Source organism: Rhodococcus sp. NPDC055024 (genome assembly GCF_053608585.1).
In genome coordinates, this window is the sequence record NZ_JBSGVT010000001.1 from 57,672 (window position 1) to 115,342 (window position 57,671).

General features: G+C 62.4%; 47 protein-coding genes, 1 tRNA gene and 1 other RNA gene (2 of these 49 cut by a window edge). 16 read left to right on the forward strand and 33 right to left on the reverse strand.

Annotated elements, in window-relative coordinates:
- The 4 genes in view from ACWF6P_RS00275 to ACWF6P_RS00290 are tightly spaced (at most 49 nt apart) and all read right to left on the reverse strand, a layout consistent with a single transcriptional unit that may run on beyond the window.
- Window positions 1-537, reverse strand: the 5' portion of a protein-coding gene (locus ACWF6P_RS00275; RefSeq protein ID WP_283306612.1) for an aspartate-semialdehyde dehydrogenase. 498 nt of this gene lie to the left of the window's left edge; only the first 537 of its 1,035 coding nucleotides appear in the window; its start codon is at window positions 535-537; the stop codon falls past the left edge of the window.
- Window positions 538-543: 6 nt separating this feature from the next.
- Complete coding sequence (locus ACWF6P_RS00280) at window positions 544-1,809, reverse strand: aspartate kinase (protein ID WP_003943494.1); 1,266 nt, start codon at window positions 1,807-1,809, stop codon at window positions 544-546.
- A gap of 49 nt (window positions 1,810-1,858) precedes the next feature.
- Window positions 1,859-2,812 carry a hypothetical protein gene (locus tag ACWF6P_RS00285; RefSeq protein ID WP_452619544.1) on the reverse strand — a complete coding sequence of 318 codons (954 nt, stop codon included), beginning with the start codon at window positions 2,810-2,812 and terminating at the stop codon, window positions 1,859-1,861.
- Window positions 2,812-3,177, reverse strand: a complete 366-nt coding sequence (locus tag ACWF6P_RS00290; RefSeq protein WP_452619545.1) for a hypothetical protein — start codon at window positions 3,175-3,177, stop codon at window positions 2,812-2,814. The genes ACWF6P_RS00285 and ACWF6P_RS00290 overlap by 1 nt, the downstream gene beginning before the upstream one ends.
- Before the next feature lie 270 nt (window positions 3,178-3,447).
- Between ACWF6P_RS00290 and leuA the strand changes: the two genes are divergently transcribed.
- Window positions 3,448-5,256, forward strand: coding sequence for a 2-isopropylmalate synthase (gene leuA, locus ACWF6P_RS00295; protein ID WP_003943488.1), 1,809 nt, complete (start codon window positions 3,448-3,450; stop codon window positions 5,254-5,256).
- A gap of 240 nt (window positions 5,257-5,496) precedes the next feature.
- On the forward strand, window positions 5,497-5,874 hold the full coding sequence (locus ACWF6P_RS00300; protein ID WP_003943489.1) for an SHOCT domain-containing protein: 378 nt from the start codon (window positions 5,497-5,499) through the stop codon (window positions 5,872-5,874).
- A 135-nt stretch (window positions 5,875-6,009) separates the two neighbouring features.
- Here the strand turns inward: ACWF6P_RS00300 and ACWF6P_RS00305 are convergent, their stop codons facing one another.
- Window positions 6,010-6,903 (reverse strand): LysR family transcriptional regulator, encoded by an 894-nt coding sequence (locus ACWF6P_RS00305; protein WP_378542873.1) that lies wholly within the window; start codon window positions 6,901-6,903, stop codon window positions 6,010-6,012.
- 90 nt (window positions 6,904-6,993) lie between these two features.
- Between ACWF6P_RS00305 and ACWF6P_RS00310 the strand changes: the two genes are divergently transcribed.
- Genes ACWF6P_RS00310 through ACWF6P_RS00325 form a run of 4 tightly spaced genes read left to right on the forward strand, consistent with a single transcriptional unit; the run spans window position 6,994 to window position 11,680 of the window.
- Window positions 6,994-7,935 (forward strand): EamA family transporter, encoded by a 942-nt coding sequence (locus ACWF6P_RS00310; protein ID WP_452619546.1) that lies wholly within the window; start codon window positions 6,994-6,996, stop codon window positions 7,933-7,935.
- Between the two features lie 25 nt (window positions 7,936-7,960).
- Window positions 7,961-9,214, forward strand: a complete 1,254-nt coding sequence (locus tag ACWF6P_RS00315) for a MurT ligase domain-containing protein (RefSeq protein WP_452619547.1) — start codon at window positions 7,961-7,963, stop codon at window positions 9,212-9,214.
- Window positions 9,207-9,920 carry a type 1 glutamine amidotransferase gene (locus ACWF6P_RS00320; protein WP_378536986.1) on the forward strand — a complete coding sequence of 238 codons (714 nt, stop codon included), beginning with the start codon at window positions 9,207-9,209 and terminating at the stop codon, window positions 9,918-9,920. The genes ACWF6P_RS00315 and ACWF6P_RS00320 overlap by 8 nt, the downstream gene beginning before the upstream one ends.
- A gap of 59 nt (window positions 9,921-9,979) precedes the next feature.
- Window positions 9,980-11,680, forward strand: coding sequence for a vWA domain-containing protein (locus ACWF6P_RS00325; RefSeq protein WP_452619548.1), 1,701 nt, complete (start codon window positions 9,980-9,982; stop codon window positions 11,678-11,680).
- Between the two features lie 4 nt (window positions 11,681-11,684).
- On the opposite strand, the gene ACWF6P_RS00330 is transcribed toward ACWF6P_RS00325, so the two are convergent.
- The 11 genes from ACWF6P_RS00330 to ACWF6P_RS00380 form a co-directional block, all read right to left on the reverse strand.
- Window positions 11,685-12,848, reverse strand: coding sequence for a low temperature requirement protein A (locus ACWF6P_RS00330; RefSeq protein ID WP_452619549.1), 1,164 nt, complete (start codon window positions 12,846-12,848; stop codon window positions 11,685-11,687).
- Between the two features lie 66 nt (window positions 12,849-12,914).
- Window positions 12,915-14,042 carry an acyl-CoA dehydrogenase family protein gene (locus ACWF6P_RS00335; protein ID WP_452619550.1) on the reverse strand — a complete coding sequence of 376 codons (1,128 nt, stop codon included), beginning with the start codon at window positions 14,040-14,042 and terminating at the stop codon, window positions 12,915-12,917.
- Window position 14,043: 1 nt separating this feature from the next.
- Entirely contained in the window at window positions 14,044-15,252 is a 1,209-nt protein-coding gene (locus ACWF6P_RS00340; protein ID WP_347875542.1) for an acyl-CoA dehydrogenase family protein, read from the reverse strand.
- A gap of 17 nt (window positions 15,253-15,269) precedes the next feature.
- On the reverse strand, window positions 15,270-17,480 hold the full coding sequence (locus ACWF6P_RS00345; protein WP_452619551.1) for an acyl-CoA dehydrogenase: 2,211 nt from the start codon (window positions 17,478-17,480) through the stop codon (window positions 15,270-15,272).
- 27 nt (window positions 17,481-17,507) lie between these two features.
- Entirely contained in the window at window positions 17,508-18,638 is a 1,131-nt protein-coding gene (locus ACWF6P_RS00350) for a steroid 3-ketoacyl-CoA thiolase (protein ID WP_452619552.1), read from the reverse strand.
- Window positions 18,635-19,489 carry an SDR family NAD(P)-dependent oxidoreductase gene (locus tag ACWF6P_RS00355; RefSeq protein WP_452619553.1) on the reverse strand — a complete coding sequence of 285 codons (855 nt, stop codon included), beginning with the start codon at window positions 19,487-19,489 and terminating at the stop codon, window positions 18,635-18,637. Before ACWF6P_RS00355 ends, ACWF6P_RS00350 begins: the two co-directional genes overlap by 4 nt.
- A gap of 1 nt (window position 19,490) precedes the next feature.
- The gene (locus ACWF6P_RS00360; RefSeq protein ID WP_452619554.1) at window positions 19,491-20,699 is read right to left on the reverse strand and encodes a DegT/DnrJ/EryC1/StrS family aminotransferase; all 1,209 of its coding nucleotides are present in this window, start codon (window positions 20,697-20,699) and stop codon (window positions 19,491-19,493) included.
- A gap of 34 nt (window positions 20,700-20,733) precedes the next feature.
- Window positions 20,734-21,915: a lipid-transfer protein gene (locus ACWF6P_RS00365; protein ID WP_230816589.1), complete on the reverse strand. Its 1,182-nt coding sequence runs from the start codon at window positions 21,913-21,915 to the stop codon at window positions 20,734-20,736.
- On the reverse strand, window positions 21,912-22,325 hold the full coding sequence (locus ACWF6P_RS00370) for a hotdog family protein (RefSeq protein WP_047271582.1): 414 nt from the start codon (window positions 22,323-22,325) through the stop codon (window positions 21,912-21,914). Before ACWF6P_RS00370 ends, ACWF6P_RS00365 begins: the two co-directional genes overlap by 4 nt.
- On the reverse strand, window positions 22,322-22,750 hold the full coding sequence (locus ACWF6P_RS00375) for a Zn-ribbon domain-containing OB-fold protein (RefSeq protein ID WP_452619555.1): 429 nt from the start codon (window positions 22,748-22,750) through the stop codon (window positions 22,322-22,324). The genes ACWF6P_RS00370 and ACWF6P_RS00375 overlap by 4 nt, the downstream gene beginning before the upstream one ends.
- Window positions 22,747-23,325 carry an FAS1-like dehydratase domain-containing protein gene (locus ACWF6P_RS00380; protein WP_452619556.1) on the reverse strand — a complete coding sequence of 193 codons (579 nt, stop codon included), beginning with the start codon at window positions 23,323-23,325 and terminating at the stop codon, window positions 22,747-22,749. Before ACWF6P_RS00380 ends, ACWF6P_RS00375 begins: the two co-directional genes overlap by 4 nt.
- A 200-nt stretch (window positions 23,326-23,525) precedes the next feature.
- Between ACWF6P_RS00380 and ACWF6P_RS00385 the strand changes: the two genes are divergently transcribed.
- Complete coding sequence (locus ACWF6P_RS00385) at window positions 23,526-24,104, forward strand: TetR/AcrR family transcriptional regulator (protein WP_452619557.1); 579 nt, start codon at window positions 23,526-23,528, stop codon at window positions 24,102-24,104.
- Here the strand turns inward: ACWF6P_RS00385 and ACWF6P_RS00390 are convergent.
- The 4 genes from ACWF6P_RS00390 to ACWF6P_RS00405 all read right to left on the reverse strand — a co-directional run bounded on the left by ACWF6P_RS00390 (window position 24,091) and on the right by ACWF6P_RS00405 (window position 27,190).
- Window positions 24,091-25,563, reverse strand: coding sequence for an MFS transporter (locus ACWF6P_RS00390; protein ID WP_452619558.1), 1,473 nt, complete (start codon window positions 25,561-25,563; stop codon window positions 24,091-24,093). The two genes, ACWF6P_RS00385 and ACWF6P_RS00390, sit on opposite strands and share 14 nt — an antisense overlap.
- 86 nt (window positions 25,564-25,649) lie before the next feature.
- Window positions 25,650-26,219, reverse strand: a complete 570-nt coding sequence (locus tag ACWF6P_RS00395; RefSeq protein WP_452619559.1) for a TetR/AcrR family transcriptional regulator — start codon at window positions 26,217-26,219, stop codon at window positions 25,650-25,652.
- A complete protein-coding gene (gene recR / locus ACWF6P_RS00400; protein WP_003943917.1) occupies window positions 26,219-26,839 on the reverse strand; it encodes a recombination mediator RecR in 621 nt (206 codons plus the stop codon). The genes ACWF6P_RS00395 and recR overlap by 1 nt, the downstream gene beginning before the upstream one ends.
- 12 nt (window positions 26,840-26,851) lie before the next feature.
- A complete protein-coding gene (locus ACWF6P_RS00405) occupies window positions 26,852-27,190 on the reverse strand; it encodes a YbaB/EbfC family nucleoid-associated protein (protein ID WP_003943929.1) in 339 nt (112 codons plus the stop codon).
- A 109-nt stretch (window positions 27,191-27,299) separates the two neighbouring features.
- On the opposite strand from ACWF6P_RS00405, the gene ACWF6P_RS00410 reads away from it, so the two are divergent.
- The 3 genes from ACWF6P_RS00410 (at window position 27,300) to ACWF6P_RS00420 (ending at window position 30,004) form a co-directional block, all read left to right on the forward strand.
- On the forward strand, window positions 27,300-28,100 hold the full coding sequence (locus tag ACWF6P_RS00410) for an Rv3717 family N-acetylmuramoyl-L-alanine amidase (RefSeq protein ID WP_452619560.1): 801 nt from the start codon (window positions 27,300-27,302) through the stop codon (window positions 28,098-28,100).
- Between the two features lie 84 nt (window positions 28,101-28,184).
- Window positions 28,185-28,481: a hypothetical protein gene (locus tag ACWF6P_RS00415; RefSeq protein WP_452619561.1), complete on the forward strand. Its 297-nt coding sequence runs from the start codon at window positions 28,185-28,187 to the stop codon at window positions 28,479-28,481.
- A complete protein-coding gene (locus ACWF6P_RS00420) occupies window positions 28,481-30,004 on the forward strand; it encodes an alpha/beta hydrolase (protein ID WP_452619562.1) in 1,524 nt (507 codons plus the stop codon). The genes ACWF6P_RS00415 and ACWF6P_RS00420 overlap by 1 nt, the downstream gene beginning before the upstream one ends.
- A gap of 56 nt (window positions 30,005-30,060) precedes the next feature.
- Here the strand turns inward: ACWF6P_RS00420 and ACWF6P_RS00425 are convergent, their stop codons facing one another.
- Window positions 30,061-30,495 carry an SRPBCC family protein gene (locus tag ACWF6P_RS00425; RefSeq protein ID WP_378445664.1) on the reverse strand — a complete coding sequence of 145 codons (435 nt, stop codon included), beginning with the start codon at window positions 30,493-30,495 and terminating at the stop codon, window positions 30,061-30,063.
- 336 nt (window positions 30,496-30,831) lie between these two features.
- Between ACWF6P_RS00425 and ACWF6P_RS00430 the strand changes: the two genes are divergently transcribed.
- Together ACWF6P_RS00430 and ACWF6P_RS00435 are read left to right on the forward strand one after the other, a co-directional pair.
- The gene (locus tag ACWF6P_RS00430) at window positions 30,832-32,259 is read left to right on the forward strand and encodes an FAD-binding protein (RefSeq protein ID WP_378445774.1); all 1,428 of its coding nucleotides are present in this window, start codon (window positions 30,832-30,834) and stop codon (window positions 32,257-32,259) included.
- Window positions 32,256-33,557, forward strand: coding sequence for a class I SAM-dependent methyltransferase (locus ACWF6P_RS00435; protein WP_230816598.1), 1,302 nt, complete (start codon window positions 32,256-32,258; stop codon window positions 33,555-33,557). The genes ACWF6P_RS00430 and ACWF6P_RS00435 overlap by 4 nt, the downstream gene beginning before the upstream one ends.
- Window positions 33,558-33,580: 23 nt before the next feature.
- On the opposite strand, the gene ACWF6P_RS00440 is transcribed toward ACWF6P_RS00435, so the two are convergent.
- The 7 genes from ACWF6P_RS00440 to ACWF6P_RS00470 all read right to left on the reverse strand — a co-directional run bounded on the left by ACWF6P_RS00440 (window position 33,581) and on the right by ACWF6P_RS00470 (window position 50,893).
- The gene (locus tag ACWF6P_RS00440) at window positions 33,581-34,633 is read right to left on the reverse strand and encodes a hypothetical protein (protein WP_452619563.1); all 1,053 of its coding nucleotides are present in this window, start codon (window positions 34,631-34,633) and stop codon (window positions 33,581-33,583) included.
- A 107-nt stretch (window positions 34,634-34,740) separates the two neighbouring features.
- Window positions 34,741-36,882 carry a 3-hydroxyacyl-CoA dehydrogenase NAD-binding domain-containing protein gene (locus ACWF6P_RS00445; RefSeq protein ID WP_452619564.1) on the reverse strand — a complete coding sequence of 714 codons (2,142 nt, stop codon included), beginning with the start codon at window positions 36,880-36,882 and terminating at the stop codon, window positions 34,741-34,743.
- Window positions 36,883-36,927: 45 nt separating this feature from the next.
- Complete coding sequence (locus ACWF6P_RS00450; protein ID WP_003943886.1) at window positions 36,928-38,142, reverse strand: acetyl-CoA C-acetyltransferase; 1,215 nt, start codon at window positions 38,140-38,142, stop codon at window positions 36,928-36,930.
- Window positions 38,143-38,364: 222 nt separating this feature from the next.
- Window positions 38,365-40,197, reverse strand: coding sequence for a multicopper oxidase domain-containing protein (locus ACWF6P_RS00455; protein WP_452619565.1), 1,833 nt, complete (start codon window positions 40,195-40,197; stop codon window positions 38,365-38,367).
- Window positions 40,198-40,284: 87 nt separating this feature from the next.
- Complete coding sequence (locus tag ACWF6P_RS00460; protein WP_452619566.1) at window positions 40,285-41,871, reverse strand: hypothetical protein; 1,587 nt, start codon at window positions 41,869-41,871, stop codon at window positions 40,285-40,287.
- On the reverse strand, window positions 41,868-47,987 hold the full coding sequence (locus tag ACWF6P_RS00465; RefSeq protein ID WP_452619567.1) for an SDR family NAD(P)-dependent oxidoreductase: 6,120 nt from the start codon (window positions 47,985-47,987) through the stop codon (window positions 41,868-41,870). Before ACWF6P_RS00465 ends, ACWF6P_RS00460 begins: the two co-directional genes overlap by 4 nt.
- Before the next feature lie 677 nt (window positions 47,988-48,664).
- Window positions 48,665-50,893, reverse strand: coding sequence for a DNA polymerase III subunit gamma and tau (locus tag ACWF6P_RS00470; protein WP_452619568.1), 2,229 nt, complete (start codon window positions 50,891-50,893; stop codon window positions 48,665-48,667).
- A 162-nt stretch (window positions 50,894-51,055) separates the two neighbouring features.
- Between ACWF6P_RS00470 and ACWF6P_RS00475 the strand changes: the two genes are divergently transcribed.
- Window positions 51,056-52,375 carry an ammonium transporter gene (locus ACWF6P_RS00475; RefSeq protein WP_452619569.1) on the forward strand — a complete coding sequence of 440 codons (1,320 nt, stop codon included), beginning with the start codon at window positions 51,056-51,058 and terminating at the stop codon, window positions 52,373-52,375.
- Between the two features lies 1 nt (window position 52,376).
- Here the strand turns inward: ACWF6P_RS00475 and ACWF6P_RS00480 are convergent, their stop codons facing one another.
- The 4 genes from ACWF6P_RS00480 to ffs all read right to left on the reverse strand — a co-directional run bounded on the left by ACWF6P_RS00480 (window position 52,377) and on the right by ffs (window position 55,873).
- A complete protein-coding gene (locus ACWF6P_RS00480; RefSeq protein ID WP_452619570.1) occupies window positions 52,377-52,952 on the reverse strand; it encodes an HhH-GPD-type base excision DNA repair protein in 576 nt (191 codons plus the stop codon).
- Between the two features lie 18 nt (window positions 52,953-52,970).
- Entirely contained in the window at window positions 52,971-54,341 is a 1,371-nt protein-coding gene (locus tag ACWF6P_RS00485; RefSeq protein WP_452619571.1) for a glycosyltransferase 87 family protein, read from the reverse strand.
- Window positions 54,342-54,438: 97 nt separating this feature from the next.
- On the reverse strand, window positions 54,439-55,731 hold the full coding sequence (locus ACWF6P_RS00490) for an aminotransferase class I/II-fold pyridoxal phosphate-dependent enzyme (RefSeq protein WP_452619572.1): 1,293 nt from the start codon (window positions 55,729-55,731) through the stop codon (window positions 54,439-54,441).
- Window positions 55,732-55,773: 42 nt separating this feature from the next.
- Window positions 55,774-55,873, reverse strand: an RNA gene (ffs, locus tag ACWF6P_RS00495) — signal recognition particle sRNA small type.
- 136 nt (window positions 55,874-56,009) lie between these two features.
- Here ffs and ACWF6P_RS00500 point away from each other — a divergent pair.
- The 3 genes from ACWF6P_RS00500 (at window position 56,010) to ACWF6P_RS00510 (ending at window position 57,490) form a co-directional block, all read left to right on the forward strand.
- A tRNA-Ser gene (locus ACWF6P_RS00500) sits at window positions 56,010-56,097 on the forward strand.
- Between the two features lie 77 nt (window positions 56,098-56,174).
- Window positions 56,175-56,615, forward strand: a complete 441-nt coding sequence (locus tag ACWF6P_RS00505) for a hypothetical protein (RefSeq protein ID WP_452619573.1) — start codon at window positions 56,175-56,177, stop codon at window positions 56,613-56,615.
- 56 nt (window positions 56,616-56,671) lie between these two features.
- Window positions 56,672-57,490: a pentapeptide repeat-containing protein gene (locus ACWF6P_RS00510; RefSeq protein ID WP_452619574.1), complete on the forward strand. Its 819-nt coding sequence runs from the start codon at window positions 56,672-56,674 to the stop codon at window positions 57,488-57,490.
- Window positions 57,491-57,518: 28 nt separating this feature from the next.
- Here the strand turns inward: ACWF6P_RS00510 and ACWF6P_RS00515 are convergent, their stop codons facing one another.
- Window positions 57,519-57,671 carry the final stretch of a DUF6191 domain-containing protein gene (locus ACWF6P_RS00515; RefSeq protein ID WP_452619575.1) on the reverse strand. The gene runs 156 nt beyond the window's last position, so the window shows 153 of its 309 coding nt (coding positions 157-309); its start codon lies beyond the right edge, outside the window — the gene reads right to left on this strand; its stop codon occupies window positions 57,519-57,521.

Below are 57,671 nucleotides of genomic sequence, written 5' to 3' on the forward strand. Positions count from 1 at the left end.
GACTACGGCGCGCACCTGGCCGAGGAGTTCCTCGACGCCGGCGATGCCGCTACCGGACACAGCCTGGTAGCTGGAGACGATCAGACGCTGCAGACCAGCTTCGTCATGCAGAACCTTCAGCACCGGCATCGCTGCCATGGTGGTGCAGTTGGGGTTCGCGATGATGCCCTTGACCAGGTTCTTGGTGTCCTGCGGGTTGACCTCGCTGACCACGAGGGGAACCTCGGGATCCTTGCGCCATGCCGAAGAGTTGTCGACAACCGTTGCTCCGGCAGCAGCGAAACGCGGAGCCTGGGCGCGCGAGAGCGTCGCACCAGCGGAGAAGAGGGCGATGTCGATGCCCTTCAGATCCTCGTCCGACGTGGCGGCCGCATCCTCGACGATGATCTCTTCGCCGCGGAAGGGAAGCTTCTTACCGGCGGAGCGTGCCGATGCGAAGAACCGCACCTTGTCCGCGGGGAAGTTCCGCTCTTCGAGCAAAGTGCGCATGACGATGCCGACCTGACCGGTCGCACCGACAACAGCGATAGTCGTCATGAGAAATTACCGTCCCGTTCCAGCGTGTACTACTGCTTCTTCTTCGCCACCGAGCCCGAAAGCGTCGTGGATGACACGTACAGCGTCGTCCAATTCGGTGTCCTTGACCAGCACTGAGATGCGAATCTCAGAGGTCGAGATGAGGTCGATGTTGATGTCAGCCTTGGCCAGCGCCTCGCAGAACGTGGCAGTGACGCCCGGGTGGCTCCGCATTCCGGCGCCGACCAGGGAAACCTTGCCGATGTGGTCGTCGAACAAGATCTGCGTGAAGCCGATGTCTTCCTGGCGCTTGGTCAGGATCTCGACGGCGCGAGGGCCGTCGGCGGTCGGCAGCGTGAAGGTGATGTCCGTCTTGTTGGTCTCCACCTTGGAGATGTTCTGCAGCACCATGTCGATGTTGATCTCGGCATCGGAGACTGCGCGGAACACCTTGGCAGCGTGTCCCGGTGTGTCCGGCAATCCGACAACGGTGATCTTGGCTTCGCCGCGATCGTGCGCGACTCCGGTGATCAGGGCCTCTTCCACAGGAATGTCCTCCATCGATCCGGACACGATTGTTCCGGGCTTGGTGGTGTATGACGAACGGACGTGCACTGGCACGTTGTAACGACGGGCGTACTCGACGCACCGGAGCATGAGCACCTTGGCGCCACATGCTGCGAGTTCGAGCATTTCCTCGAAGGAAACCGTCTCGAGGCGGTGAGCGTCGGGGACGATGCGCGGATCGGCGGAGAACACGCCGTCGACATCGGTGTAGATCTCGCAGACGTCAGCGTTGAGCGCAGCTGCCAACGCCACGGCAGTGGTGTCCGAGCCACCGCGTCCGAGCGTCGTGATGTCCTTGCTGTCCTGGCTGACGCCTTGGAATCCGGCGACCAGAACGATCGAGCCTTCGTCCAGCGCAGTGCGAACACGGCCGGGCGTGACGTCGATGATCTTGGCGTTTCCGTGGCTGCCGGTCGTGATGACTCCAGCTTGTGAGCCCGAGAACGAACGAGCTTCGGCGCCGAGGGAGTGAATTGCCATCGCTACCAAGGAGTTGGAGATGCGCTCACCCGAGGTCAGCAGCATGTCCATTTCACGGGCCGGCGGGGAAGGGCACACCTGCTGAGCCAGGTCGAGCAGCTCATCGGTGGTATCGCCCATCGCTGACACCACGACGACGACATCATTGCCGGCCTTCTTGGTCTCGACGATCCGTTCAGCGACTCGTCGGATGCGCTCGGCGGTTGCCACCGAGGATCCGCCGTACTTCTGGACGACGAGAGCCACGCGTTTCTACCTCCAGGTCGAAATTGTTTACAGATACCAGAGGTCGAGCTTACCGAGGTGGTCCTGGGACTTCCCGATGCGTACTGCTGTTCGCCTCAGATCCACGCGGGATCAGTTGTGAGATCCGCGCTCGCATCAACGTCGCAGAACGCGAGCCACCGGCAACGTAACCGACCACCGCGACGGCAACTCCGCAGGCGAGAAGCACGCGGATACTGCTGACCAGCGAAACTGCCAGCGCGTCGTACACCGCGACTGCCGCCTCAGATGACGGTATGTCTGAATTCTGTAAATAGACCCGACGCACGACGGCCAGCGCCACCAGCAGGGCGATCATCGCCACCGCGGTCGCCAGCCCGACCAGGGACAGCGCCCGCATTCGCCCCGGTGCAACTGCGACGGCCGCGATCGCACACGCCACCGACACCCACGGCAGCCAAGCCGCTGCTCGGTCGAGAGAGTTCGAGAGGTCCTGAGCCCGCACCAGCTCGTCGGATTGCAGGATCTCGAACTGCGGATCGAACGTCGGGAGACGATCGACGATGGTGAATCCGCGATCGCGGAGGTTCGTCCGCAGTTCTGTCATGACCGGTTCGAGGGACAAGGTGACTGTTCCGCTGTCGTCGGACCGAACGATGCCGTCGGTGGCTCGGCCGGTCACCATCGCGGCAAGTTGCGCGTGCGCCTGACGGTTGGCCGCGGTCCAGAGCGTCGCAAACTTCTCGCTCGAGACCAACGACTGAGCCGCCTCGCGAACGAGTCTCTCGGCCTGTCTCGTCACCACCTGCGGAAACCCGTCCAACCGCTGCGTCAATTCCTCGGTCAGCCGGTCAACGACGGCCGTTTGGACAGCAGGCTCGGAAGCCAATGGGGCAACCGTGTCGACATAACTGTCGGTGTCGTTCACCTGAGTGTGGACGAACAGTGCAACCACCGAGCCGGCAGAACCGAGACCGGCGAGAACGATCAGTAGTGAACAGACGATCCAGCGGATCGCGCGCATCACGTGTGCTTGGCGCGCGCCGGTCGGATCTTTGCGGTGATGCGGTGAATGCGGTAATCGTCAGCGGGTATCCGGAAAGTCTCGATAACCCGAACGGTCATCAGGTTGCGTCCGAACAACCCGGCGTCAAGGAGGTAGTCAGCCGTCAGGTCGTCCCCGTCGACCGTCCACTCCACCTCACGAATGTCGCGGATCACGCGATACTGAGGACCTCCGGAAAGGCTGCGCCGCAGATGATTCCCCGAAAATCCGGTCTTGAGCCCGACCTCGTGGCGTACCGCGTCCGGAGCCAGCGGTACGGAGCTGCCATCGTGACTGCGGAGCGCGTCGAGGTACGTGCTCGCCACGGCGATTCGGGGATCCATGGACGACAGTCCACCATTTTCGGTGCCGAAACGGCAGCACAATTCGGCGACAAATTGGACATGAGGGCGAACCCCACCGATTTCTCGCGAAATCCAGGAGTAGAGTGCTGTGCATGCAGCGCGCACTCCTTCTTGGTTGCCGCGACGGGGTCTGATCCAGACTGGCCTCCCGCCGCGGGGTTTTTGTGCGCCGGTCGACCAAGCCTTCCGGACTCATGGTCTTGACCAACAGGTCAACAGGCCGGGTCCACAATCCTGGAGATCACACCCATGTCCCCCGCTGACGCATTCACCACCGGCACTCGCACCATCACCCCGCCCACGAAGCCGGCACCTTCCGACCAGCCTGCGTGGAACACGCAGAAGAACTCGTCGATGCCGACGTTCCGCTACCGCCCGTTCGCCGAAGAGGTCGAGACAGTCACGCTGCCCGACCGCACCTGGCCGGACAAGATCATCGACCGAGCACCCCAGTGGTGCGCCGTCGACCTGCGCGACGGCAACCAGGCGCTGATCGATCCGATGAGCCCGGCGCGCAAGCGTCGTATGTTCGATCTCCTGGTTCGTATGGGCTACAAGGAGATCGAGGTCGGATTCCCGTCCGCGAGCCAGACGGACTTCGATTTCGTTCGCGAGATCATCGAGGACGGCGCGATCCCGTCCGACGTCACCATCCAGGTGCTGACGCAGTCGCGTCCCGAGCTGATCAAGCGCACGTTCGAGGCCTGTGAAGGTGCCGAGAACGCGATCGTGCACTTCTACAACTCCACCTCGATCCTGCAGCGCCGCGTCGTTTTCCGCGCCGACAAGGACACGATCAAGAAGATCGCCACCGACGCCGCCGAGCTGGTCCTGGCCGAGTCCAAGAAGTACCCGGACACGAACTGGCGCTGGGAGTACTCCCCCGAGTCCTACACCGGCACCGAGCTCGAGTACGCCAAGGAAGTTTGTGACGCCGTCACCGAAACCCTGGGTGCGACGCCTGCCAACCCGGTCATCCTGAACCTGCCTGCCACCGTCGAGATGGCCACGCCCAACGTGTACGCCGACTCCATCGAGTGGATGCACCGCAACCTGGCTCGCCGAGATTCGGTCATCCTGTCGCTGCACCCCCACAACGACCGCGGCACCGGCGTCGCTGCAGCCGAGCTGGGCTACCAGGCCGGCGCAGACCGTATCGAAGGCTGCCTGTTCGGCAACGGTGAGCGCACCGGCAACGTCTGCCTGGTCACTCTCGCTCTGAACATGTTCACGCGTGGCGTCGACCCGCAGATCGATTTCTCGAACATCGACGAGATCCGTCGCACGGTCGAGTACTGCAACCAGCTGCCCGTCCACGAACGTCATCCGTACGGCGGCGACCTGGTCTACACCGCATTCTCCGGCAGCCACCAGGACGCCATCAACAAGGGCCTCGACGCCATGAAGGTCGACGCCGACAGCCAGAACTCCGACGTCGACGACATTCTCTGGCAGGTCCCCTACCTGCCGATCGACCCGAAGGACGTCGGCCGCAGCTACGAGGCCGTCATCCGCGTGAACTCGCAGTCCGGCAAGGGCGGCGTCGCGTACATCATGAAGGCCGATCACGGTCTCGTGCTGCCGCGTCGTCTGCAGGTCGAGTTCTCGCAGTCGGTCCAGAAGATCACCGACGGTGAGGGCGGCGAGGTTTCGCCGAAGGAAATGTGGGACGTCTTCCACGAGGAGTACCTCGCTCCCATCACCCCGCTCGAGCGCATGAAGCAGAAGGTCACCGCGTCCGAGGAAGACGGCGGCACCGATGCGATCACCGCGATCGTCAAGGTGAACGGCAAGGAGCAGGAGATCTCGGGAACCGGCAACGGCCCGCTCGCTGCCTTCGTCGACGCGCTGGGAAGCATCAACTTCGACGTTCGTGTCCTCGACTACTCCGAGCACGCGATGTCCGCCGGTGACGACGCCCAGGCCGCGGCCTACGTCGAGTGCGCCGTGACGGGCCCGGAGGGTCAGAGCACCGTTGTCTGGGGTGTGGGTATCGCCACGTCGATCACGACGGCCTCGCTCCGCGCTGTGGTCTCGGCAGTGAACCGCGCCAGCTGACACTCAGCTCCTGACTCGTGAACAATCCCTGGTCTCACCCGATTTTCGGGTGAGACCAGGGTCGTTTTCGGGGCACTGAAGATTTTCGGTCCATGATTCCGATTCGGCATGACATTGGTCCCGAAAGAGTCGGTTAGCGAAGTTAACAAAAAGAATTCACCCATCGAGGATGATGCAGACGCCACGTGCGCGTGAGATAGTCAGCTCAGACAAATCCGACTTGTGAAATGGAGCTCGACAATGGATTCCTTTTGGGACTTCCTCTGGCTGATCATCATCAGCTTCGCGTTCATCGCGTACTTGATCCTGCTCTTCTCGATCATCACCGACCTGTTCCGCGATCACAAGACCTCCGGCTGGGTGAAGGCAATCTGGATCGTCTTCCTGTTCTTCATTCCGCTGCTCACCTCGCTCGTCTACCTGATCGTTCGCAGTGACGGAATGGCACAGCGGTCCCTCGAGGCTGCGCAGCAGGTCAAGAACGCACAGGACAGCTACATCCGTGAGGTTGCCGGAAAGTCCCCGGCCGAATCCATCGCAGATGCAAAGGCACTTCTCGACGCCGGCACCATCAGCGAAGAAGAATTCGCAGCACTGAAGGCCAAGGCCCTCGCCTGATTTCGGCCGTCAATGACCGGCCTCCACTAACTCAATAGTCAGTGGAGATTGCACTACCGAAGCGGGAGCGACACTAATCGTGTCGCTCCCGTTTTGTGTTCATTCACCAACCGTCGTTCATTCACCGACGGCCCTTCATTCACCAACCGCACGTGCGACGTCACGAAAGGCGTCGAGTACCACTCCGATTGCCGGACTGCGATCGGAATGTAATCGAGTTGCCAATTCATAAACGCGTGCAGCGCGCACACCCGCCACCGGTTTCCTCGATACTCCGGGATGCGTGATCGCGTAACGCGGCATCAATGCCACGCCGTGACCCGCCGCCACCAGCTCTTCGATGACGCGGAAATCGTTTATGCGATGAGCGACGCGAGGCTGGACCCCGGTTACCGACGCAACCGACAGCAGAACGTCGTCGACCGGAAATCCGCCGCGCACGCTGATCCAGTTCTCATCGGCCAATTGTTCCAACCGAACCGAATCCTGCTCGGCGAGTGGATGATCAGGCCGCAGCACCAGATCGATCGGTTCACGCATCAGCGGTTGCACGCTGACCCGGGGAAACGACGTCTCGGCTCCGCGTTCGTCACGGTGAGTGAGGATCACATCGTGATCGGCCAACAGCCCAGGGACGGCCGACGCCGGTTTGTCGACGTCGTAGGCGTCGATGTCCACGTCCGAGTTCTTCAGCGCCGTCAGGACACCGGGCAGCAGGAGTGCCGCGCCGGAGGGGAAGAACGCGACTCGCACCTTGCCGCGCGGCGAGCCTCGGTACGACGCCATCTCGTCCGCTGCCCGGTCGAGCGCCGCCACCACGTCGTCGGCGCGAAGCACCAGCGCTCGACCCGCGTCGGTGAGGCGCAGCGTGCGCCCGTCCGGCTCGAGGAGCGAGACCCCCGCCTCTCGGCCGAGGATCTTGAGTTGTTGCGAGACGGCGGACGGCGTCATCGAGAGGGCGAGAGCAGTAGCGCCGACGGTTCCTCGGTCGGCGAGCTCGCGGAGAATCCGCAAGCGCGTGGCATCCATACGGTGACGAATATCCATGTAGCAAAACTACATGGATAGTGCATCTATATTCGCTTGTTCTGATGCTTCGTAAGGCTCACGATTAACGTCATGACTCCCCGCGACCGTCTCCTCGGCCTGACCGTGATCGTCTTGTGGGGTCTGAACTTCCTGGCTATTCGCGTCGGCCTGGATCATTTCCCGCCGTTCTTCTTCGCAGCGCTGCGGTTTCTGATCATCGCGATTCCGGTGGTCATCTTCGTGCCGCGTCCGCAGGTACCGCTCCGTTGGCTGCTGCTCTACGGATTCGGTTTCGGATTCGGCCAGTTCGTCTTCCTCTTCTGGGCGATGCATTCGGGGATGCCGACGGGCCTTGCATCACTTGTCCTGCAGTCGTCAGCACCGTTCACCGTCCTACTCGGCGCGTTCCTGCTCCGCGAGAAGCTCAGCGTCTGGCAGGTCTCCGGGATCGCCGTCGCCGTTGCCGGTATGTCCTTGATCGGCTGGGACCGCTCGCACCATGCGGCACTGTTGCCCGTGATCCTTACGCTCCTCGGCGGTCTGTCCTGGGCATTCGGCAATCTCGGCAGCCGCTTGGCCGCGGCGAACACCGTCGGTGATCCCGCACCGATGCGCTTGATGTTGTGGATGTGTGTCATCCCGCCGTTGCCGATGCTCGCACTGTCAGCCGTGGTCGAGGGCCCCACCGTCGGCTGGCACGCACTCGGCACCGCATTCAGCGCCGACGCCTGGCCGTCGCTGGTCGGGCTGGCCTACATCATTCTGCTCGGCACCATCGCCGGATCCGGGCTCTGGACGATGCTCATGGGCCGCTACCCGGCCGGCATGGTGGCGCCGCTCTCCCTCCTGGTGCCGGTGGTGGGAATCGGCGCGTCCTGGCTGTTCCTGCACGAGGATCCGAGCCCGTTGTCGCTGGTCGGGGCGGTCATCGTAATTGCCGGTGCGAGTGCCGCACAGATGAGGCGCAAGCCCGCTGGCACTGTTTTCTCGGACACACCTGCAGCTTCACCACCGGCGCGACTCGGCGTCTGACGACGCCCTGTGCCAAACTCGGGCCGTGGGAACTGGACTATCGATCACAGCGCGCGGAAAGCTCGCCATGCGAGCTGCCGCAGCAGCATCTTGGGCATCGCAGAAGGCCGGTCGCGGCAAGGGTTCGATGATCGGCGGGCTGATCGCCCTCAAGATCGACCCGACGCTCATGACTCAGCTCGGACGCGGCAAGCGCACCGTCGTGGTCACCGGTACCAACGGCAAGTCGACGACCACGCGTATGACCGCTGCAGCGCTCGCCACACTCGGTGACGTCGCGACCCAGGCCGACGGCGCCAACATGGATGCCGGGATCGTTGCCGCTCTGGCCGCCCGTACCGATGCGACGCTGGCGGCACTCGAGGTCGACGAACTGCACGTCCCCCACGTAGCCGACGCCGTGAACCCGGAAGTAATCGTGCTGCTGAACCTCAGCCGCGATCAACTCGACCGGGTCGGCGAGATCAACATGATCGAACGGAAACTGCGCGCGTGCGTCAACGCGCATCCGAATGCGGTGATCGTCGCCAACTGCGATGACGTACTGGTCACCTCCGTGGCATACGACGCCACCAACGTCGTGTGGGTTGCGGCCGGCGGCGGCTGGGCCGGCGATTCCGTCAGCTGTCCGCGCACCGGCGAACCCATCGTGTGGGAGGGAAAGCACTGGCGCAGTACCGGTTCCGACTTCGCGCGGCCCGAGCCGACCTGGTGGCTCGACGACGACAATCTCTACGGCCCCGACGGCCTGAAGATTCCGATGACGTTGACCCTCCCCGGAAAAGCCAACCGCGGTAACGCAGCTCAGGCCGTAGCGGCTGCAGCGGCTTTGGGCGCAGATCCGATCGGGGCAGTTGCCGCCGCGTCGACGGTTCAAGAAGTCGCCGGTCGATACAGCACCGTCGAGGTCGGACCGCACTCCGTTCACATGCTGCTCGCGAAGAATCCCGCAGGTTGGCAGGAAGCGCTGTCGATGATCGATCCCACAGTGGACGGACTCGTGATCGCGGTGAACGGTCAGGTGCCGGACGGCGAAGACCTCTCCTGGCTGTGGGACGTGAAGTTCGAGCACTTCGAAGGCGTCAAGGTAGTGGCCGCCGGCGAACGCGGAACCGATCTGGCAGTTCGCCTCACGTACGCAGGCGTCGAGCACACCCTCGATCCGGATCCGTTGCGCGCCATCGCTTCCTGCCCTCCCGGACGTGTGGAGGTACTGGCGAACTACACAGCCTTCCGTGACCTCAACACCGCCATCGCGAAGGAGTCTCGCAATGTCTGACTCGACAATTCGCATCGGACTGGTTCTCCCCGACGTCATGGGCACCTACGGCGACGGCGGCAATGCCCTGATCCTGCGTCAGCGTCTGCGGATGCGCGGCTACGACGCCGAGATCGTGGACATCACCCTCAGCGATCCGGTCCCCGATTCGCTCGACGTGTACACGTTGGGTGGCGCCGAGGATTCCGCTCAGCGCCTCGCAACGCGTCACCTCGCGAAATACCCTGGCCTGCAACGCGCCGCCGAGCGTGGCGCACCGGTTCTGGCGATCTGCGCTGCCATTCAGGTGCTCGGTAACTGGTACGAAACCTCCAGCGGCGAACGCGTCGAAGGTGTCTCGATGCTCGACGTCACGACCTCACCGCAAGAGAAGCGCTCCATCGGCGAAGTCATCACGAAGCCGCTGATCGACGGACTCACCGCACCCCTCTCGGGGTTCGAGAACCACCGCGGCGGAACAACTCTGGGTAGCTCGGCCTCCGGATTTGCACGGGTCACCCATGGTGTCGGAAACGGCGTCGGCGACGGATTCGAAGGCGTCGTGCAGGGTTCGGTGATCGGGACGTACATGCACGGACCCGCTTTGGCTCGCAACCCCGAACTCGCGGACCTCCTGCTCATGCGCGCCTTGGGTGTGAACGAGCTGGAACCCCTGCATCTGCCCGAGGTCGACAAGCTCCGCAAGGAACGACTCGCGATTCGCTGAGCCAGTGTCGTCCGTTCGGACGACTGTTGGCGGACTGCGGCAGCTCGTAGTCTCGTTCCATGCGTCTTCGTGTGGCGATCTGTATTGCAGCGACTACGATCATTGCCGTCGGATGTTCGACGCAGGGCGGCGGTGGAAAACAAGAAGCAGGCGGGACCCAGCAGGCAACTGTCGCTGCTGATCCGGCTTCAGAAGTGAGCGCAACGGCGCCTACCGTCATCGTGCTGGACGCCTCGGGGTCGATGAAGCAGGACGACGCTCCCGGCCTTCGAATCGACGCCGCCAAGAACGCGATTCACACTCTCGTCAGTGGCCTTCCAGACGAGGGTGCGCTCGGTCTGATCGCGTACGGCACCTCCACGGGTAGCAGCGACGCCGAGAAGGACGTGGGTTGCCGCGACATCAAGACAGTCGTGCCCCTCGGCCCACTCGATCGAAACGCATTCGCAGCGGGAATCGACGGGCTGTCCGCGTCGGGATACACCCCGATCCTGTCTGCACTTCAACAAGCCTCCGCCGCACTCCCCGCCGATGGTGAGCGCACGATCATCCTCGTCTCCGACGGGGAGGACACCTGCTCACCCGAACCTCCGTGTGAGTCCACCGAAGCGATACCTCACGATCCTGGCCTGACCATCCACACCATCGGATTCAAGCTCGACGCCGCTGCGTCCGGCCAGTTGACGTGCATCGCCGATGTCACCGGGGGAATGGCGATCGACGCCGCCAACGCAGCTCAACTCACCGCACGGCTGGCGGTTGCCTCGAACCCCGACTCGGCGCGGGAGCGACTCTCCACCAGCGGTTTCCGCAACCTTCGTATCGGTATGACCGAGGGTGAGGCACGGAAGGTGGCCGGCGACCTGGCACCGGTATCGAAGACCGGAACAGTGGCCGTCGAATGGCAGGACTGCGAATTGACCTTCACCGACGGCGTTCTCGTCGAAATTGCGCCCCGGACCGGCGCTGCCACACTGGACGGACTGACCGTCGGCCAGAAGATGCAGCGCGCCGCCGAACTGTACGGTCCCTTCACTGCCACAACCAATTCCGACGGTGAATCCGTCGCAGTCTTTCCGGCCGACACCGAAGCGGGAACCGGGTATCGCATCACCTTCACGCCCGAAGGTAAGAAAGTGGATGAGGGAACGATCACCCGCATAGTCCTCTGCCGATGCTTGCCTGCGACTGCGGGATCATCGGCAGGCGGTACCCCGACCGAGATCGTGAATCTTGTTGCCGTCGACGGTTCCGGCAAACCCAAGTCCGGTTGGAGTGTCACGACACCGGCCATGAAGATCAGCGAGTGCTACGCAGCATCGCAGTCGGCAGTCACGCCGGGAGTCATCACCTGCGGAAGCACCGCAGACGGGGCGGACGCGTGTTGGGTCGGTCCGGAGCCCGATTCGATTCTCTGCCTGCAATTTCCCTGGGGAACAGAACTGATCACCGCTCGGGGTGTGGACGGCGTCGAGGCATATCCGCCGCCGACCGACCCTCCTCCGTTCGGGCTCGAACTCGAGAACGGTCTTCTCTGCCGCGTCCGACACGGCGGTTCGTGGACCTCTCCCGAATCGAACCCAAGCCTGGCGGGCGCTTACTCCTGCCGAGGGCAGGGGGCGGATACCCCGATCGTGTGGTCCGAAAGCAGCTATCCGATAGATCGTTCCGAAGATCGGTGGACGGTGCTGGTCGGACCGTCGAAGGGACCGTTGGAGACCGTCGCGGTCACCAAGGCAATATTCCTTGCCGCCGAATGAGCGCTCAGACGGTTTCGGATTTACCCTCGGTCAGGATCAGTTCCACGGCCAACAGCGCGGCGCAGGCCAGTCCCGCGACCAGTTCGGGCACTGCGGTGTAGGTACCGCCGAGGACGACGATTATCGCGACCGAGAACGGTGCGAGAGTGCGTACCGACGAGTCGTGCAGTCGAATGTGGATGAACCACAAGGCCGCGAGGATGACCGCGACCGGAACGGTGACGGCGGCACCCGTCACCAACGCGCTGCCGTCGCCGTGATGAGTCCAGAAGTCGACGCGTGAGGCCAATCCTGCACCGATGGCGGCAGCGGCCGCGAAGATGAAGTAGTGACCGAACCCCCAGACGAAGGGTGAGACGTTGTCACCGCCGATCACTTCGCCGGCATTGCGTTGGAAGTACAACCACCACAGGCTGAAGACGATCAGGATGCCGCCGATCACGACGTAGGTGACCTGCGCTGCCGGATGCTCACCGTCGACCGCGTCCTGAATTGCGATGGTGGTCGAGAGGATCGTCTCGCCCAGAACGATGATGAAGAACAACGAGTACCGCTCCGCGATGTGATGCGGGTGCCACGGTGTCATGCCCGGCTTCTCGGACCAGATCGGAACCGCGAACTCGCACAGAACCAACAGCAAGAACGTCGGGACGTAGATCGCGGACGGCACGAAGTAGAAACCGATCCAGCCAAGCTGGACCAGAACGATTCCGAGAGCGTATCGGCGAGCCGTCAGCGCGTGTTCCGGGTCGTTCCGCGACACCCTGAGCCATTGGATGACCAGGGCAATTCGCATGATGACGTAGCCGACGATGATCAGCAGGGCGTCGTCGTTGAAGAAGCGGACGATGCCCGCGGCAAGAACCAGCGACCCGAGGATCTGGAAGATGGTCAGCAGGCGGGCGATTCCGTCGTCGTTGTCGTACGCCGAGGTGAACCACGTGAAGTTCAGCCACGTCCACCAGATCGCGAAGAACGCCATCGCGAAGTGTCCGACGCCCGAGGCCGCGTGCCCTTCGCTGATCGCATGGTGCAGACCGGTGGCCGCTTGAGCGACCGCCACGACGAAGCAGAGGTCGGTGAGCAGTTCGAGCGGCGTCGCCACCCGATGCGGCTCGTGCGGATCCCGAGGAACCAACGGCCTGATGAACGAACTGGTGCGATTCACGAAGGGCAGAGTAGCGCGATGGTTGCCGACGCGCTGCCTGTGACTGGAACCTGCGGCCTCAGATATTCACGCCGACGCCCCGATCTGAGCGCGGATTTCCAGCTGATCGGCGAGTTCGGCGCCTATCGCCCCCGCACTCCCCAAGGTGAAGGCGATCTGGCGTCCCCACAGGAAGTAGCGGTGAATCGGGTAGTCGATATCCGCGCCCATCCCGCCGTGCAGGTGCTGGGTCGCGTGCACGACGCGCAAACCGCCGCGCGAGGCCCACCATTTGGCGACCAGCGCAGCCGCTTCCGCTTCACTCTCGACTCCGCTGTCCATCAACCAGGCAGCGCGGTGGGTGGTCAATCTTGTGCTCTCGGTGTCGAGGTACGCGTCGGCGGCCCGGACTGCCACTGCCTGATTGGTCGAGAGCGGACGGCCGAACTGCACTCGCTCCGAGGTGTATTTCGCCGTCATCGCCAGCGCTTCCTCGCAGACGCCGGTGGCCAGGGCCGCCAGCGCCACCCGTGCACGCCGCAGCGTCCAGTCTCGAACTACCGTGCCGTCTGCGGGAAGTGCGTCGGCTGCACTGACGGCAACCCCGTCGAACTGCACAGCGCTGTTGCTCTCGCGGTTCGTCACCGCAAGCGGTGTACGCACCAGCGCGTCCCGGTCCGTCGGCACGATCATGACGGTGACACTGCCGTCCGGCATCGTTACCGGAACAACCAGTGCTGCGGCGAACTCGGCGGCCGGTACGGAGTCGACGCGTCCGGACAGAACCCAACCGTCAGGCGCCGGCTCGGCGCGAACTGCCGTCTCGGCGTTGTAGCCGGTGTCGAAGGCACCTGTGACGATCACCGAGCCGTCGAGCAGTCCCGGAAGCCACGACGCTTTCTGCTCTGAGCTGCCGAACTCCGCGATCGGCAGCGCCGCCGTGGACACCACCGACCAGAGCGGTACCTGGGCGACCCGGCGACCCTGTTGTTCCAGCACCGCTGCCAGACCGAGCATTCCGAGGCCCGCTCCCCCGACCTCTTCCGGCAGAGCAATTCCCAGCACGTCGGAGTCGGCGAGAAGCTTCCACAGTTCCGCGTCGAAACCGCCGGCGCCCTCCACTTCCCGGAGTCGGTCTACAGCGGACTTCGCCGCAAAGATCGATTCACTCAGATCCCGTACGGCGGACAAGTTGTCGTCGAATTCGAATTCCATGTCAGCTCTTCTCGTTCTGTGCGGTCGCGGCTCGACGACGCGCAGCAAGCGTCATGCCCAGGCATTTTGCGGCGACGATTTCACGCATCACTTCGTTGGTACCGCCACCGAAGGTGTTGTTCTGTGCGCGTCGACCCAGGTTCTCGACCCGTCCTTCGAGCACCGCTCCGGGTGTGCCGGGGCGCAGCAATCCCTTGGCGCCCAGCACTTCCTGCAGCATGCCGTAAGCACTGACGACGGCCTCGGTGCCGAAGATCTTGGCCGCAGCTGAATCGCCACCGCCCAACGTGTTGGCAGCGACGTCCGCCACCAGTCGCAGATTCATCAGGTCGGCAGCACTGAGCAGCGCGTAGACCTCTGCCAATTTCTCACGTACCCAACCGATGTCGTAGACGTGGCCGTCACCGGCGGGTTCGGTCTTTGCCCATTCGACCACCTCGGCAAAGAGCTCGTTGGCTATACCACCGCGTGCCGCCAGGGCAACACGTTCGTGGTTGAGCTGGTTGGTGATGAGCTTCCACCCTTGATTGAGCTCACCGACGACATTGGTGATCGGCACCCGAACATCTTCGTAATAGGTTGCCGAAGTGCTGATTCCACCCACGGTATGAATTTCGGTTACCGAGAAACCCGGCGAGCTGGTCGGCACCAGGACCACGGAAATGCCCTGATGCGTCGGCGCGTCAGGATCAGTACGAACGGCAAGCCAGACCCAGTCGGCAAACACACCGGCACTGGTGAAGATCTTGTTGCCGTTGATGACAAGCTCGTCGCCCTCGATGCGGGCCCGTGTTTCGAGTGCTGCGAGATCCGTGCCCGCATTGGGTTCGGTGTAGCCGATGGCAAAGATCAACTCGCCCGCCAGGATCGGACGTAGGAAGAAGTCCTTCTGTGCCTGCGTTCCGTGCTTGATCAGCGCTGGGCCAACGGTGTTCAGCGTCACCAGTGAGAGCGGTGCATTCGCACGAATCACCTCGTCGTAGAACACGTACAGAGCTTCGGGGTTCTCACCCCGGCCGCCGAATTCCTCCGGCCACCCCAAGCCCAGCCAACCGTCTTTACCCATCCGGCGCAGGATGCGATCGAAGACGGGGCCGCCTTCGGTCTGATCCACGAGAGCACGACGATCTTCCTCGTTGATGATCTCCGCGAAGTACGCGCGCAATTCCTTGCGCAGAGTCTTCGACTCCTCCGACAAATCCAAATACATGGTGAAGCTCCTAAGATCTACGAACGCGGCAGGCCGAGTACGCGCTGCGCGATGACGTTGAGTTGAATTTCGACGGTTCCGCCGCCGAACAGAATCGAGGGCAGTCCGATGTGGTCTATCGCGTAGTTCGCTGCCGGATCGACAACGGCGGCGCGCGGTCCGAGCAGACGCAACAGGTCTCGCGAGCCCTCGCGTTGTGCCAGGGCGTTGTACACCTTCGAGACGCTGATCTCGGCGCCCGGTTCCTGACCTGCCAGCCGCGCCGACACCCCACGCAGATTCATCGCGGACAGCGCCAGTTCACGAGAGATACTGCGGCCGAGGCCTTCCACCGCGTCCTCACGGGGGCAGTCGTGGCTCGCATCAGCAATCACCTGACGGAATTGATCGCTCGAACCGTGGTGAAGTGTGCTGCCCATGCTCAGACGCTCGTTGGACAGTGTTGTCGCAGCCAACTTCCAGCCCTGACCCGGTTCCGCGACCAGACAGTCGTCCGGCACGAATACGTCGTCGAGAAATACCTCGTTGAACTCCGACTTACCGGTGGCTTGCTTGAGTGGACGTACGTCGATGCCCTTCGAAGTCATGTCGACCAGGAAGTACGACAGCCCGCGATGTTTCGGAGCATCCGCGTCGGAACGCGCCAGGCAGACTCCCCAATCCGCCTCGTGCGCACCCGAGTTCCACACTTTCTGACCCGAGAGAACCCAGCCACCGTCGACCTTGCGGGCTTTGGTACTCAGACCAGCCAGGTCTGATCCCGCCCCTGGCTCACTGAAGAGCTGGCACCAGATGATGTCGGCTCGCAGCGAAGGCTCGACAAACCTGTCCTGTTGCTCGGCGTTGCCGTGTTCGAGGATCGTGGGCAGCACCCATTCTCCGATCACCGTGGACGGTTGAGCCCACCCTCGCATCGCGAATTCGTGTGCGATGACGGCCTGTTCCCTCGGTCCGGCCCCCAACCCGTACGGCGCCCGATAGTGTGGGGCAACCAGTTTGGCGTCGGCAAATCGTGCGCGTCGAGCGCTGCCTTTGGCCGGCGCCCAACTCGCGCTGGTAGTTCCGTCGTCCGGCAGCAGCGCAACTTCGTCCAGAACCCTTCGAACCTGCTCTCGCAACTCCGGCAGCATGTCCGGGTCGACAAAGGAGAAGTCGCGGACCGAATCGGCAGACCGGCCGCCCAAGGCGTGTGCCCACTTCACCTCGGATCCTGCCACCGCCGCGATACTGATCGCCCGGCGCCAGTACAGATGCGCGTCGTGTTCCCAGGTGAATCCGATTCCGCCGAGCAACGTCACACATTCGAGGGCATTCTCGATGCCGACGGGCAGTGCAGCCAATGCGGCTTGAGCCGAGACAAGTTTCTGCTGATCCTCGTCGTGTTCCTCGGATCGAGCCGCATCCCACGCTGCGGCACAGGCAATCTCGGAGCGGACCAGCATCATGGCTGCCTTGTGCTGGACTGCCTGGAAGCTTCCGACCGGACGACCGAACTGCTGACGGGACTTCACATAGTCGACCGCGGTGCGTAGCGCCCACCCGGCGATACCGCTTGCCTCCGCAGCCAACACCGTATTGACGATCAGTTCGACTCGGTGCGTCTGGAGACCGTCGACGATCCGCCCGTCATCGACCTGGTGATCGGTCAACGTCAGTGTTCCGATCGACCGTGTCAGATCCACTCCGTCTTCGACCTCCACCGCAGCGGAAGACGACTGCTCGAGCCGGAACCACAACTCACCGTCTTCGCTGTTTGCCTGCACGAGAACGACATCGGCTCCCGGCAAACCCAGGGCGGGGCCGGCAGAACCGCTCACCGTCCACCCGGCATCGCTGCGAGCCGCGCGCAATCCCACGCCGGTGCAGACTGCTCCGGTTGCGCCGGTGGCCAATTCGGTCAGCATTGTCTCCGCGGCCGAGCCGGCGGCTGTTGCAAGGATCCCACTGGCGATGACCGTCGGAACGTACGGTCCCGGATAGAGCGCATCGCCCAATTGCTCGACTACCACAGCCAGTTCGGCAAGTCCTGCCCCGTCACCGCCGTACTGCTCGGGCAGGTGCACTGCGTGCAGGCCCTGACGGACCAATCCATCCCAGGAGTCCAGCCGATCACCGGCGGCATAGCGCTTGACGTTGCTGCGCGTGTCGGCGATGCCACCGAAGCGGTTCGCGAATGCGGATACCGCTTCCGCCAGGTCACGGTGATCTTCGAGCAGGGGCAGTGCCATGGCAGGTTCCTCAATCTTCGGTTCTTGTCAGATGCGTTCGAGAATCAGACAGGTAGTTGCGGCTGACGCACAGATCGCGATCAGTGCGGTTGACTTGTCCCGGCGTTCCAGTTCGTCGATGACATTGGCCAACAGCCTGATTCCGGTTGCACCGGCCGGATGGCCCAGTGCGATTGCGCCACCGTTGACGTTCAGCAATTCGGGATCGACGCCGTGAACCTGCGCAAACGACATCGGTACCGAAGCAAATGCCTCGTTGACCTCGAACAGATCGATATCGTCGATCGTCAGGCCGGTGCGGTCGAGCACGATGTTTGCCGCGTCGACGGGGCCGTCGAGCATGAACTCGGTGTCACCACCGATGACGCACTGCGCCAGTATCTTTGCCCGTGGTCGCACTCCGAGGGCCTTCGCTCGATCCTCGGACATCAGCAGAGCGGCACTCGCACCGTCAGAGACCTGCGAAGACGTTCCAGCGGTGTGCAATCCGCCCTCTTGAACGGTCCGCAGTTTCGCGAGTCCTTCGCGACTCGATTCGCGTAGACCCTGATCCCGATGAACCGGAACCTCGGAGCCCGGAGCCAGCACATCGATGATGTGCGAGTCGAATCGTCCTGCCTCCCAGGCTGCTGCGGCTCGCTGCTGCGAGCGCAACCCGAAGGCATCGAGGTCCTCGCGGCTGAAACCACGCTTGACCGCAATCCGATCGGCCGCGGTGTACTGATCGACGGTGTCGAGTGACCACGACTCCGGACGTGGTGTTCCGAGGCCGGTACCCACCTTGTACGTCAGTGGTGCCCGCGACATCAGTTCCACACCGCAGGCAACTCCCACGTCGACTGCACCGATGGCAATTTGCCCGGCGATCAACTGCACCGACTGCTGCGCGGTTCCGCACTGCGCGTCGATCGTGGTGCAGCCCGCTTTCAACGGAAGGCCCGCATGCATCCAGGACGTACGCACGATATTGCCGAACTGCTCGCCGAGAGGCGTCACGCAACCACCGATGACCTGGTCGACTGCGCCAGGATCCACGCCGACCCGATCCAGCACGCCTTTCTGCGCGTAACCCAACAGTTCGGCCGCGTGGACTCCGGACAGCCATCCCTCACGCTTGCCGAACGGCGTTCGTGCTGCGTCCACGATGACGGGCTTCATGCCAACTCCTCGGTTCGTAAAGCTGCTTTCTCCGGTAATGCTGTGCCGTCCAGTCCTCGCACGGTCAGAGCCCAGTCGTCGATCAGGTCCAAGCTCACGCACGAGCGCGCAGTGAACTCGGTGTCGCAACCACACAGCGCTGTGACCGCTTCCACCATTTCTTCCATAGATTCGACCTGATCCGGCCGGATAGTCTCACCGACCAGGACTCTTGCGCCCTCGCTGAGCACCGCCGCCCGCGGTTGAACCGTGTTGACACGCACCCCCTGGCCGTAGAGTTCCACGCCCATGCCGTTGCTGATCCTGTTGAGCGCTGCTTTGGACGCGCCGTACACGGTCATCGCGGTTCCCGGTTCGACCCACGTGAACGGCGGGCCCTGCCACGGTTTGACGGTGCCGCTGGACACGTTCACGATCCAGCCGTATCCGTTTGCCACCATCCCCGGCACCACGGCTTGCATCAGATCGAGCGGTGCGTGGACATTTGCCTCGAACATCAGACGTCGCCGACGCAGTGGGTAGTCCGACAGCGGTTGATAGATCGCTGCTGCCGCGTTGTTCACCAGGATGTCGATCGTCCCGCCGAGCTTCTCGATTGCCGCCGGCACAACGGTGTCGCGCTGCTGCTCGTCCGTCAGGTCCGCAACAATGATCTCGACCTTGTTTCCGTACTTCGCAATTCGAGCGGCTGTCTCCTCGAGACTGCCAGGCAGGGTTGCGTGCGCACCGAGCGTCCGGGCCACGAGAGCGACGTCAGCGCCTTCCGCTGCCAGCCTCTCTGCGACGCCTGCACCGATTCCGCGGCTGGAACCGGTGACAAGCGCTCGGCGGCCCTCGAAACGCCTCGTCATGCTATTTGAACTTCGAGGCGAAGCGATTGATGCTCTCCGCAATTCGAGCAACTTCGTCGTCACGCAGGCCGTGGCTCATGCCGAGCGTCATTCCCCGGGCAAAAACCGCGTCGGCTTCCGGCAATCCTTCGGCCGGCTGACGGAATTCGATGTTGTGCATCATCGGGTGACGAGTGACGTTGCCGCTCCATACAGTTCGTGTGTCGATGCCGTCGGCCTCGATTGCTTCCTGCAGGTCGCTGCGTGTGAAGGGTGCATTCTCGTTGATCATCACGGGGTAGCACAGCCACGCCGTATCAAGACCGTCGAGTTCTACCGGCGTCGTGAAGAATTCGGGATGAGCCCCATACGCCGCCGTGAAGGCAGCAAACGTGGCCTTGCGCGTCTTGTAGTTCTCCTCCAGCTTGTCGAGTTGAACGACGCCGTAGGCCGCGCCGAGCTCGGAGGGCTCGAAGTTCCACGACATGAGCTCGAAGATGAAATCGTTGTCGTAGTCGACACCGTCGAGTTCTTCACGGAACACTCGGCCGGACTTGGTGCTGCCGAACAGGTTCGGCTCGCTACGACGGCCCCAGCGGCGGAGCAGTAGAGCCTTGTCACGGCTGGCTTCGTCGTCGACGCACACCATTCCACCGGTTCCCGCGCACGTGATGATGTGTGCCATCGAGAAACTGGTGACAACGATGTCCGCCCGAGAGCCGGTCGGAGTGCCGCGGAGCGTGGCGCCGATCGCGTCACACGAATCTTCGATCACCTTGAGCCCGTGGCGATCTGCAATGTCGCGGATGGCGTCCCAGTCCGGGCAGTTGCCGGCCAGGTTCGGCATCAGGATTGCACCGGTTTTCTCGGTGACCATGGCCTCGATCTTGGTGACGTCGACGTTGAACGTGTTGGGTTCCACGTCCACGAACACCGGCACCAGACCGGCACGCACGATCGGCGCGATGTCGGTGGAGAACGTCAACGGCGATGTGATGACCTCGCTGCCGGCAGGAAGTCCGAGCATCTCGACAGCCAAGTACAGACCCGAGGATCCCGAGTTGCACATGACGCCGAACTTCTTGCCTGCCAAGGCCGCGATACGCTCTTCCATCTCGAAGACGTTCTTGCCGATGCGCAGTCCTTGATGCCCGCTGCGCAAGACGTCGACAACAGCCTGTATTTCTTCCTCGCCGTGGGTGGCCCTGGCGTAGGTGATCCGCTCACTCATCGTGTTCCTGCTTTCTCGAAGGTGTGCGGCAGATTCAACGATCTGCCGAGAGGACGAGTGCACTGTGCGGGACGGGGGAACCGCCGGTCACGAGCACGTTGTCCAAAGTTTTGGTGGGTTGGTTGGTGGAGGTGCCGCGGATCAGGCGAACACCTTCGGCAATACCGTTGACGCCGTGGATGTATCCCTCACCGAGTTGACCGCCGTGGGTGTTGATCGGCAGGCGACCGTCCAGCTCGAGATTGCCGTCGGCGATGAAGTCTTTTGCCTCGCCCCGACCGCAGAATCCGTACTCCTCGAGTTGGAGCAGAACCATCGGAGTGAAAGCGTCGTAGAGAATTGCGGCATCGATGTCGTCCGGCCCGATACCGGCCTGGTCCCACAGTTGGCGCGCGACCAGTTCGACTTCCGGCATACTGTCGATGTCGTCGCGGTAGTAGCTGCTCATCGAAATCTGTTGCGGACCTACACCTTGCGCGGCACCGCTGATGATCGCAGGTTTATGAGGGAGATCGCGGGCGCGCTCCGCGCTGACGATGACCAGCGCCTGTCCGCCGTCACTTTCCTGGCAGCAGTCGAGCAGGCGGATGGGGTCGGCGATCATGCGCGAGTTCTGATGATCCTCGATGGTGATCGGGCGTTCGTAGAACCAGGCCTTGGGGTTGTTCGCCGCATGCTTGCGCGAGAGAACCGAGATCTGGCCGAAGTCGGCGCTGGTTGCCCCGTACTTGTGCATGTACAGCTTGGCCAGGAAGGCTTCCTGCTGCGCCGGGGTCAGAAGCCCGTACGGGTTGATCCAATTCCGGTATTCCTGGTCCGTCGACGCGTTGTACGCAAAAGGTGGTGGCCCGGCGCCGAATCGGTGGCCGGATCTTTCGTTGAAGGCGCGGTAGACGACGACAACGTCGGCAACTCCGCTGGAGACGGCAAGCGCTGCTTGTTGAACCGGTGCACAGGCACCGCCGCCGCCGTGTGGAATACGACTGAAGAACGTCAGTTCCGGGATCCCGAGGGCGCGTGCGACCGCAATCTCGGGATTGTTCTCCATGGTGAACAGCGCAAATCCGTTCACCTCTTCTGCCTCGATGTGCGCGTCGTCGAGTGCGGCGATCACGGATTCGCACGCCAACTGCCATTCGCTGCGGCCGGAGTTCTTGGAGAACTCGGTGGCGCCGATTCCGGCGATGGCTGCTTGCCTCGAAAATCCTCGTGTCATGCGATTACCCTTTCCACCGGTTCGAGAGTCACGTCGGCCGTCACGTGTGTTCCGCGGGCGTTTTTCCCGAGAACCGTCACGGTGAGCGCCCGGCCGTCTGTGGCGGTGACCTCGCCGGTGAATGTCATGGTGTCTCCGGGGAAGTTCGGAACACCAAGCCGTAGTGATGTTTTGACGATCCGTGACGCCGGGCCGGACCAGTCGGTGATGTAGCGGTCGATGAGCCCGTTGGTGGTGTTGATGCTCATGAAGATGTCGGGAGTACCGCGATCCTGTGCCTTGCCCGGATCGTGATGCACGTCCTCGAAATCCTGAGAAGAGATCGCGGTGGCGACGATCAGCGTTCGATCCAACGGCAATTCGAGGCTGGGGAGGACCGAACCCACTTCGCAGTCAATCAGTTTCGTCATTCCGCCGAACCCCGTCGCCTCAGTTGCGGCAGCATCTCGCCGTGAGCGTGCTCGGAGAAGGTCACTTCGAGTTCCATGCCGAATTCGAGTTCCTCGTGATCGATCCCTGCGATGTCGGCAACCAGACGCGTGCCTTCTTCGAGATCGACGAGCCCGGCGGCGAGTGGGTACTCGAAAGCAGGATCCTTCGGGTGATGGATGACCGTGAAGCTGTGCAACGTGCATCGCCGCGTGGATTCGACTGTGTCCCAACTGAACGAGCGGCATTCCGGGCACGCGGGCGCGGGTGGGTGGCGCAGTGTCTTGCAATCCGCACACCGTTGGATCTCGAGGCGACCCTCTTTGGCCGCGGAGAAGAAGAAATCGTTGTCGTCGGTGACGGTGAGTCTCGGAACAGCGGTGTTGCGGGAGCCAGTCTCGCTCATGCGATTACCTCCTGGACTTCGAGCTGGGTATCTGTCTGGGCATCTGGTTTGAACCTGAGCAATCGAAAACGCTCTTCGACCAGTGTCTTTCCGTCCTGGTCGACGTACTTCTTGAACAGAGTGATGAAGCACCCGTGACCGAGGGCAGTTTGTTTGAACGGCGAGATCGATTCGATGGTGAAATGTGCGGTGACGTGGTCTCCGGGACTCAGCTCCGCGAAATACTCCTGCTCGACGTTGGTCGCGACGACCGAGGTGTATCCGGCCTCGTCCAACAACGCGAGCAGTCGTGAATAGGCGAAGTCCTCGGAGGCTCCGTCGGCACGAAGCTGTTGGACCTGGCGATAGCGTCGGTAGCCCGCCATCACCCAGGTCGAGATCATGGCGGGTGGGCAGACGACATCTCGACGACCCACGCTGCGGGCGGCTTCGGCGTCGACGTAGATGGGGTTGCGGTCGTCGTGCGCCTCGACCCAGTTGCGGATCATCGCCTCGTTGACGGCGTAGCGGGCGACCCGGGGTGGTTCGGCCTCTGCGCCGATGAAGTTCGGAAACTGCGTCTGCAGGCTCTGCACTGAAATCCTCCGTGGACGAAAGTTGAGCAAGCGCTTGATTTTGAAGCTAGCATAGGAAACCGGAAGTTGAAACACGCGATCTCACCGACGAATTGGTTCGAGCCGGAGCCATCAGGCAGGATTGCGCTACGTTCGACGCCGGAAGCCCGGCACCCGTGAAACCCTGCCCTGAGCAGGACCGACAACCAGCGGAGATTTCAGTGGCATCACCAGATCGTCGGGAGAAAATCCTGGAGAGCTCAGCCGAGCTGTTTGCCAGGAAGGGTGTCGCGACCACGACCGTTCGCGAAATCGGCGACGCCGCCGGCGTGTTCTCGGGCAGCCTTTACCACTACTTCAAGTCGAAGAACGCGATAGTTGCCGAGCTCATGCACGGCTTCATCACCGATATTCAGCTCCGCTTCGATCAGGTCGAGAAAACGGCAACCGGCCCCGAGGACGTCCTGCGCGGCCTGATCCGCGAGACGCTGATCGTGATCGAACTGCACCCGCACCCGACTGCGATCTATCAGAACGATCGGGCGTATCTACGCGACAACGATCTCCTGCAATCCGTCGACGGGCCTTCTCGCCAAGTCCGCGAGCATTGGATGAAAGCGATAGCCGAAGGCGTCGATCAGGGAATCTTCCGCCAAGACGTGGCCCCGGAGATTTTCTATCGATCGGTACGAGACACCCTGTGGTCGACCACGCATTGGCCGGACCGCCAGAAATACACCACCGACGAGTTCGCGGATCTGATGATCACGCTCTTCCTCTCGGGATTCAGGGTCGCCTGACGAGATCCGGCAGATCCAGATGTTTCGGGGTTCGTCCCTGCGGCAACAGGATCGACACCGCGAACACCACCACCGCGCAGCCCGCGCACACTAGATAGGCGACGGAGAATCCGGTCCACGACGTCGAATGTTCCGAACCGCTGATCACGAACGCGGCGAGGATGGTCGCCACCGTCGCACTGCAGATCGTGCTTCCCGACGTCCGTAGAAGCGAGTTCACGCCGTTGGCTGCCGCCAGTCGCTGACGTGGCACGGCAACCAGGATCAGCAAGGAGAGTGTGCTGTACACGATCGCGGTCCCGACTGCCGTAATGCCTAGCGCCGCAACGACTCCCCACAGCGGCTTACCTGCAACTGCGTGAATCCCGTAGCCCCCGGCGAGGAATACGGCACCGGTCAACATCGCGGTCCGTGAACCGAAGCGATCGGTGATCCGCACCGCAACCGGAGAGAACAGCACCATCGCGATACTGGCCGGAATCTGACACAGCGCCGCCGCGATGATCGACAGGCCGTACCCGGCACCCGGCCCTTTCATCCCTTGCAGCAGTTGTGTGGTGATCAGTGTGTTCCCGAAGAATGCGAACCCGACCAGCAGAGCCGCCAGATGCGGGATCAACACCGCACGCTTGACGAGAGCACGGACGTCGACCAGCGGATTGACGTTGCGCCGCTGCTGAATTACCCAGAACGTGAACAGCGCCGCCGACGCGGCCAGCATCGAGATCACCGCGCCGCTGGTCCATCCCCAACTCGATCCCTGCGTGATCGGCACGAGCAGAGCGATCATCGCGGCGCTCAGACCGACCGCGCCGACGCCGTCGAATCTCCCCGACGGATTCGGCTCCGACTCCCGAATGAACAGCACCGCAGCAAGAGTCACCGACAGTCCGATAGCCGTGGTTACCCAGAACAGGACGTGCCAGTTCGAGTACTGCGCGATCATCGCGGAAAACGGTATCCCCAAAGCCGTTCCGACGCCGAGCGTCGAACTCATCATGGCCACTGCGCCGTTGACCTTGTTGCGCGGCAATTCGTCACGCAGCATGGAGATTCCGATGGGGATGACGGCCGACCCGGCACCTTGCAGCGCTCTCGCGAAGATGAGGACCGCGATGTCCGAGGACAGCGCACACAACATGGAGCCGAGAGTCATCATCGAGAAAGCAACCAGAAGCATCTTCTTCTTGCCGAACATGTCGGCGAGCCGGCCGAAGATGGGGGTGACCACGGCGCCGACCAGCAGCGTGACGGTCACCAGCCAGGACACTGCTGTGCGTCCGGCGCCCGTGAAGTGGGGCAGCTCCGGCAGCAGCGGAACGATGACGGTTTGCAGGACTGCTTGGAACACGGCGGCCGCGACAACGATGGGAAAGAGGAAGCGGGAACGCGGCTGCGCAAGACTCGCGTCGGGGGTGGGAACTGTCGGAGTACCCGGCGGACGGTCGAGCGTCGTCACCCCACACCGCCTGTTCTCACTAGGTAAATATCCGTTCACCTACATTAGGTGAACGGATATTTACCTAGCAAGAATTGTGACGCCGCTCACCCGCCGAGGAGCTTTTGCACCAGTGGTGCGTACAGCGCGACCACCTCGTCCTGGGTGCCGGTGGCATGGCCCGCCATCATCCGTCGGCGCATGATCGCCACTCCGACCACCATCGACATCGCCAGTTCCGCGCGCAACCTCGCGTCGGGGCCGGACAGACGAGCGGCGAGGGTGTCGATCATCTGCGTCGAATAGTTCTCGCGCAGTTTGCGGTTGCTTTCTTCACTGACACCGCTCATGAACAACAAGCTCATGGACAGCGGCTTGTACGACTCCAGCGGCTTGGTGAACAGCGAGACCATGCGCTCGCCGAGCGAGTCGTGCGGTGCGTCGAACACCGTGATCGCCGCTGCACGGAAGTCGACCAACTCGTCGTACAACTGCTCCTTGGAACCGAAGTACTTGATGATCAGCGGTGCACTGACGCCCGCGTCTTCGGCAATGTCCTTGAGCGTGATCTCGCGGTACGGCCGAGTCGCGAATGCTTTCCCGGCCGAAGCGATGATCTGCGCGCGCGTCTGCTCGGACGTACGACGCACTTGCTGACCTTGCTCCGTGCCGCTCATCAAGCGTTCCGCGACAATTCACGACGGCCGGACAATGCGCGACCCAGCGTCAACTCGTCTGCGAATTCGAGGTCGCCGCCCATCGGAAGGCCCGAAGCCAACCGAGACACCGTCAACCCCGGGATGTCTCGCATCATCCGGACGAGGTAGGTAGCTGTCGCCTCACCCTCGGTGTTGGGGTCGGTGGCGATGATGACCTCGGACACGTCGACGCCGTCCTCCTGATTTGCGATGCGAGCCAACAACTCCCGGATGCGCAACTGGTCCGGCCCGATACCCGAGAGCGGATTGAGCGCACCGCCGAGCACGTGATAGCGACCCTTGAACTCACGGGTGCGCTCGACGGCTTGGACGTCCTTCGGTTCCTCCACGACGCAGATCACCGTGCGATCGCGACGTGCGTCGGCGCAGATGCGGCACTTCTCCTGATCGGAGACAGTTCCGCACACCGTGCAGAACTGAACGCCGTCACGGATGCGCTGCAATGCATTTTTCAAACGGTCGATCTCGGGAGGCTCCACGGAGAGCAGGTGAAAAGCGATGCGTTGAGCGCTCTTCGGCCCGACTCCGGGAAGCTTCCCGAGTTCGTCGATCAGATCCTGAACCGGACCTTCGTACACGCGTTCTCGTTTCTAGAAGCCGGGGAGACCGGGAAGGCCTCCGCCGAGTCCGCCGGCCAACGGGCCGAGCTTCTCGGCAGCGACTTCCTGTGCCTTGCGCGAAGCATCCTCGATCGCGCCGATCACCAGATCCTGCAGCGTCTCGACGTCTTCGGGGTCGACGACCTTGGGATCGATCTGCAGACCGACAACCTCGCCGGTGCCCTTGACCGTGGCGACAACCAGCCCGCCGCCGGCCTGACCGGTCACTTCGGCCTGAGCCATTTCCTGCTGCGCCGCCATCAATTGCTGCTGCATCTGCTGAGCCTGAGCCAACAGAGCAGACATGTCGGGTGCTCCACCTGGTTGCACGAGCGGTCCTTTCTACAGAGTTATCCCCACCAGCGTAGTCGGTGCGCGCTACCGTGAGCGGGTGCGCCGGAACCAGTCAGACACCGTAAAACCGTCAAGAGGGTCAAACATGGCATCACGGGTGTTCCGTTCCACAGCCCTGATTGCCGTAGTCGGGGCCGGGCTGCTGAGCGCCGCGTGCACGATTCCGACCGAGACTGCCGAGGCCACGACTTCAGTCGAGGTGTCTCCGCTCAGCACTGTTGCCGCTGACATCCCCGCAGCCCTCACCGGCAAGGTCGTCTTCCTCGATCCCGGGCACAGTGGTGCGAACGACGACAGCATCAACACCCAGGTCCCCACCGGCCGCGGCGGCACCAAGAACTGCCAGACCACCGGCACCAACACCGACGCCGGGTTCCCCGAACACACCTTCAACTGGGAAGTCGCGAGCCTGGTCAAGAGCGAACTCGAAGGCCAAGGCGCCACAGTCGTCCTGAGTCGACCGGACGACGTCAGCGTCGGATCTTGCGTCGACGCACGCGCCGAAGCCGCCAATTCCTCCGGCGCCGACGTCGTGGTGAGTATTCATGCGGACGGCGCAGCGGCCGGGGCCGAAGGCTTCCACGTCTGCTACTCCGCTCCCCCGCTGAACTCGGTTCAGGCCGGCCCGTCCGTGGCTTTTGCGGAAACCATGCGCGACTCACTCGTCACCGCCGGCCTCACCCCGTCGACCTACATCGGTGACGACGGGTTGGCGCCACGTGCCGATCTGACGGGACTCAATCTGTCGCAGCGGCCGTCGATTCTGATCGAACTCGGCAACATGCGTAATGCCGACGAGGCAGCGCGCATGACGAGCCCGGACGGTCAGCAGGACTATGCAGCCGCCGTCACCAGTGGAGTCACGGCCTTCCTGACAACCCCCTGATCCGGCTTCTGTGGAGAAAATCCGCTTGTCCACAGGAAAGCCGGCACGGCCCCGATAGCCAGTTCGCCTGGCTACGGTTCACCCATGGGGCCGATACTTCAGGTAGACATCGCTGCGTTGCAGCAACTTTCGGCTGATCTGTCTCGAATTGCGGATCAGATTTCAGGGATCGACTCCGCTAGCGCGATTTCCGAAGCCGCGACGAGCCTGGATTCGTCCGCTGTCATGGCTGTATCGACGGAGCATGCCGGCGTGATCGCCGACGCCTACCGGTACCTGGCTACGCAATTGGGGCTCGTGGCGTCCGGAACCGCTGCTGCAGCACGCCTGTACGACGCTACCGAGGCCGAAGTGGTGTCCGAACTGCGCGGAGAACACTGATGCGGCCTACCATCTCTCAGCTTCGCGCGTGGTCACCGGAGCAACTGCGCACTTGCGCTGCGGAACTCGTCGAAATCGATCGGAAAGTCGAATTTCTCAGTGGCGACGCCGGTCGCAGCATCGACGCCGTCCGCGAGTTCTGGCGGGGCGAAGCGTCGAGCGCGGCGGCAGTGCAGTGGTCGGGCATCTCGCTTACCGCTTCTCACCTGTCGATTGAAATTCGCGTGGTCGCGGATCTGTATGCCGGAGCGGCCAATACGATTGGCACCGCGCGAAGAACAGTTCTGGATCTGGTCGAGGAGGCGACTCTCGAACACGGCTTGACGGTGTCAGACAGTGGAACTGTATCGGCGCCTGCGTCGACGCAGCCGTGGAATCTGGCCGACATTATGCAGGCTTCCGAAAACGCTACGGCTGCACAGAGTTTTCAGCAGCGAATCTTCGACTCTTTGTCGGCGCTGGACTATGAAGACAACCGGGCCGCGACTGCTCTACGTCAGGCATTCCGGGAGATCGGATCGCTCCTGGGTAATCAGCCTGATCGCCTCAGCCGCACTGTCGTCGACATTCTCGACGGGAGGTCGGCACTCCCCGGAACACCCGCGGAGCTACACCGACTGTGGGAATCGCTCACTCCCAGCGAGAAAGACGCATTGGCGAGGTGGGATCCGTCCATCGGAAGTCGCGACGGCCTTCCCGCTCTCGACCGGGACTACTACAACCGGCGGTACCTCACTGCGCTGGAAACTGCACCCGAGTCCTCGCCGGATCGCACGGTAGCGGCCGGATACGCGGCTGTGCGCGGCGAACTTCGACCGGATACCTTCCTTCTCTCGGTCACTGGTGGGCACGCCGTCGTCGCTGTCGGTAATCCCGATGCCGCCGACAACGTCGCAACGTTGATTCCCGGAACCGGCTCCGGGCTCTCGGGCGTCGGCGGAGATCTACAACGATCCAGAGCCATGTACGACGCAGCCGTCAGCGCGGCACCGACGGAAGCCACGTCAGTGATCCTGTGGTCCGGGTACGACGCTCCCCCAGGCATTCCCGACGCCGGTTCGGATCGCTACGCAGACTCCGCGGCGCCCGGGCTGGACACTTTCCAGGGCGGGCTACGCACCTCACATGACGGTCCGCCGTCGCACAACGTCGTGATCGGGCACTCCTACGGCAGCACCGTCATCGGTGCCGCGACTACCCGTGGCGCTTCTCTCGACGTCGACGAACTGGTATTTGTCGCAAGCCCGGGAGTCGATGCCGCGAGTGTGAACGAACTGAGCCTGGACGGCGTCGACTCCTCCGAGATGTCGCGTCGTGTTCATTCGACGACGGCCTTCTGGGATCCGGTCCAATTAATACCCAAGATCCTCGGAGTCCACGGATTCGACCCGTCGGATCCCGAATTCGGCGCGCAGGTATTCGACGGATCACCCGGGGAACCGGGGTTCGGAGTTCACAGCGATTACTGGGAAAGCGGAAACCCCGCACTCGCCAAGTTGGGGCGGATCATTACCGGCGCATGAAAGATGGCGCCGCACCGGTGAAGGTACGACGCCATCTTTCAGTGATGCAGAATCAGTCAGACCAGTTCGCGCTTGAGGTTGTCCAGGACCTGGGCCTGGATGCGCTGCAGACCCTTCGGAGCGAAGGTGCGCTCGAAGAAGCCGCCGATTCCGGTGGCACCCTGCCACTGAGTGAGCGTCGTAACCGTCGTTCCGGTGCCGTTGGGGGCAACGGTCCAGGTGGTGACGAGACTGGAGTTGGCGTCCTTCTCGGTGATGACGTTGCCGTCGACCGTCACTGTGGCCTTGACGTTGCGCGAACGCTTTTCCGTCGCCTTGAGCGTCCACTGCGCGACGGTTCCGTCACCCTGGCCGCCTTCGACGACCTTGTAGTCGAGGTACTGCTCGGACAGGATTCGCGGGCGAACCGTCTCGTAGTCCGAGAGCGCCGCGAGCACCTTGTCTGGTGCTGCTGTGACGACTATCGAACTCATTGCATTGACCTGACCCATATGCCCTACGTCTCCTTGTTCGACCAACGCGGCTCGATACCGCGAATGACTCTCGAATCCGCACCTCGAACTGCGCAGACATTCCTTTCCATATTGCCTGTCCCGCCCCGGTATCTCGACAATCTGCCCTGTCCTGTGAGCTGGTTCACCTGTTGGCGCATTTATCGAGTTCGTTTGCAACAACTCGATCAAATTCGGGCATTAAGACCCCTCCAGATAGCTTGCACGCGCAACTACCGATAGCGTCAGGGTGTGACTCTCTCGTTCAATGGGGTAGTTCAGAAGTTCGATCGAATCCGGACAAAGCAAGGCCCGGGTTCCGATGCTGCGCGTGAAATGGGGTTCGAGCAGCACAGAGAAGGCGTCGAACGCCTACTCGCGTCATACCGCGCCATTCCCGCCGATGCTTCTGTACGCCTGGCAAAGAAGACATCCAATCTGTTCCGCGCTCGCGCCAAGACGTCGGCCCCCGGCCTCGACGTCAGCGGTCTGGCCGGTGTCATCGCCGTCGATGCGCAGGCGCGCACCGCCGACGTCGCCGGCATGTGCACCTACGAAGACCTCGTCGACGCGACGCTGCCCTACGGGTTGGCGCCATTGGTCGTGCCTCAGCTCAAGACCATCACCCTGGGCGGTGCGGTGACAGGGCTGGGCATCGAGTCCACCTCGTTCCGCAACGGCTTACCGCACGAGTCGGTACTCGAAATCGACGTACTGACCGGAAGCGGCGAGATCATCACCGCAACGCCGGACGGTGAACACGCCGAGCTGTTCTTCGGTTTCCCCAATTCCTACGGCACCCTTGGCTATTCGACGCGATTGAAGATCGCACTCGAACCCGTCGAGAAATACGTCGCCTTGCGTCATGTGCGCTTCGATTCGCTGAAGAAGCTCGAAGAAACGATGGATCGCATCGTCACCGAACGCGAGTACGACGGGATCGCCGTCGACTACCTCGACGGGGTGGTCTTCACCGATTCCGAGAGCTACCTCACACTCGGCGTGCAAACCGACGAGGAAGGCCCGGTCAGCGACTACACCGACCAGGACATCTTCTACCGGTCGATCCAGCATCCGTCACTCACACAACCCAAGACGGACCGCTTGACCATTCGGGACTACCTGTGGCGCTGGGACACCGACTGGTTCTGGTGCTCACGGGCTTTCGGTGCACAGAACCCGAAGATCCGGCGCTTCTGGCCCAAGCAGTACCTGCGCAGCAGCTTCTACTGGAAGCTGATTGCCCTCGACCACAAGTACGACATCGGAGATCGCCTCGAAAAGCGCAAGGGCAAGCCCCCGCGCGAACGCGTCGTCCAGGACGTCGAGGTACCCATCGAACGAACCGCGGACTTCGTCTCGTGGTTCCTCGAGGAAATTCCGATCGAACCACTGTGGTTGTGCCCGTTACGCCTTCGTGAGCCCAGCCCGGCTGCTGCCTCCGCATCGCGGCTGGATCAATTGGCCACATCGCGACCGTGGCCCCTCTACCCCCTCGAACCCAAGCGCACCTACGTCAACATCGGCTTCTGGTCTTCGGTGCCGATCGTTCCCGGCGAGCGCGAGGGGGCAGCAAATCGACTGATCGAAGAAAAGGTCAGCGATTTTGACGGACACAAATCGCTCTACTCCGACTCCTACTACTCGAAGGAAGACTTCGAGGAGCTGTACTACGGCGGCGACCGGTACATCGGACTCAAGGAACGCTACGACCCGAAATCCCGTTTATTGGATCTATTCTCTAAGGCGGTGCAACGTAAATGACCACGTTCAAAGACTCCAAAAGCCAGGACAAGCTCTCCATCGCAGAGATTCTCGAGACGCTTTCCGACGGCATGCTGCCGCTTCGATTCACCGCGTACGACGGCAGCACCGCCGGCCCCGAAGATGCCGACTACGGACTGCACCTCAAGTCGACTCGCGGAACCACTTATCTCGCAACGGCTCCCGGCGACCTCGGCATGGCCCGCGCGTACGTCTCCGGCGATCTCGAAGCCGAAGGTGTCCACCCCGGTGATCCGTACGAGATTCTGCGCATCATGGGCGACGAACTCCACCTCAAGCGCCCGTCAGCACTGACTCTCGCCAGCATCACGCGCTCGCTGGGCTGGGATCTGTTGCGGCCCATCGCCCCGCCACCCCAGGAACATCTCCCTCGCTGGCGTCGCGTCGCAGAAGGACTGCGTCACTCCAAGACTCGTGACGCCGAAGTCATCCATCACCACTACGACGTTTCCAACACCTTCTACGAGTACGTCCTCGGCCCGTCCATGACGTACACCTGCGCCGCCTACGACAATGCGGAGCAGACTCTCGAAGAAGCCCAGGAGAACAAGTACCGCCTGGTGTTCGAGAAGCTCGGACTTCAGAAGGGCGATCGACTTCTCGACATCGGCTGCGGCTGGGGCTCGATGGTCCGCTACGCAGCACGGCGCGGCGTCAAGGTGATCGGCGTGACTCTCTCACGCGAACAGGCAGATTGGGCACAGAAGGCGATCGAAGACGAGGGGCTTGCCGATCTTGCGCAGGTCCGCTTCTCCGACTACCGCGACGTCGCGGAGACCGGGTTCGACGCAGTGTCCTCCATCGGCCTGACGGAGCACATCGGCGTCGGAAACTACCCGGCGTACTTCGAGTTCCTCAAGGGCAAGTTGCGCGAGGGTGGGCGTCTGCTCAACCACTGCATCACCCGTCCGGACAACCGAAGCGGCGCCAAGGCAGGCGGATTCATCGACCGGTACGTCTTCCCCGACGGGGAGCTCACCGGATCGGGTCGCATCATCTCCGAGATCCAGAACGTCGGTCTCGAGGTGCGGCACGAGGAGAACCTGCGTGAGCACTACGCACTGACGCTCGCCGGATGGTGCCAGAACCTCGTCGACAACTGGGACGCCTGCGTCGCCGAGGTCGGCGAGGGAACCGCACGCGTCTGGGGCCTGTACATGGCGGGCTCACGGCTCGGATTCGAGCGCAATGTCGTTCAGCTGCACCAGGTTCTGGCCGTCAAGCTCGGCCCCAAGGGTGAGGCGCATGTGCCGCTTCGCCCGTGGTGGAAGGCCTAGGGAGCTCCGCTCCCCGTGAGTGGTTAAGGAGTCTCTGCACTCCTTAACCACTCACAGGCCCCGCAGGGGTTCCCCCCTGTTCTCTCCCAACCTCCCCGCCGCAAGACCGTCTCCACTTCGTGTGCAACCTGGCACGGAGTCTTCATCACCTCGTCGAATCCGTAGACCAAGCGCGGACGACCTGCCAGCTCTGCCGCATTGTCACGGCGGCGATCACGGAATTCCACTTCTGCCATGGAATGCGCCCACCGGCCGTCGAGACGCACGATCAGCGGCACACCGAGTTTGCTGTAATCGCAATCCTCGTACAACGTGCGGCCGTCGACGCGCACCGGTGATTGGCGTCTGGCCGACGGCAACCCGTGCGCCTGCTCCACGTCGACCGCATAGTGGTATTCGAGCGATGACTGCACCCCATCTGCCAAGAGTTTCACCGCACTGTCGAGGGCCTTCCGATATCTACGGGGTGCGCGCTCCTCCATACGTCGGCGAATGTCAGTCAAACGGATGCGTCCGTTGGTGACTGTGGTGATAAGGCTGACATAGGCCTCACGCGGAGTCGGTTCTGCGATGGCCAAATCGAGAGCTGTATCAGCTTTGCCGGTTCGCGGCATCTGTGCGTCGACGCCAATGTGACGATGTGCCCTCGAACGGTGGACCACAACGCCAGGATGGAGGATGCTGCCGATCATGGGTGACGGATGTCGGTCGGCGCCGAGGCCACGCACAAAAGTGGTGGCCTGAGAGATCGCAGACCTGCCGTACGGAACGGTGATATGTACGGGCACAGTGCTGTCCGGGCGGCGCATCGACCATTCTTCAGCGGCGGTGTGATGGCTGAGCATCGCCGAGCCTCCGCCATACAAGAGCGCGGCCTCGAGTACGGCAAACCTGGTCAATGGGCCCGTGGTCACGGAGTAAACGCCGTGAAGAACAGTCTGCCAGCGTCCGACCTCAACTCGTTGCTTCACGCGAGAGCGAGGAAATCCGATGGTGTGAAGTTGGGCGTGACTGACCAGTCCGTGCTGAGCATCGACGATGGTCTGCAATGCATCGATTTCTGTATGTGAAGGCATCTGACGAGCCTGCAAATACATACCGACGGATTTCGCCGAAAAAACTAACCTGTGGATAAAGCTGTGCGCGGTTAGGAAGTGTTGAGACTCCCTAACCGCGCACGGGGCTATGCCCCTAGCGAAGCCGGCGGGTTGAACCGCGGGCCGTACTGCGCAGCGAGTTCCTTTGCGCGAGCGACGAAGCCGGCGGTGCCGCCCTCGTAGCCGACGATGAACTGGTGAACGCCACCGGTCCAGGCCGGGAATCCGATGCCCATGATGGAGCCGATGTTGGCGTCCGCCGTGGTGATCAGGACGTTCTCGTCGAAGCACTTCTGCGTCTCGATCGCCTCGATGAACAGCATGCGGTCGATGAGGTCCTGGATCGGGGCGTCGGAGGTTCCGGAGTTGAAGTTCTCACGGAGTCCGGACCACAGTCCGGTGCGCTTGCCCTCGGCGTAATCGTAGAAGCCTGCTCCACCGAGCTTGCCCTTACGATCGAACTTCTCGACGAGGGTGTTGATGACCTCGCCGGCCGGATCTGCCGGCAGTTCCTTGCCTTCGGCCTTGGCTGCCTCGGCAGATTCCTTGCGGATCTTCTGCATGAGGGTGAGGTTGAGCTCGTCCGAAAGCTGAAGCGGCGCAGCCGGGTAACCGGCCTGCATACCGGCCTGCTCGATGGTGGCGGGCTCGACGCCCTCGGCGAGCATGCCGATGGCCTCGTTGATGAAGGTTCCGATGACACGTGAGGTGAAGAAGCCACGCGAGTCGTTGACCACGATCGGCGTCTTGCGGATTGCCTGGACGTAGTCGAACACGCGGGCCAGAGTCTCGTCGGACGTCTTCTCACCGCGGATGATCTCCACCAGCGGCATCTTGTCGACGGGCGAGAAGAAGTGGATGCCGATGAAGTCTTCCTGACGCTTCACGCCGGTGGCGAGACCCGTGATGGGCAGCGTGGAGGTGTTCGAGCCCAGCAGTGCCTTGGGATCGACGATGTCCTCGATCTCCTGGAACACCTTGTGCTTGAGTTCCTGGCTCTCGAAGACGGCTTCGATGACGAAGTCGACGCCGGCGAAATCGGCCGGGTCAGCCGTCGGGGTGATCTTGGCGAGGAGTGCGTCGGACTTCTCCTGCGTGGTCTTGCCGCGCGAGAGTGCCTTGGCCTCAATGCCTTCGGAGTACGCCTTGCCCTTGTTCGCAGCCTCGATGGTGACGTCCTTGAGGACGACGTCGAAGCCTGCCTTGGCGGAGACGTACGCGATACCCGCGCCCATCATGCCTGCGCCGATGACGCCGACCTTCTTGATGGTGGACTTCTCGATGCCTGCCGGACGTGAACCGCCGCCGTTGATCGACTGCAGGTCGAAGAAGAACGCCTGAATCATGTTCTTCGCGACGCGGCCGGTCACCAGGGAAGTGAAGTAGCGAGCCTCGATGAGCAGCGCGTTCTCGATGTCGACCTGCGAGCCCTCGACGGCTGCGGCCATGATGGCGCGCGGAGCCGGCATCGGAGCACCCTTGAGCTGCTTGCGCAGGTTCGCGGGGAATGCCGGAAGATTGGCAGCGAATGCCGGAGTGGACGGGGTTCCGCCGGGGATCTTGTAGCCCTTGACATCCCACGGCTGAACGCCGCCTTCGGGGTTGGCCTTGATCCATGCCTTCGCGGCCGGAACCAGTTCCTCGACCGAGCCGACGACCTCGTCGATGAGGCCGACTTCCTTGGCCTGAACGGGTCCACGCTGCTGTCCCTGAAGCAGGACGCCCATGAGCGCGTTCTGCAGGCCGAGCATCCGCACGGTGCGAACGACGCCGCCGCCGCCGGGCAGCAGGCCGAGGGTGACCTCGGGCAGGCCGATCTTGACGCCCTTGACGTCCGCCGCGATGCGGTGGTGGGTCGCGAGAGCGATCTCGAGGCCACCGCCGAGTGCCGCGCCGTTGATGGCGGCGACTACCGGCTTGCCGAGAGTCTCGAGGCGACGCAGGTCTGCCTTGATCTCGACGCTGTGGTTGTAGATCTCCTCGGCCTGCTCGGGGCCGACCTTGATCATGTTCTTGAGGTCACCACCCGCGAAGAAGGTCTTCTTGCCGGAGGTGATGACGGCACCGGTGATGGAGTCCTTCTCGGCGACCAGACGGTCGACGGTGGCCTTCATCGACGCGATGTACGCGTCGTTCATGGTGTTAGCGCCCTGGTTGGGATCGTTGATGGTGAGCACGACGATGCCGTCGGCGTCCTGGTCCCAGTTGATGATGTTCTGATCAGTCACTTTGATTGACTCCTGGTAAGCCTCGTTGGAAGGACGGACGCCGCGTCAGACGCGCTCGATGATGGTGGCAACGCCCATACCGCCGCCGATGCACAGGGTGATGAGGGCGCGCTTGCCGCCACGACGCTCGAGCTCGTCGACCATCGTTCCGGTGATCATCGCGCCGGTTGCTCCGAGCGGGTGGCCCATGGCGATGGCACCGCCGTTGACGTTGAGCTTCTCGTCCGGGATGTTCAGGTCCTTCTGGAACTTCAGGACGACGGAGGCGAACGCCTCGTTGATCTCGAAGAGGTCGATGTCGTCGACGGTCAGGCCGGCAGCAGCCAGAACCTTCTTCGACGCCGGCGTCGGGCCGGTGAGCATGATGGTGGAGTCTGCTCCGCTGGTGGCGGTGGCGACGACGCGAGCGCGCGGCGTCAGGCCCATGTCCTTGCCGGCCTGCTCGCTGCCGACGAGCACGAGTGCAGCGCCGTCGACGATTCCCGAGCTGTTGCCGCCGTGGTGAACGTGGTTGATCTTCTCGACCCAGTGGTACTTCTGCAGCGACACGGCGTCGAATCCGCCGATTTCACCGATCACACCGAATGCGGAAGCCAGGCCGGCGAGGTTCTCGGCCGTGGTGCCCGGACGCATGTGCTCGTCGTTGTCGAGGATGGTGATGCCGTTGATGTCCTTGACCGGCACTACCGACTTGGCGAAGTATCCGCCGGTCCACGCCTTGGCGGCGAGGTCCTGCGAGCGCACGGCGTATGCGTCGACGTCGTCACGCGAGAAGCCCTCGATGGTGGCGATGAGGTCTGCGCCGACGCCCTGCGGGACGAAGTAGTTGTCGTAGTTGGTGGCGGGGTCGAGCGCCCACGGTCCACCGTCGGATCCCATCGGAACGCGGGACATCGACTCGACGCCACCGGCGATGACCAGTTCGTCCCAGCCGGACCGGACCTTCTGAGCAGCCATGTTCACGGCTTCGAGACCGGAAGCGCAGAAACGGTTGAGCTGAACGCCGCCGACGGTGTCGGGCAGTCCCGCATCGTTGACTGCAACGCGGGCGATGTCCATTCCCTGATCGCCAACGGGGGTGACGACGCCCAGGATGAGGTCGGAGATCCGATCCTCGTCGAGGTCGGGAAAGCGCACGCGCAGTTCCTGGATCAGACCCGTGACCAGCGAGATCGGCTTGACCGAGTGCAACGACCCGGTCTTCTTGCCGCGGCCTCGCGGGGTACGGATGGCTTCATAAATGAATGCCTCTGTGGTCACTGTGAGGTGTTCCTTCCGTGTAATTCGTCGAACCGGTCTGCAGATCGTCCGCGCCGCCTTCGGTGGTGGCGCATGGCCGAGGTACAGACCTCAGCCCTTTCACTGTAGAACGTGTTCCAAATTCATGGGAAGGACCGAAGCGATCCTGCTAGGTGACCGAGGTGATCCGACGTGCGTGCGCCTGCCCGCTCCGGTTCATTTCGAGTGCGCTTCCGGCGGCGCTCACGGCACGATTCGATAGGGCAGCATCATGTCGTGATCTTCGTGGTCGAGTAGGTGGCAATGCCACACGTATCCCTGGAGTTGACCAGTGCTACTCACGCCGTCGTTGCTCACACCGTGGTGACCACTTCCCTGATGCGCCTGATCGCCACCAGTCATCCCCCCACTCGGAAGTCGCTCGAACATCGCGTCGGGATCGAAACCCAGCTCGTCTGCGGTCGGGAATCGCACGATGATCCGTGTGACCGTGCCACCGTCCACCCTGACGGTGTCCTTCATTCCGGCTTCCCACCGCGCCGGCGCAATCATCGACCCGGCCTCGAACCCGTCGGGCGACGGAGTCCACTTGTTGCCGATCACCGGCTGCGGATGACGGATGAGGTAGTCCAGCGTCCGCATCGGCGTTCTGCCGAGAATCCGGAAGTTCACCAGGTGCAGATGAATCGGATGCGGGTCCGGCGTGGTGTTGACGATGTTCCACTGCTCGACGGTGCCCTGCCGCGGCCTCTCGACGTGGGTAGTGCTGAACGTCAGGTTGTTCAGCGTCATCTGAGCCGGCGGATTCCGCAGTTCCAGTTGCTGGCTCACCGTCACGGTGCGGATTACCACCGGCTGATCCAACGGGGCGAGAACGTCACGTTGGAGCCGCCCACCGCGCAGTCGCGCCGGAACACCACCGGTGAATCCGCGCCTGGCATCGCCGCGGAACCGACAGAACAGCGGCATCGTCACTTCACCGATGACAGCGGCGGGTAGCGGTGGCGCCTCGTCGTTGCGAAGCTCCACCGTCGATCCCTCCGACAGACCGGTGAAATCGACGAGGAGGTCGTAGCGTTCCCCCGGCGCGCAGCGGAAGGCGCTGACCCCCACGGGTGCGTCGAGCATTCCGGCGTCGTTGCCGATGACCCAGAACGTCATCATGTTGGAGAAGTGGAGATTCCACACGCTTGCCGACGACGCATTGACGACCCTGAAACGGTAAAGGCCCCGAGCCACAGCCAGTTCCGGCCAGACCTTGCCGTTGACCAATCCGACGTCGCCCACCGCGCCGCCTTCCCACGATCCTTCCGGTATCAAGATGGTGGATCGGCCGCTCTGAGCGCCTGTCGGCGTGAAGATCTTCTCCTGCAGTATCAGCGGGATCTCGAATTCCTCGGCCGGCAGCCCCAACGGATTTCCCAGCTTGCCGGTGTCGAATTGGTCCCTGATCAGGTAGTTGCCGATCAGACCGGCGTAGACGTTGAGCCGGGTGATGCCCATCGCGTGATCGTGATACCAGAGGTGCGCAGCTTCCTGCCCGTGCGAAAAGTGATGCATTGCAGCCTGTCCCGGCATCACAAGCAGCTCCGGATGGCCGTCGCTCTCGGGCGAAGTGACTCCTCCGTGCAAGTGCAACGACGTCGGTGGATTTGCACGAAAGTCGGCCTGCATTCCGTGCAATGTCATATCCATGTCCGCTGCCAACGGATGACCGCTGAGATTGTTCTCGAACGTCAACATGATCGGCTCGTCCGAACGCGCCTCGACGGTGGGCCCCAAGTAGCCGCCGCCGATCTCTGCGCTGCCGTACGACAAGGCGGAAGACGATGGAAAATCCCGATGAAATGAGTGCACCCCGACCTGGGCTGTCAGCGTGAGTTCACCACCGGAAAGCATTGGAAGTGAGGGAAGCTCGTCACAAAACGGCTCGAACTCCGGTGAATGAAAAATCAACGGAGACTCGATATCCGCACTCCCCGTCGGAGCAGCACTTGCCTTTGCTCCCAATGCAACAGCCGCTGTGCCGACTACCGACCCTTTCAGAACTGACCGCCTCGATACTCCGGTACCCATACTTGCCCCTCCCCATCGAAACGGGTTGCGTTCTCCCGTAAGGAAAACGCAACCCGTTTCGCGACTTCGATCTCGGAAATCCCCCGTCTACTTTCCGTCGATCGCCTCCAGCACCGAATCGATCAGCGACTGTGGCAGATTCGACGGCGGAGCAATGTCCAGGGCTCCAGGAGTGCTCGGCATCGTCCAGATAGTTCGATGGCGAGCGATCGCGAGCTTCTCCCGCGATCCGTCCGGATTGACCTTGAAATACTCGAACTCGAGGTCGATCCCCTTCTCGTAGAGAGCTGCCAAAGACATCGTGACAAGCACATCGTCGAACGGCATGACCTCGCGCAGATGCTCCACCCGTGTGTGCACACAACGCAGTTCACCCAGAGCGCCGCGGGCCGCCAAGGCCTCGCGCTGCGAGCGGACGAGGAACTTGTCCCGAACCCTCGACTGCCAGATGTAATAGTTGCCGAAGTAGACATTGCCCACGACGTTTCCGTCTTGCAGCGTCGTCGAGAACACCTCGGATTCGAGTAGATACGGATTGCGCGGCACCATCGGAGCCGAGCGAATCACGGAGCCACGATCGACGTACTTCGGCTCGGCCGGGACGGTAACGCTCTTCGCCCCCGTCGGAATCGTCATCGGCTCGATGAAATCGTGGAAGTACTGCGGCATCGGCCGTGCCGCCACCACGCCGTGGGAAAGGATTTCCACCCATGTCGTCTGCATCGCGCTCCACCCGATGTGGGTGCGTGTCTCACCGTCGACCCGGCACCATTCGACATGCAGGTTGGTGGTTGCCCGATCCGGACCGGTGAGCTCGGTGATCCAGATGGTCCCCTCGACAATGTCGTCGGTGTACAGGTTCGCATCGATGAACACCTCGGAGTTGTTGGTCACCATGCCCCAACGACCCGTCGCCATGTCCTCCACGATCTGCTTCGAGATCGGTCCGGTCCCCCTCTCCCGCAACGCGCCCAACCACAGCGCGAAGCTGGCGAACCCTACTGATCCGCCGACGTTGCACGCTTCCCGGAACCCGACGGGGAACCGGATCGACACCGCCGGGTAACCGCTGCGTGCCGCCACATGTACGTCGGAGCCGTAGGCCATCGGATCGAACTGCGCGAGAGACTTCGCCGACAACGGCCCGGTGTCGAACTGTGGTGCCGGGTCCTGCTCCGGTTCTTCCGCGTCCTCCTCGTCCGAAACACGCTCTTCGGCATCCGCCTCATCGGTCACAAAAGCGAGAATGCGCTCCTCGTTGTCCGTCAACAGAGCTGGAAAGGTCAGAACCACAACGCTTCCCTCCGCGCCGCCGCGTAAGGTCACTGCATCGTCCTCCCTGGAGCCCATCGCCAGCGAAACCGACATCTCGCCCGTGGCCTTTCGGATCGCCTCGGCCGCCGCCCACAGTCTGGTTCCCGCTCGATCGAGTGATTCGCCGCCTGCGATCAACTCGTCGAGCAGCGGGATCCGCGCCGAACCCAGAAGTGCCTTCCACTGCACGACGCTTCGGGAGCGAACCGGTTCGATGTCGCACCCCTGCGGCCAGTCACCTGCGGAGCTGAGAGACTTACTACCGTCGTGCGAGAGCGAGACATCCACCGATGGCGGAACGTCACCGACAACGACGGGCTTCCCGGTTTCCTGCCATTCGATGGCAAAGGCATTGCTCATTTGATCACCGCATCCTCATCGAGATGAATGTTCACGGCCGCCTCGGCGATCGGTTTCTCCTGCTCATGGCGCTCCGACTTGGTCAGCTCGTGAATCCCCGGGGTGTGTGCGACCACAACCCGCGGACTCTTCACTCCCAACGCACGACTGTGTTGCGCGAGCTTGTCGAGAATGATCTGCGCATCACGCGCAGTCGGATCCGCGACTTCCTCAGCCGTAGGCCTACTTTCGTCGTGCGAAAGAATCTGGGAGCGATATCCCTCGAGCTGCATCACCACTCGTCCGTCCTTCACCACTGCCACGTCGGCTTGCATGTGGGTCTCGGTCTGCACCTTGTCGTAGGCGTATGCGGTGAAGGAACGAGCCTCGAATCGCCCGTCGTACATGTCGATTCGCGCGATATTGACCGGAAGGCAGATTTCCCGCGGAACCATGACCTGGCCCGATTGCAGCAGTGAATCCAGGAAGTAAGGATCACCGAGGAGGTGCTGCCTACGGTCGGCTCGCGAAATAGCACTGAAGAGAATGTGCTCGGAGTCGAGGCTCGAGATCTCTTCGAGTCGGCGGAAATCGCCCTCCTGGAACAGCAACCACGAGTAGAGGTCGTCCAACGGATCGATGTCGAGCACCGGTCGCGGCAATTCCCTCTCGAACTCCGGCAGTGTTTCGTCCAGCCCGAAGATGAAGTCGGCCGAGAAATGGGGCCGCCCGTACCCGGTCCGTTCGGTGCCGATCGTGACATGCACCCGCGTTCCGGCGGCATCTCGATCCTGCTCGACGACGCTTGCCTTGATCTCGATTCTGGTGCCCTCGACCGTGTCGACGACGATCGGTCGATCCAGCTTGATGTCGTCGATGCGGACACGGCCCAGGGTCACCCGTCCCGTGACATAGGCTGCCGCCTGCGACATCGCCTCGAGCCCGAAGACCGTCGGCAGCAACGCCGATCCCTTCCAGACATGGTCGAGGACAAACGGATCCGCCGAGGTGGACAATGTCGTCCGGGTCACCAGTTCTACCTGCGGCTCGAATGTCATGACTTGGTCGATGTAGCGCGACACGGCGGGCAGAACCGGTGCTGCCGGCGCCCAGGTGTCCAGACCACCGAGTCGACTGGTCACGACGATACGACTCGCCTCGGGTCCGCTGTCGACCAGACGAAGGAAATGATCCACTCCCGCAGCCGTCGAAATCGGCATGACACCCATCTTCGCGAGATGGTTGACACTGCCCATGCGGGCGCCCATCCCTGTCTCTCCCCACACGCTGTACGCGAGCGAGAACGTCCGAGTCTTCGGGTGCCCGGCGGCATACCGCACCACCATTTCGTCGAGAAGCTCGTTTCCGTATGCATACCAGCTGTTTCCGGGCATACCGGTGAATCCGATGATCGAGGAAAAGCCCACGAACAGCTTCAACTCACGATCAGCGAGTGCTTCGACGAAGTTGGCTGCGCCCAAGACCTTCGGTGCAACCTCCTTGAAAGCCGCAGCGCTGTCGACTCTCTCGAACCGCCGTGGAACATTCGCCCCCGCACCGTGGACAAAACCGGTGATCGGCCCCACCTCGATCTCGATCTGAGCGACGACGCCGGCCACCGCCGCAGCATCCGTGACGTTGCAGCGATAGTAGTGGGCCTTCAAACCGGCAGACGTGAAGTCCGCAAGAGTGGAAGCGATTTCGTCGCCTGCCTGCCGCTGAGAGCTTCCGATCAGCACCAGTTCGGCGCCGGTCTTTCGGCCCAGCGCCAGAGCGCATTGCGCCATGATGCCTTTCGCGCCTCCGGTGACGACCACGACATCCGAACTTCCCAACCCGCTTTCGCGGACGGAGTAGTCGTTCGAGGCGAGAACCCGCGGTTGCAGTGCCGTGCGCGCTAGATCGGCGTCATAAGTCGCGAACACATAGGGTGCAGCCGAATCCAACTCGGAGACGACAGTGGTTGCCACTTCCGCGTCTGCCGTCGAGCCGTCGAATCCTATGACGCGTACATCCATCTCGGGGCGCTCGTGGTGCACCGAAGCGGCAAAAGCCGCCGCACTCGGCACCGGCGCCGGATTGCTCAACTCGGAATCGGTGAACTGAATCACTGCCAATGTGGTTCTCGCGCGTCCACTTTGCTGCACCGGGACGATTCTGTGCATGCGTTCGATCTCACGGCGCAAGCCGATCTCGGTGACGGAATCATCAATCACGCGAGGCATTACGGCAATCACGTGGTGAGCGTTCGCAGTGTCGGCGTCGGAGAAAGACCGGGTGTCGACCTGGGCGCCACGGCCTCGAAGTTCGGATTCCAATCTTCCGACCAAGGCGGCGTCGTCACCGATGACGACGAACGTCGTGGCCGTGTGGTCGCGGACTTCGTGCAACGCTGTCTCGCTCCGAACCTTTTCCAGGGTGTAATCGCGAACCCAGGTGAAGCTGTCGGCCGATATACCCTGTGACTTCGTCGGCAGCGACCGCGCAACCGACTGCTGCTGACCCGACTGCTCCTTCGCGGACCGATCGAGCACCTCGATCAGTTCACCCAGGCTGACGTTGACGAGTTCGGCCGGATCCAGGTCACCCTGAACACCCAACCTTGTTGCCACCGTCGCTATTGCGTCGGCAGCCTTGATCGAGTCCATGTTCAGGTCGTCGAGCAGGTGGAGATCCACATCAAGAGACTCCACCGGAAATCCGGTGTCCTCGGCGATTACCTCGAGCAGGATTCGCGACACGTCCGAGTGCCCTGAGCGCGCTACTGAAGCGGCAGCTACCGGAATGGCAGTGCCGGCATTCGGCGATGCCGCAAGGATCAGCGATGCAGCTTCTCCGATGGTGGCATTGGCCAACTCGGCAGGGTCGAGATCGACAACCTCGAACTGGTGCGCAACCTTCGAAATCGCCTCTGCCGCACTGATCGAGTCGAGATTCAGATCATCGAGCAGACGCAGATCCGTCGTGATCGACTCGGCCGGAAATCCCGTGGTGTCGGAGAGGATCCTGATCAGCTCACTTTCCACGGACCCCGCGGCCGCCGGCGCTTCGATTACCGGAGCGGAAACGGGCGAAGGAGCTTTCGCTGCCACAGATTCGTGGCCGTTTGTGACTTCCCGCGGAGTCGGACCAGATGGAGCAGGTGGAGCACTCACTCCACTGCCTACGTCAGCGCGAATGACGTCGACGAGGAAGTTCCCGCGTCGGCTCAGGTAATCGGCCAGCGCCGCAGCCGGATCCCCGCCGGACGCACCAAGTGCGAGCGGCTCGGGAGCAGATTTAACCGTCAGCTTCGCCTCGGCCAAGTTCTCGATGAACACCTTCTGATCGGCGGGAACGAATTCGCGCACGAAGCGGCCGTCGAAAAGTACGTTCCAGCGGACCTGAGCGCCGTGTACGTACATCGCGGCCAGTGCGACGTTGAAGTCCTCGTCACGTCCGGACTTGGACGCAACGGGGAAGCAGCGCACGCCGTCGGTCCCGTTGATCGCCTTGGTGAGCCCCGTCAGCACACGGCCGGGTCCGACCTCGACAAGCAGGTCCACCTCATGCGAGATCCCACGTACCGTCTTGACCCAGTCAACCGGTGAGACAACCTGTTTGGTGACCAATTCACGAAGGGCCAGTGGTGTCTGGACGCGTTCGCCTTCAACGCAGGAATATACGGGGCAGGTCAGCGAATCGACTTGCTCGTCAACCGGCGCAGTGGACTTCAGCTCCCGCTCGGCCTCGTTCATCATCTCGGAGTGGAAAGCATTCGACACGGCAAGCGCCTGGGCCGACACTCCGCGTGTCTTCGCGATGGCGACCACATCGTCGACCGCATCCTTGGTACCCGAAACCACAGTCTGTGTAGGCGTATTCAGATTCGCGACGGTTACGTACCCCTGTGCTTCCGCGATGATCGCCTCGGCCGTCGATCGGTCGCAGGTCAGGCTCGCCATTGCGCCGTTTCCGCCACCACTGACCGCCATGGCCGCGCCCTTCGCCGCAGCCAACGTGATCAGCGTCTTCTTGTCGTAAGCCCCTGCCGCGTAGAGGGCTGTCAACTCTCCGAGACTGTGCCCGGCAACCGCAGTGGGTGTCACACCCAAACGGTGGAGGTACTCGAACCACAGCAGCGACGCCAAGGCAACGGCCGGCTGGGTGAACTGCGTCTGAGCGAGGTCCCTCTTCCACTTCGCCAATTCCGCTGCGTCAGCGCTCTTGACCGGATTCCGCAGAATCCGCGGCGTGATCGCTTCGGCTCCCACATCCTCCAGCCAGCCGTCGGCCTCATTCGCCAGTTCTCGTGCCCACTCGAAACGCTCGATCAGCACGCGAGCCATCTCGAGCTGCTGTGATCCCTGTCCCGGGAACAGGAACCCGATGTCGTGACGAACGTTGTTCGAGATCGATATCTCGTTGCTGACCACCTTGACCTGGCCGGCCGCGGGAGCAGAGTTCTCGCAGATAACTGCGAGCTGGCGCATGCGTTCGGCCAACTGCGCGGGTCGACCTGCCACCACTGCGGCACGGAAGGTCGCCGTCGGCGAGATCACCCGCGAGAGCTTCGCCGAAAAGTCCAGCAGCTCGGCAACACTCAACGGAACTGCCAGATCTGCGACATCCCGCGCTCGGGTCGCCAAGTCCACGGCGGAATCTGCGGAGAGTACAAATACCTCGGTATCCTGATACGACGCCATCATGGTGCGGACGTCTCGCGAAGGTGTCAGCTTGCTCGACGGTGCATCAGCCGATTCGATGGCGACGTGGCAGTTGATACCGCCGAATCCCATCGCCTGCGCACCGGCGCGCATCTTCTCGGACGGATCTCTGATCTCGCCGTTGACGAGCGGAAAGAGCGCTGGCGCTTCGGTTCCGAACGCCGGGTTCGGATCGGTGCAACCGGCAATCGGCGGAAGGATTCGTTGGTTGACGGCCATTGTCGCCTTGATCAGCGCAAGGATGCCCGACGCCGCCTTCGTGTGCCCGATCAGCGACTTCAGCGAGGTCATACCGATGCTGCGCGCCTCCACGGGCCCGTCCGTCTGCGCGGCCTGCTGGACGCCGGCAAGTTCGACAGGGTCCCCGACGGGAGTGCCGGTTCCGTGTCCTTCGACAAAGGCGACCTCGCTTGCAGCGAATCCTGCCCCCGAGTATGCGCGACGGATCATTTCTGCCTGAGTTTCGGCACGGGGCTTGGTAATTCCACCCTTGCCATCGGTGGAGATGCCCCAGCCGCGAATCGTCGCGTACACGTAGTCGCCGTCTGCCCTGGCGTCCTCGAGTCGTTTCAAGGCCACGAATCCGCACCCCTCACCTGGGATGAATCCGCTTCGGCTTGCGTCATACACGTTCATGTCACCGCGTGTCAGTGCGCCCAAACGCGCGAATCCCACCAGTTCCAAAGGATCCAAGCTGACGTCGACTCCACCGGCCAAGACGAAGTCGGCCGCGCCGGACGCCAGCTTTTCCGCCGCAGTCGCCACCGCGAGCATTCCCGACGCGCACGCACCGTCCACGACGTACCCGCCGCCGTTGAAGTCGAGGTAGTTGCAGATACGACCGGCAATCGTATTCGACAACATGCCGGCCAGAGTGTCTTCACTTGGCTCCACCAACGGGCCTTTGTAGACCTCTTCCATCGTCTCGGCGAGAGCATCGACAACAGAACTGTCGAGCTGGCGTGCTTCGGCTGCCACTGCGAGCGCACGCTTGACGTAAGGCCAGCGCAAACGCATCGACCACATCCGGGATTCTTCACCGGTGAGGGAGTTGCCGACGATTGCGGCGCTGCGGCCAGTGGGTACTGATCCTCGGCTGTAGCCCGCGTCCGTCAAAGCACCGAGTGCTGTTTCCAGCGCCAACCAGTGCGTGAGATCTGTCGACTCGAAGGTCCGCTCCGGTATCCGGCGCCCGACCCAGTCGAATTCGAATCCGTCCATGAACGCGCCGCGGTCGGCATACGTTCTGTCGACGTCGTCGGGATTTGCGCTCCAATAGTCGTCGAGAGACATCCGCGACTCGGGAAACTTTCGGAATTGCATGCGGCGAGCGAGGACGTTCTCCCAAAATCCTTGCAGATCATGTGCACCGGGAGACCACATGCTCATCCCGATTATCGCGATTGCAGGATTAGTTGAATCTTCAGTCATCTTACACTTCCTATTTTCACGCGCATCCACGGGAGACTCAATCGACCGAAGACTAACCACGTGTTCGCCGGTGTGTAAAACGCAGATTCACCTCAAGGCATAACCAAATAACAAACATTGTTCGCTACCATGAACGTGTTTCAGCAATTTTCCGGCAATCGAGGATTAGCTGTAACTCCAAGTTCTGAGTTTGCTTAATCCCACGTCAAAGGCCAGTTGATACATCCGTATCCGGCCGCGGATTTGAAGCCTTCCAATCCGGACATGTGGCAAATATGCAGTTTGGAACCCACCGAAACGACACAATGCCGAGTATGTGGCCAATTCGCCGAATGTCCCAAATTGGTCGATCGACACAAAACAAACATCTGCAAGGTTAAATCTGAACATTCGTGACACGCTGACAGTTAGCAATATCGACCGAACGTCGGCCCATTGGCGAGAATTCTCAGATATTCTTCGACGATCATCGTGCGAACCGAAGTTTCGTTACAGTGAAACTGAGCGTACAAACGTACCAGCAAACCGGCCATGACATTTTCAGCATTGACCGGCCGAGCGACTGCACACTAGACGTCCACAAAGAGCACCGACGAGGCACTTATAACAATTCGATCACGCGGCCGGTCTCGAGATATTCCGGGCGTTGTTCCACCCGCATGGGACGCGTCAGCGACTCAACTTTCGAGTCTGCGGGCTCCAAGGACGTCCTTGAGTAGTTCCTTTGCGACGTCTTCGGGATCACGTCTGGCCGTCGGATCGGCGGGCTCAGCCGCCTCCGCGAACATTTCGTCCTCGTCCTCACGCGTTGCAGGCGGAGGAGTTGCCTCGTAGTCGACCTCGGGAGCGGGGGCCGGTCCAGGGTCTTCCGGGTAGTCAGGAGCCTCGGGCGGCGGAATGTCGTCCGAATCTCCGCGCTGGGGCTGCGGCGCCTTGGGCTGCTGCGCTGCACGTTCCTGACTGGGGCGCGAGAATCGCGGCGCAGCGGCAGGGCGAGTAGAAGCCTCTGCCGCCTTGGGCGCGCTCGACCCGGCAGGCGCGGGCGGCGCACCTTCCTGGTACTCGACTTGCCAAGTGCCACCGAACATCTCGGCAAGGACCTCGCAGATAACCGCCGCGTTGTGCGGTTGCGTCACACGAGCACCCAGAACCGGCGAGCCGTGAGCGATGACCACGACATGACCACGCACGTCGTGAACCGTCGCAGCGGACAGCATGGCCGGAAGAACCTTGTTTCGTTCACCGACCTTGTTGCGCAAGGTGTTCCACGATTCACGAAGTGTCTCGACCGTGGGGCCGGCCGAGACCGGCGCAACTTCTGCAACCGCCGGCTCCTCGTACTCGGGCTCGGGCTCGGGTTCCGGCTCGGAAAGTCCGATCGGCTCTTCCGCTTCGACAGGCGCTGGAGCCGGTAGTTCGACCACCGGAGCTTCAACCACCGGAGCTTCGGCAACCGGCGGTTCCGCGACGGGCGGTTCGGCAACGGTCGGTTCGGCAACGGGCGGCTCCACGATCTCGACGGCGGGAGGCTCGACGACTGGAACTGCCGCCACCTGAGGTTCGACGACAGGAGCCTCGGCAACCGGCGGCGCCGCCGCAGGAGCAGGGGCGGCTGGTTCCGGATGTGCCTCGGGCTCGGCCTTTCGTTGGGAGGGCCGTTGGAACTTGGAAGCAATCTCCGGTTCGAGCGGCGGCACGGTCGGTGCCGGCGTTGCTGCTGCGCGAGGGGCAGCGGCAGCCGCGACTCCAGCAGCCGGAATACCTTGTTCCAGGCGCTCGAGCCGTTGCAATACGGCCGACTCGGCGTCCGAGGCAGAGGGAAGCAGCATTCGCGCGCACATCACTTCGAGCAGCAGCCGCGGCGCCGTCGCCCCACGCATTTCGCTGAGCCCGGCATGGACGGTCTCGGCGAAACGGGTGAGCGTGGCCGGACCGACTCGCTGAATCTGCTCACGCATCGTGACCAGCTCCGCCTCGGGTGCGTCGACCAATCCTCGTTCGCTGGCGTCGGAAACAGCCTGCATCAAGATCAGATCACGCAGACGTTCGAGGAGATCTAGCGCGAAGCGGCGTGGGTCGTGACCGGCGTCCATCACGCGATCGACAGTGCCGAACAAGGCGGCTCCGTCACTGGCAGACAGGGCGTCTACTGCTTCGTCGATGAGCGCGACGTCGGTGACTCCGAGAAGAGAGAGAGCGCGCGGGTACGTGACGCCTTCTTCTCCGGCGCCCGCGAGCAGCTGATCGAGGACACTCAACGAGTCGCGAGGCGAACCGCCGCCGGCCTTGATGACCAGCGGATATACGGCAGGCTCGACCGGTACGCCCTCTTGGGCGCAGATCTTTTCCAGGAGTCCGCGCATGGTCGACGGCGCCAACAGGCGGAACGGGTAATGGTGTGTACGCGAGCGAATGGTGGGGAGAACCTTTTCGGGTTCCGTCGTCGCAAAGATGAAGATGAGGTGTTCCGGCGGCTCTTCGACGATCTTGAGCAGCGCGTTGAAGCCCGCCGCCGTCACCATGTGTGCCTCGTCGATGATGAAGACGCGATAACGAGAAGCGGCCGGTGCGTGGAATGCCTTGTCTCGGAGTTCTCGCGTGTCGTCGACGCCACCGTGACTTGCGGCGTCGAGTTCGGTCACGTCCAGGTTGCCTGTGCCGCCCGGGCCCAGCGAAACGCACGAGTCGCACACGTCGCACGGCGTCGACGTCGGACCCTTCTCACAGTTCAGTGAACGCGCAAGGATGCGCGCCGACGACGTCTTTCCACAGCCACGTGGGCCGGAAAAGAGATAGGCATGGTTGATGCGTCCGGTGTCGAGGGCCGTGCTGAGCGGTGCGGTGACATGCTCCTGCCCCACCACCTCGGCGAAGGACGCGGGTCGATACTTCCGGTACAGGGCCACGCGCAAAGACTACCGGCGACCCACGACAGGTGGTCCGGTGCGGGTGCAACGCCGACTTCTCCCGAAACATGTTCGCAACACAATCGCAGTGCGTAGGAAACCGCACGCACGCATCGTGGGTTCCGTGCATGCGGGCTGGTCTGTGTGCGTGAGGAGAAAACTGTGCCCGCCACCATCGATGCCGGAGCAACTGCCTGGTTGCTCGTCAGTACTGCACTGGTACTTCTGATGACGCCAGGACTCGCACTGTTCTACGGCGGTATGGTCCGCTCGACCGGCGTCCTCAACATGATCATGATGAGCTTCGTCTCGATCGCGCTCGTCACCGTTGCCTGGTTGTTCGTGGGCTATAGCCTCGTCTTCGGCGACGATCACGGCGGCATCATCGGTGGGCTCGAGCACGTCGGAATGGCGGGCATAGACCCGTCGACCGTGCACGGGAACGTTCCGGAAGTGTTGTTCGCAACCTTCCAATTGACGTTCGCGATCCTTACTGCAGCACTCATCAGTGGTGCGATCGCCGACCGAGCGAAGTTTTCCGCCTGGATGATCTTCGTCCCCATCTGGTCCTTGCTCGTCTATGTCCCCGTCGCTCACTGGGTATGGAATCCGCAGGGATGGCTAGCCCAGATGGGCGCACTCGACTACGCGGGTGGCCTGGTGGTCGAGATCGTGTCCGGAGCGTCGGGTCTGGCATTGGCGCTGGTCCTCGGCCAGCGGATGGGTTTCAAGGCCGAGTCGATGCGTCCACACAATCTGCCGTTCGTCCTGCTCGGCGTCGGTCTGCTCTGGTTCGGTTGGTTCGGCTTCAACGCCGGTTCGGCCCTTGCCGCCGACGGTATGGCCTCGCAGATCTTCCTCAACACCCTCGTCGCCGGTTGCACCGGACTACTCGGCTGGCTGTTCGTCGAACAGAACCGTGACGGTCACCCCACAACGTTCGGCGCGGCCTCGGGCGTCGTCGCCGGTCTGGTCGCGATCACCCCGTCGTGCGGAACGGTGAACATGTTCGGCGCGCTGGTCATCGGCCTGATCGCGGGCATCGTCTGCTCGTACGCCGTGGGATGGAAGCACAAGCTCGGCTACGACGACTCCCTCGACGTCGTCGGCGTACACCTCGTCGGCGGAATCGTCGGCTCGTTGCTGATCGGGCTACTCGCGACGGCCGTGATGACGGGCGGTCCGGAAGGTTTGTTCTTCGGCGGTGGGTTCGCGCAGTTGGGTAAGCAGTTCGTCGGTGTGGTCGTTGTTGCGCTCTATGCCTTCGGAGTGACCTACGGACTGGGAAAGCTCATCGACAAGACCTTCGGCTTCCGTATTTCACGTGAAGACGAGGCACGCGGCATCGACGTTGCCCTGCACGCTGAGTCCGCTTACGAGCACGGAGTCCTCGGCCACGGTCCGATCGGCGGACAGAACCCGAGCACGTTCCTCCAGCGTCAGCGTGAGGATCGCGAAAAGCACGAACGCGAAGACCAGTGACCTATTTCGCCTTCGCCGCGGCCTTTGCTGCCTTCTTGAACTCGCGGACCTCGAGCAGAGACTGCTCGTCGACGACGTCCGCGATGGACCGCCTGGAGCCCTCGAGTCCGTAGTCGCCGGCCGCTTCACGCCAACCCTTCGGCTCGACGCCGATCTGCTTACCGAGCAACGCCAAGAAGATCCGGGCTTTCTGGTCGCCGTAACCGGGCAGAGCCTTGAGCCGCTTCAGCACTTCCTTGCCATCGGGGTTTCCCGAAGTCCAGATCGCCGCGGTGTCGCCGTCGTAGTTCTCGACGATGAACTGGCACATGAGCTGGATGCGCTCGCCCATCGATTTGGGGAATCGGTGCACAGCCGGGGGATCGGCACAGATCGCGATGAACTCGTCGGTGTCCATGTCGGCGATTCGCCTGACGTCGATGCTGCCGAGCCGATCCGCCAGCTTCTTCGGACCGAGGAAGGCCGTTTCCATCGGAACCTGTTGATCGAGAAGCATTCCGATCAACAACGCCAACGGGTCCTCGGCGAGGAGAGCATCTGCTTCGGGGTCACCGACAAGGTTCAGTTGAAGTGCCATGAGTCCGATACTGCCACGTCAGGCGGCAGTTGTGACCGGCGCCGACGCATCCGGGGCCGGTATCTTCCACTTCCTCCAGCCGAACAGAACCAAGGTCGAGACCGCGGCAAGCGTGAAGACCCAGAGGTAGACGCCGACGGTCGGAATCCGCAGATACTCGGGCGGCACGAACATGAACAAGCCCATGCCGACAAAGCGATCCGTGCCCGGAATGTCTGCAGGCACCCACCAGGTGTGGGACCAGTTCAAGACCGGGAGCAGGAAAACGAACGGCGCCACCCACGCCCAGCGTTTCTTCGACACCATCGCGTAGTGCGCGGCGAGGACGACCAGCGGGACGAACCATACCCAGTGATGACCCCACGAGAACGGCGAGACAGTGGTCGCGGTCAACCCAGTCATGGTAAGCCCCAGCAATTTCTGACTATGGCGGTGAGCGACCCACGCTGCCCCCAGCCCGAGGCACGCGGCGACTGCACTGCACGCGAGAACCAACAGTCGTGACGGAGTCGGTGTGTGGGTTAGTTGAGCGATCAGACCGGACACGGACTGGTTGCTCGGAGCGTCCGTCGGTCCGACGCGTTCGCTGTCGACAAGAGTGCCGGTCCAGTACGTGTACGCATCGTGGTACATGACGATGAAGCCGAGGGCGACGGTCGCTGCAAACGTCACGACTGCAGTCACCAGCGCGCGCCATTGGCGCGTGATGAACAGGTATACCCAGAAGAAGGCCGGAGTCAGCTTCACACCCGCGGCAATGCCGGCTCCGATTCCCCGAAGGCGACTCTTCTCGTCCCGGCCGAGGTCCCACACGATCAAGAGCAGCAGGAAGATGTTGATCTGCCCGAGCCAGAGCGTCGTACGAACCGGTTCCATGAACAGAAAGATCGTGGTCGCCAACGCACTGACGACATACGTCTTCACGTCGAGCCGATAGCCGAGATACTTCCAGCACAACACGACCACCGCGAAAAGCGCTACAACATTGAGAACCGACCACACGACAATCGCTTGTTGAAACGTGAGCACCGCCCACACCGTGAACAGGATTCCTGCAAACGGTGTGTACGTGAACATCATTCCTTGCAGGACCGGACCGTCGTACAGCGGAAGTCTCTGCACTACGAAACTCCCACCGTGGCGGTAAACGTCGAGATCGAGGAAGTTGTGGAAGATTCCCCAGTAGTTCGCATCCATCGGAACGCCGTACAAGACCATCAGGACCGACGCGATTGCGAGTACGGACAGAACGACGAAACCCAAGACGCCGACGCGGAGATGCCGCTGCGGAACCTCGGTCAGCCCGACCGCTACTGGTACAACCGATTCCGAACACTTAGATTCGGCGTCCAAGCTCGAATCATCCGAAGCGTTGATCGCGCCCGTCACTACAACCTCCGGGATTACACCCTATGTCGGGAATTAATGCTCCGAACGGTACAAGACAAGACCAAAAAGTACCGACCGGGCACGCCGCTTCGAGCACTCAGATCTCGGAGAGACGCGATTCCGTGGCCGCGAGCAGGACACACGTAGCCACGCCGTCCATGGCAACTTCGAGTTCAGCCGTGGACGGGAAACTCGGAGCCAACCGGATGTTCCGGTCATCCGGATCCGTGCTGTACGGGAAAGCCGAACCTGCCGCGGTGAGCGCGATACCCGCGTTCTTCGCCAGTTCGATGACTCGCTTGGCCGTGCCGTCGACTACGTCGAGGCTGATGAAGTATCCGCCCTTCGGCTCGGTCCAGGACGCGACCTTCGAAGCACCGAGGCGGTCTTCGAGAATCCGCAATACGAGTTCGAACTTGGGCGCCAGGAACGCGCGATGCTTCTCCATGTGCGCACGAACGCCGTCGGCATTGCCGAAGAAACGCAGGTGGCGAAGCTGATTGACCTTGTCCGGTCCGATGCTCTTCTTGCCGAGGAACTTCTGGTACCAGGCAAGATTTTCCGCGGAGCTACCGAAGAAGCTCACACCCGCGCCGGCAAAAGTGATCTTGGACGTCGACGCGAACACGAGCGGACGGTTGGGGTTTCCGGCCTCGGCAGCCATCGAGAGAATGTCGTAGGACGGCGCAGTCTCACCGACAAGCGGATGCACGGCATACGCATTGTCCCAGTACAGGCGGAAGTCAGGCGCGGCTGTCGGCATCGACGCGAGCGTCCGGACAATTTCTTCGGAGTAAACGGCGCCGGTGGGGTTCGCGTAGACCGGAACAGCCCACATGCCCTTGATCTGCGGATCTGACGCGACCAGTTCGGCGATCTTGACGACGTCTGGTCCGTCATGATTCATCGGCACCGCGATCATCTCGATACCGAGGGACTCGGTGATCGCAAAGTGGCGGTCGTAGCCCGGTGCGGGGCAGAGGAACTTGATCTTCTCTTCACGCGCCCATGGCTGAGCTGAATCCGGTGTGCCGTGCAGCAGTGAGAACACGACGTTGTCGTGCATGATCTCGAGGCTCGCGTTGTTGCCGGCGAGAAGGTTCACAACCGGGATACCCAGCAGCTCGCCGAAGATGGCGCGCAGTTCCGGCAGACCGGTGAGTCCACCGTAGTTACGGCAGTCGGTTCCGCTTCCGTCTCGGAAATCACCGTCGCCGGGCAGCGTCAGCAGCTCTGCGGAAAGGTCGAGTTGTTCCGGGGAAGGCTTACCGCGGGTCAGATCGAGTGCGAGCTTCTGCGCCTGGAGCTGCGTGTACTTCGCGCTCTGGCTCTCATGCTCGGAGGTGAGTTCTTCATGGCTCATCAACCCGATCTGGGTTTGGATAGGCATCCGGAGCGGCCTTTCACCGACGAGGCGGGGTCGGGTATGTGAAAAAAATAGAGGACCCCGCGCACCCGGCAGAGCCCGTTGACCCTTGCTGCCTTCCGGCCCTGGGGGAGTTCACAGGATGCGCGCCGCGCGGGATCCAATGAACAGTGTAGACGGCTTTCGCCGGCCGCTGCACACCACCTACCGGGGTGGAGATGCAAACCCCGAGATCCACCGGCTCTTCGCAGGTCAGGTACCCGTTTAACGCTTCACGCTCGTGATTGGGTATGCTGCTCCACGGAGGATTCGCCTAGTGGCCTATGGCGCTCGCCTGGAACGCGGGTTGGGTTAACGCCCTCAGGGGTTCAAATCCCCTATCCTCCGCCAGGGAAGTCCCCGACCAGTCTTGGTCGGGGACTTTTTCTTTGCCGCGAAGCATCGCCGAGCAGCGATACTGTCGACAAATGCCTCCCTCGACAACTGGCCGCGTCATCGCAGCAGGTACCGGTCTTGCGCTGAGTGCACTTGTCGACGCACCCGTGAAAAAATGGATGCCTCGCCACCGAACGCCCTCGTACGCCGCCGGCCTCATGGTTGCGGCAGCCGTTTATCCCGTGGCTCGACAGGGACAAGCCCGGTTAGGGCGCACGATCGACGTCTCCATTCCCGCTCGCGAATGGAGTGCAGTGGCCGCAACTTTTGCGGTCTTCGTCGGCGCACTTGTTCTGCCGTCGAGTTCCGCACGGCGACTGGTTGCAGCAAGCTGGGCCATCCACCCGATTTTCGACCTACTTCACGAGCGTGGTCCGGACTCACGCCTGCCGGATTGGTACCCCGCAATATGCGCGGGATATGACCTCGGCGTCGCTGGGCTTCTTGCCGTCGAACCACGCAATTTCGTTTGACAGACTCACGAACCCGAAGACACACTTTCCGTCCAACCCAAAGATCGGGAGCACGTGTGATTGCCGGCCAGACCAATCTGCTCGCGGATTGCAGTAGTTGCTTCGGCCTGTGCTGCGTCGCACTCCCCTTCTCCAAGTCGTCCGACTTCGCGACCAACAAGAATGCCGGCGACCCCTGCAAGAACCTGCAGGAGGATTTCGGTTGCGGCATTCACACCGGATTGCGTAAAAAGGGCTTCATCGGTTGCACCGTCTACGACTGTTTCGGTGCGGGACAGAAGGTTTCACAGCAGACCTACCGCGGCGTCAGCTGGCGTGACGCCACTGAGACCGCGTCGGACATGTTCGAAACCTTCCCTGTCGTACGCCAATTGCACGAACTGCTCTGGTATCTCGCCGAAGCCCGCTCGCTGAAGCAGACCCACTCGATTCAGAAGGAACTCGACGCAGTACTCGCCGAGACGGAAAGCCTGACCAACGGCACGCCTTCGCAGATTCGAGCCGTCGACGTCTCAACACACCGAGCGGCAGTCAACACCCTGCTCTTGCAGACGAGTGACCTTGTGCGCTCACCGGTCTCGGGCAAGAAGAGTCGTAAACTCGACCACCGCGGCGCAGACCTCATCGGCGCCAAATTTCGCGGTTCCGATCTACGCGGGGCCAACTTTCGCGGGACGTATCTGATCGGGGCAGATCTCCGCGGCTGCGATCTCGATCGAGCCGACCTGATCGGTGCAGACCTACGCGGCACCGACATTCGCGGTGCAAAACTCCGCGGCAGCATCTTTCTCACTCAGTTCCAGATCAACGCGGCGGTTGGCGATTCGGCTACCACGCTTCCCGATTCGCTGACCCGCCCCGGCCACTGGGCCTGAGCCCGACGGTCGTCAGCTCCGCTGGTCGTCAGTTCCGCCGACGGAGAACCACCTTGTTGGCTTCGGGATCGACAGACACCCACGGCGGGTCACCATCCGTTCCGTCCTCTCGATGCATCAACGCACTCTGCCGTTGCTCGAATTCATGGTGCTTGGATCCCTGAAACAGGGCAGCAACCTC

Excerpts from the sequence above, each read along its gene's own strand:
- ACWF6P_RS00340 (WP_347875542.1), bottom strand. The coding sequence starts at position 15,252 with ATGTATTTGGATTTGTCGGAGGAGTCGAAGACTCTGCGCAAGGAATTG.
- ACWF6P_RS00310 (WP_452619546.1), top strand. The coding sequence starts at position 6,994 with ATGACTCCCCGCGACCGTCTCCTCGGCCTGACCGTGATCGTCTTGTGG.
- ACWF6P_RS00285 (WP_452619544.1), bottom strand. The coding sequence starts at position 2,812 with ATGCGCGCGATCCGCTGGATCGTCTGTTCACTACTGATCGTTCTCGCC.
- ACWF6P_RS00305 (WP_378542873.1), bottom strand. The coding sequence starts at position 6,903 with ATGGATGCCACGCGCTTGCGGATTCTCCGCGAGCTCGCCGACCGAGGA.
- ACWF6P_RS00355 (WP_452619553.1), bottom strand. The coding sequence starts at position 19,489 with ATGACGAGGCGTTTCGAGGGCCGCCGAGCGCTTGTCACCGGTTCCAGC.
- ACWF6P_RS00460 (WP_452619566.1), bottom strand. The coding sequence starts at position 41,871 with ATGAGCAATGCCTTTGCCATCGAATGGCAGGAAACCGGGAAGCCCGTC.
- ACWF6P_RS00430 (WP_378445774.1), top strand. The coding sequence starts at position 30,832 with ATGGGGTTCGAGCAGCACAGAGAAGGCGTCGAACGCCTACTCGCGTCA.
- ACWF6P_RS00440 (WP_452619563.1), bottom strand. The coding sequence starts at position 34,633 with ATGCCTTCACATACAGAAATCGATGCATTGCAGACCATCGTCGATGCT.
- ACWF6P_RS00435 (WP_230816598.1), top strand. The coding sequence starts at position 32,256 with ATGACCACGTTCAAAGACTCCAAAAGCCAGGACAAGCTCTCCATCGCA.
- ACWF6P_RS00345 (WP_452619551.1), bottom strand. The coding sequence starts at position 17,480 with ATGGCACTGCCCCTGCTCGAAGATCACCGTGACCTGGCGGAAGCGGTA.
- ACWF6P_RS00375 (WP_452619555.1), bottom strand. The coding sequence starts at position 22,750 with ATGAGCGAGACTGGCTCCCGCAACACCGCTGTTCCGAGACTCACCGTC.
- ACWF6P_RS00300 (WP_003943489.1), top strand. The coding sequence starts at position 5,497 with ATGGATTCCTTTTGGGACTTCCTCTGGCTGATCATCATCAGCTTCGCG.
- ACWF6P_RS00350 (WP_452619552.1), bottom strand. The coding sequence starts at position 18,638 with ATGAAGCCCGTCATCGTGGACGCAGCACGAACGCCGTTCGGCAAGCGT.
- ACWF6P_RS00505 (WP_452619573.1), top strand. The coding sequence starts at position 56,175 with ATGCCTCCCTCGACAACTGGCCGCGTCATCGCAGCAGGTACCGGTCTT.
- ACWF6P_RS00490 (WP_452619572.1), bottom strand. The coding sequence starts at position 55,731 with ATGCCTATCCAAACCCAGATCGGGTTGATGAGCCATGAAGAACTCACC.
- leuA (WP_003943488.1), top strand. The coding sequence starts at position 3,448 with ATGTCCCCCGCTGACGCATTCACCACCGGCACTCGCACCATCACCCCG.
- ACWF6P_RS00325 (WP_452619548.1), top strand. The coding sequence starts at position 9,980 with ATGCGTCTTCGTGTGGCGATCTGTATTGCAGCGACTACGATCATTGCC.
- ACWF6P_RS00465 (WP_452619567.1), bottom strand. The coding sequence starts at position 47,987 with ATGACTGAAGATTCAACTAATCCTGCAATCGCGATAATCGGGATGAGC.
- ACWF6P_RS00320 (WP_378536986.1), top strand. The coding sequence starts at position 9,207 with ATGTCTGACTCGACAATTCGCATCGGACTGGTTCTCCCCGACGTCATG.
- ACWF6P_RS00425 (WP_378445664.1), bottom strand. The coding sequence starts at position 30,495 with ATGGGTCAGGTCAATGCAATGAGTTCGATAGTCGTCACAGCAGCACCA.
- ACWF6P_RS00480 (WP_452619570.1), bottom strand. The coding sequence starts at position 52,952 with ATGGCACTTCAACTGAACCTTGTCGGTGACCCCGAAGCAGATGCTCTC.
- ACWF6P_RS00360 (WP_452619554.1), bottom strand. The coding sequence starts at position 20,699 with ATGAGTGAGCGGATCACCTACGCCAGGGCCACCCACGGCGAGGAAGAA.
- ACWF6P_RS00370 (WP_047271582.1), bottom strand. The coding sequence starts at position 22,325 with ATGACGAAACTGATTGACTGCGAAGTGGGTTCGGTCCTCCCCAGCCTC.
- ACWF6P_RS00410 (WP_452619560.1), top strand. The coding sequence starts at position 27,300 with ATGGCATCACGGGTGTTCCGTTCCACAGCCCTGATTGCCGTAGTCGGG.
- ACWF6P_RS00455 (WP_452619565.1), bottom strand. The coding sequence starts at position 40,197 with ATGGGTACCGGAGTATCGAGGCGGTCAGTTCTGAAAGGGTCGGTAGTC.
- ACWF6P_RS00290 (WP_452619545.1), bottom strand. The coding sequence starts at position 3,177 with ATGGATCCCCGAATCGCCGTGGCGAGCACGTACCTCGACGCGCTCCGC.
- ACWF6P_RS00365 (WP_230816589.1), bottom strand. The coding sequence starts at position 21,915 with ATGACACGAGGATTTTCGAGGCAAGCAGCCATCGCCGGAATCGGCGCC.
- ACWF6P_RS00395 (WP_452619559.1), bottom strand. The coding sequence starts at position 26,219 with ATGAGCGGCACGGAGCAAGGTCAGCAAGTGCGTCGTACGTCCGAGCAG.
- ACWF6P_RS00420 (WP_452619562.1), top strand. The coding sequence starts at position 28,481 with ATGCGGCCTACCATCTCTCAGCTTCGCGCGTGGTCACCGGAGCAACTG.
- ACWF6P_RS00415 (WP_452619561.1), top strand. The coding sequence starts at position 28,185 with ATGGGGCCGATACTTCAGGTAGACATCGCTGCGTTGCAGCAACTTTCG.
- ACWF6P_RS00335 (WP_452619550.1), bottom strand. The coding sequence starts at position 14,042 with ATGGAATTCGAATTCGACGACAACTTGTCCGCCGTACGGGATCTGAGT.